General features: G+C 68.2%; 54 protein-coding genes and 2 tRNA genes (1 of these 56 running past the window's edge). 16 read left to right on the forward strand and 40 right to left on the reverse strand.

The window, feature by feature from the left end:
* Nucleotides 1-407: 407 nt before the first annotated feature.
* From ACWPOC_RS23530 to ACWPOC_RS23540, 3 genes are all read right to left on the reverse strand, one after another.
* A complete protein-coding gene (locus ACWPOC_RS23530) occupies nucleotides 408-605 on the reverse strand; it encodes a hypothetical protein (RefSeq protein WP_006552400.1) in 198 nt (65 codons plus the stop codon).
* Nucleotides 606-870: 265 nt separating this feature from the next.
* A tRNA-Thr gene (locus ACWPOC_RS23535) sits at nucleotides 871-946 on the reverse strand.
* A 62-nt stretch (nucleotides 947-1008) separates the two neighbouring features.
* Complete coding sequence (locus ACWPOC_RS23540) at nucleotides 1009-2196, reverse strand: DNA polymerase III subunit delta' (protein ID WP_120281236.1); 1188 nt, start codon at nucleotides 2194-2196, stop codon at nucleotides 1009-1011.
* A 91-nt stretch (nucleotides 2197-2287) separates the two neighbouring features.
* On the opposite strand from ACWPOC_RS23540, the gene ACWPOC_RS23545 reads away from it, so the two are divergent.
* Nucleotides 2288-2680: a VOC family protein gene (locus ACWPOC_RS23545; protein WP_120283901.1), complete on the forward strand. Its 393-nt coding sequence runs from the start codon at nucleotides 2288-2290 to the stop codon at nucleotides 2678-2680.
* Here the strand turns inward: ACWPOC_RS23545 and ACWPOC_RS23550 are convergent.
* From ACWPOC_RS23550 to ACWPOC_RS23565, 4 genes are all read right to left on the reverse strand, one after another.
* On the reverse strand, nucleotides 2617-3255 hold the full coding sequence (locus ACWPOC_RS23550; protein WP_455409410.1) for a helix-turn-helix domain-containing protein: 639 nt from the start codon (nucleotides 3253-3255) through the stop codon (nucleotides 2617-2619). The genes ACWPOC_RS23545 and ACWPOC_RS23550 overlap by 64 nt on opposite strands.
* Nucleotides 3256-3291: 36 nt before the next feature.
* The gene (gene topA / locus ACWPOC_RS23555) at nucleotides 3292-6258 is read right to left on the reverse strand and encodes a type I DNA topoisomerase (protein WP_455409411.1); all 2967 of its coding nucleotides are present in this window, start codon (nucleotides 6256-6258) and stop codon (nucleotides 3292-3294) included.
* A 93-nt stretch (nucleotides 6259-6351) separates the two neighbouring features.
* Entirely contained in the window at nucleotides 6352-6957 is a 606-nt protein-coding gene (locus tag ACWPOC_RS23560; protein ID WP_159416860.1) for a hypothetical protein, read from the reverse strand.
* 163 nt (nucleotides 6958-7120) lie between these two features.
* Nucleotides 7121-7324, reverse strand: coding sequence for a cold-shock protein (locus ACWPOC_RS23565; protein ID WP_003935252.1), 204 nt, complete (start codon nucleotides 7322-7324; stop codon nucleotides 7121-7123).
* A gap of 454 nt (nucleotides 7325-7778) precedes the next feature.
* On the opposite strand from ACWPOC_RS23565, the gene ACWPOC_RS23570 reads away from it, so the two are divergent.
* Nucleotides 7779-10127, forward strand: coding sequence for a DEAD/DEAH box helicase (locus tag ACWPOC_RS23570; protein WP_455409412.1), 2349 nt, complete (start codon nucleotides 7779-7781; stop codon nucleotides 10125-10127).
* A 7-nt stretch (nucleotides 10128-10134) separates the two neighbouring features.
* On the opposite strand, the gene ACWPOC_RS23575 is transcribed toward ACWPOC_RS23570, so the two are convergent.
* The 11 genes from ACWPOC_RS23575 to ssd all read right to left on the reverse strand — a co-directional run bounded on the left by ACWPOC_RS23575 (nucleotide 10135) and on the right by ssd (nucleotide 20481).
* Nucleotides 10135-11847, reverse strand: a complete 1713-nt coding sequence (locus tag ACWPOC_RS23575) for an ABC transporter ATP-binding protein (protein ID WP_455409413.1) — start codon at nucleotides 11845-11847, stop codon at nucleotides 10135-10137.
* Nucleotides 11848-11851: 4 nt separating this feature from the next.
* Complete coding sequence (locus tag ACWPOC_RS23580; protein WP_120281231.1) at nucleotides 11852-12799, reverse strand: ABC transporter permease; 948 nt, start codon at nucleotides 12797-12799, stop codon at nucleotides 11852-11854.
* Nucleotides 12799-13722: an ABC transporter permease gene (locus tag ACWPOC_RS23585; RefSeq protein ID WP_106200723.1), complete on the reverse strand. Its 924-nt coding sequence runs from the start codon at nucleotides 13720-13722 to the stop codon at nucleotides 12799-12801. Before ACWPOC_RS23585 ends, ACWPOC_RS23580 begins: the two co-directional genes overlap by 1 nt.
* An 84-nt stretch (nucleotides 13723-13806) precedes the next feature.
* Complete coding sequence (locus ACWPOC_RS23590; RefSeq protein ID WP_455409414.1) at nucleotides 13807-15420, reverse strand: peptide ABC transporter substrate-binding protein; 1614 nt, start codon at nucleotides 15418-15420, stop codon at nucleotides 13807-13809.
* Nucleotides 15421-15864: 444 nt separating this feature from the next.
* A complete protein-coding gene (locus ACWPOC_RS23595) occupies nucleotides 15865-16224 on the reverse strand; it encodes an Rv3654c family TadE-like protein (protein WP_159416862.1) in 360 nt (119 codons plus the stop codon).
* Complete coding sequence (locus ACWPOC_RS23600) at nucleotides 16221-16586, reverse strand: TadE family type IV pilus minor pilin (RefSeq protein WP_159416863.1); 366 nt, start codon at nucleotides 16584-16586, stop codon at nucleotides 16221-16223. The genes ACWPOC_RS23595 and ACWPOC_RS23600 overlap by 4 nt, the downstream gene beginning before the upstream one ends.
* Before the next feature lie 18 nt (nucleotides 16587-16604).
* The gene (locus tag ACWPOC_RS23605) at nucleotides 16605-16823 is read right to left on the reverse strand and encodes a DUF4244 domain-containing protein (protein WP_120281229.1); all 219 of its coding nucleotides are present in this window, start codon (nucleotides 16821-16823) and stop codon (nucleotides 16605-16607) included.
* Between the two features lie 46 nt (nucleotides 16824-16869).
* On the reverse strand, nucleotides 16870-17445 hold the full coding sequence (locus ACWPOC_RS23610; RefSeq protein WP_455409415.1) for a type II secretion system F family protein: 576 nt from the start codon (nucleotides 17443-17445) through the stop codon (nucleotides 16870-16872).
* Nucleotides 17442-18245, reverse strand: a complete 804-nt coding sequence (locus tag ACWPOC_RS23615) for a type II secretion system F family protein (protein ID WP_455409416.1) — start codon at nucleotides 18243-18245, stop codon at nucleotides 17442-17444. Before ACWPOC_RS23615 ends, ACWPOC_RS23610 begins: the two co-directional genes overlap by 4 nt.
* Complete coding sequence (locus tag ACWPOC_RS23620; protein ID WP_455409417.1) at nucleotides 18242-19414, reverse strand: TadA family conjugal transfer-associated ATPase; 1173 nt, start codon at nucleotides 19412-19414, stop codon at nucleotides 18242-18244. Before ACWPOC_RS23620 ends, ACWPOC_RS23615 begins: the two co-directional genes overlap by 4 nt.
* Nucleotides 19411-20481, reverse strand: a complete 1071-nt coding sequence (gene ssd, locus ACWPOC_RS23625; RefSeq protein WP_455409418.1) for a septum site-determining protein Ssd — start codon at nucleotides 20479-20481, stop codon at nucleotides 19411-19413. Before ssd ends, ACWPOC_RS23620 begins: the two co-directional genes overlap by 4 nt.
* A 344-nt stretch (nucleotides 20482-20825) precedes the next feature.
* Between ssd and ACWPOC_RS23630 the strand changes: the two genes are divergently transcribed.
* Nucleotides 20826-21680, forward strand: a complete 855-nt coding sequence (locus tag ACWPOC_RS23630) for an HAD family hydrolase (protein ID WP_455409419.1) — start codon at nucleotides 20826-20828, stop codon at nucleotides 21678-21680.
* Nucleotides 21681-22135: 455 nt separating this feature from the next.
* Here ACWPOC_RS23630 and ACWPOC_RS23635 read toward each other — a convergent pair whose 3' ends face one another.
* Complete coding sequence (locus ACWPOC_RS23635; RefSeq protein ID WP_026061360.1) at nucleotides 22136-22885, reverse strand: Fic family protein; 750 nt, start codon at nucleotides 22883-22885, stop codon at nucleotides 22136-22138.
* Nucleotides 22886-23083: 198 nt separating this feature from the next.
* Here ACWPOC_RS23635 and acs point away from each other — a divergent pair, with 198 nt between their 5' ends.
* Nucleotides 23084-25015, forward strand: coding sequence for an acetate--CoA ligase (gene acs, locus ACWPOC_RS23640; protein ID WP_120281224.1), 1932 nt, complete (start codon nucleotides 23084-23086; stop codon nucleotides 25013-25015).
* A gap of 63 nt (nucleotides 25016-25078) precedes the next feature.
* Here the strand turns inward: acs and ACWPOC_RS23645 are convergent, their stop codons facing one another.
* Nucleotides 25079-26449, reverse strand: a complete 1371-nt coding sequence (locus ACWPOC_RS23645; protein ID WP_225623700.1) for an MFS transporter — start codon at nucleotides 26447-26449, stop codon at nucleotides 25079-25081.
* A 200-nt stretch (nucleotides 26450-26649) separates the two neighbouring features.
* On the opposite strand from ACWPOC_RS23645, the gene nhaA reads away from it, so the two are divergent.
* Genes nhaA through ACWPOC_RS23660 form a run of 3 tightly spaced genes read left to right on the forward strand, consistent with a single transcriptional unit; the run spans nucleotide 26650 to nucleotide 29331 of the window.
* Nucleotides 26650-27864 (forward strand): Na+/H+ antiporter NhaA, encoded by a 1215-nt coding sequence (gene nhaA, locus ACWPOC_RS23650; RefSeq protein ID WP_120283891.1) that lies wholly within the window; start codon nucleotides 26650-26652, stop codon nucleotides 27862-27864.
* On the forward strand, nucleotides 27864-28379 hold the full coding sequence (locus ACWPOC_RS23655; RefSeq protein ID WP_016693234.1) for a phage holin family protein: 516 nt from the start codon (nucleotides 27864-27866) through the stop codon (nucleotides 28377-28379). The genes nhaA and ACWPOC_RS23655 overlap by 1 nt, the downstream gene beginning before the upstream one ends.
* Before the next feature lie 16 nt (nucleotides 28380-28395).
* Nucleotides 28396-29331 carry an alpha/beta fold hydrolase gene (locus ACWPOC_RS23660; protein WP_159416878.1) on the forward strand — a complete coding sequence of 312 codons (936 nt, stop codon included), beginning with the start codon at nucleotides 28396-28398 and terminating at the stop codon, nucleotides 29329-29331.
* Nucleotides 29332-29358: 27 nt separating this feature from the next.
* Here the strand turns inward: ACWPOC_RS23660 and ACWPOC_RS23665 are convergent, their stop codons facing one another.
* From ACWPOC_RS23665 to nth, 4 genes are read right to left on the reverse strand one after another with little or no spacing between them, the layout of a single operon-like run.
* Nucleotides 29359-30546 carry a MarP family serine protease gene (locus ACWPOC_RS23665; RefSeq protein ID WP_159416879.1) on the reverse strand — a complete coding sequence of 396 codons (1188 nt, stop codon included), beginning with the start codon at nucleotides 30544-30546 and terminating at the stop codon, nucleotides 29359-29361.
* Nucleotides 30543-31241: an NUDIX hydrolase gene (locus ACWPOC_RS23670; protein ID WP_455409420.1), complete on the reverse strand. Its 699-nt coding sequence runs from the start codon at nucleotides 31239-31241 to the stop codon at nucleotides 30543-30545. Before ACWPOC_RS23670 ends, ACWPOC_RS23665 begins: the two co-directional genes overlap by 4 nt.
* Complete coding sequence (locus ACWPOC_RS23675; protein ID WP_120281220.1) at nucleotides 31238-31909, reverse strand: TlpA disulfide reductase family protein; 672 nt, start codon at nucleotides 31907-31909, stop codon at nucleotides 31238-31240. The genes ACWPOC_RS23670 and ACWPOC_RS23675 overlap by 4 nt, the downstream gene beginning before the upstream one ends.
* 4 nt (nucleotides 31910-31913) lie before the next feature.
* Nucleotides 31914-32708: an endonuclease III gene (gene nth, locus ACWPOC_RS23680; RefSeq protein ID WP_120281219.1), complete on the reverse strand. Its 795-nt coding sequence runs from the start codon at nucleotides 32706-32708 to the stop codon at nucleotides 31914-31916.
* Between the two features lie 72 nt (nucleotides 32709-32780).
* On the opposite strand from nth, the gene ACWPOC_RS23685 reads away from it, so the two are divergent.
* On the forward strand, nucleotides 32781-33053 hold the full coding sequence (locus ACWPOC_RS23685; RefSeq protein WP_183070632.1) for a hypothetical protein: 273 nt from the start codon (nucleotides 32781-32783) through the stop codon (nucleotides 33051-33053).
* Nucleotides 33054-33244: 191 nt separating this feature from the next.
* Complete coding sequence (locus ACWPOC_RS23690) at nucleotides 33245-33919, forward strand: Crp/Fnr family transcriptional regulator (RefSeq protein WP_006552426.1); 675 nt, start codon at nucleotides 33245-33247, stop codon at nucleotides 33917-33919.
* An 82-nt stretch (nucleotides 33920-34001) separates the two neighbouring features.
* Here the strand turns inward: ACWPOC_RS23690 and ACWPOC_RS23695 are convergent, their stop codons facing one another.
* From ACWPOC_RS23695 to ACWPOC_RS23705, 3 genes are read right to left on the reverse strand one after another with little or no spacing between them, the layout of a single operon-like run.
* The gene (locus ACWPOC_RS23695) at nucleotides 34002-34790 is read right to left on the reverse strand and encodes an MBL fold metallo-hydrolase (protein ID WP_120281217.1); all 789 of its coding nucleotides are present in this window, start codon (nucleotides 34788-34790) and stop codon (nucleotides 34002-34004) included.
* Nucleotides 34791-34848: 58 nt separating this feature from the next.
* The gene (locus tag ACWPOC_RS23700; protein ID WP_159416880.1) at nucleotides 34849-35313 is read right to left on the reverse strand and encodes a RidA family protein; all 465 of its coding nucleotides are present in this window, start codon (nucleotides 35311-35313) and stop codon (nucleotides 34849-34851) included.
* 3 nt (nucleotides 35314-35316) lie between these two features.
* A complete protein-coding gene (locus ACWPOC_RS23705; RefSeq protein ID WP_006552429.1) occupies nucleotides 35317-35481 on the reverse strand; it encodes a DUF4177 domain-containing protein in 165 nt (54 codons plus the stop codon).
* A 50-nt stretch (nucleotides 35482-35531) separates the two neighbouring features.
* Between ACWPOC_RS23705 and ACWPOC_RS23710 the strand changes: the two genes are divergently transcribed.
* Both ACWPOC_RS23710 and ACWPOC_RS23715 read left to right on the forward strand, forming a co-directional pair.
* Nucleotides 35532-36548 carry an ArsA family ATPase gene (locus ACWPOC_RS23710; protein WP_372474249.1) on the forward strand — a complete coding sequence of 339 codons (1017 nt, stop codon included), beginning with the start codon at nucleotides 35532-35534 and terminating at the stop codon, nucleotides 36546-36548.
* Nucleotides 36545-37675 (forward strand): ArsA family ATPase, encoded by a 1131-nt coding sequence (locus ACWPOC_RS23715; protein WP_455409421.1) that lies wholly within the window; start codon nucleotides 36545-36547, stop codon nucleotides 37673-37675. Before ACWPOC_RS23710 ends, ACWPOC_RS23715 begins: the two co-directional genes overlap by 4 nt.
* A 47-nt stretch (nucleotides 37676-37722) precedes the next feature.
* Here ACWPOC_RS23715 and ACWPOC_RS23720 read toward each other — a convergent pair whose 3' ends face one another.
* On the reverse strand, nucleotides 37723-38046 hold the full coding sequence (locus ACWPOC_RS23720; RefSeq protein WP_006552432.1) for a WhiB family transcriptional regulator: 324 nt from the start codon (nucleotides 38044-38046) through the stop codon (nucleotides 37723-37725).
* A 293-nt stretch (nucleotides 38047-38339) separates the two neighbouring features.
* Here ACWPOC_RS23720 and ACWPOC_RS23725 point away from each other — a divergent pair, with 293 nt between their 5' ends.
* Complete coding sequence (locus tag ACWPOC_RS23725; RefSeq protein ID WP_120281215.1) at nucleotides 38340-40766, forward strand: penicillin-binding protein; 2427 nt, start codon at nucleotides 38340-38342, stop codon at nucleotides 40764-40766.
* Nucleotides 40767-40844: 78 nt separating this feature from the next.
* Here ACWPOC_RS23725 and ACWPOC_RS23730 read toward each other — a convergent pair whose 3' ends face one another.
* The gene (locus tag ACWPOC_RS23730; protein WP_120281214.1) at nucleotides 40845-41321 is read right to left on the reverse strand and encodes a GatB/YqeY domain-containing protein; all 477 of its coding nucleotides are present in this window, start codon (nucleotides 41319-41321) and stop codon (nucleotides 40845-40847) included.
* Between the two features lie 66 nt (nucleotides 41322-41387).
* Between ACWPOC_RS23730 and ACWPOC_RS23735 the strand changes: the two genes are divergently transcribed.
* The 4 genes from ACWPOC_RS23735 to ACWPOC_RS23750 all read left to right on the forward strand — a co-directional run bounded on the left by ACWPOC_RS23735 (nucleotide 41388) and on the right by ACWPOC_RS23750 (nucleotide 45619).
* On the forward strand, nucleotides 41388-42341 hold the full coding sequence (locus ACWPOC_RS23735) for a metallophosphoesterase (protein ID WP_120281213.1): 954 nt from the start codon (nucleotides 41388-41390) through the stop codon (nucleotides 42339-42341).
* Nucleotides 42342-42395: 54 nt separating this feature from the next.
* Nucleotides 42396-42469, forward strand: a tRNA-Pro gene (locus tag ACWPOC_RS23740).
* 474 nt (nucleotides 42470-42943) lie between these two features.
* Nucleotides 42944-43465: a YdcF family protein gene (locus tag ACWPOC_RS23745; protein ID WP_120281212.1), complete on the forward strand. Its 522-nt coding sequence runs from the start codon at nucleotides 42944-42946 to the stop codon at nucleotides 43463-43465.
* A gap of 135 nt (nucleotides 43466-43600) precedes the next feature.
* Nucleotides 43601-45619 (forward strand): TerD family protein, encoded by a 2019-nt coding sequence (locus ACWPOC_RS23750; RefSeq protein WP_455409422.1) that lies wholly within the window; start codon nucleotides 43601-43603, stop codon nucleotides 45617-45619.
* Nucleotides 45620-45637: 18 nt separating this feature from the next.
* Here the strand turns inward: ACWPOC_RS23750 and ACWPOC_RS23755 are convergent, their stop codons facing one another.
* From ACWPOC_RS23755 to ACWPOC_RS23805, 11 genes are all read right to left on the reverse strand, one after another.
* Complete coding sequence (locus tag ACWPOC_RS23755; protein WP_120281210.1) at nucleotides 45638-47386, reverse strand: cholesterol oxidase substrate-binding domain-containing protein; 1749 nt, start codon at nucleotides 47384-47386, stop codon at nucleotides 45638-45640.
* Nucleotides 47387-47462: 76 nt separating this feature from the next.
* A complete protein-coding gene (locus ACWPOC_RS23760; RefSeq protein ID WP_230792513.1) occupies nucleotides 47463-48296 on the reverse strand; it encodes a metal-dependent hydrolase in 834 nt (277 codons plus the stop codon).
* 331 nt (nucleotides 48297-48627) lie between these two features.
* The gene (locus ACWPOC_RS23765; RefSeq protein WP_455409423.1) at nucleotides 48628-50088 is read right to left on the reverse strand and encodes a catalase; all 1461 of its coding nucleotides are present in this window, start codon (nucleotides 50086-50088) and stop codon (nucleotides 48628-48630) included.
* Between the two features lie 94 nt (nucleotides 50089-50182).
* Nucleotides 50183-50617, reverse strand: a complete 435-nt coding sequence (locus ACWPOC_RS23770; RefSeq protein WP_024102806.1) for a Fur family transcriptional regulator — start codon at nucleotides 50615-50617, stop codon at nucleotides 50183-50185.
* A 59-nt stretch (nucleotides 50618-50676) separates the two neighbouring features.
* Nucleotides 50677-51309 (reverse strand): hypothetical protein, encoded by a 633-nt coding sequence (locus ACWPOC_RS23775; RefSeq protein WP_455409454.1) that lies wholly within the window; start codon nucleotides 51307-51309, stop codon nucleotides 50677-50679.
* On the reverse strand, nucleotides 51302-53014 hold the full coding sequence (locus ACWPOC_RS23780; protein ID WP_192378616.1) for an FAD-dependent oxidoreductase: 1713 nt from the start codon (nucleotides 53012-53014) through the stop codon (nucleotides 51302-51304). Before ACWPOC_RS23780 ends, ACWPOC_RS23775 begins: the two co-directional genes overlap by 8 nt.
* Entirely contained in the window at nucleotides 53011-54516 is a 1506-nt protein-coding gene (locus tag ACWPOC_RS23785; RefSeq protein WP_120281206.1) for a flavin-containing monooxygenase, read from the reverse strand. Before ACWPOC_RS23785 ends, ACWPOC_RS23780 begins: the two co-directional genes overlap by 4 nt.
* Complete coding sequence (locus tag ACWPOC_RS23790) at nucleotides 54513-55091, reverse strand: TetR/AcrR family transcriptional regulator (RefSeq protein ID WP_120281205.1); 579 nt, start codon at nucleotides 55089-55091, stop codon at nucleotides 54513-54515. Before ACWPOC_RS23790 ends, ACWPOC_RS23785 begins: the two co-directional genes overlap by 4 nt.
* Nucleotides 55092-55233: 142 nt before the next feature.
* Entirely contained in the window at nucleotides 55234-56295 is a 1062-nt protein-coding gene (locus ACWPOC_RS23795; protein ID WP_071936173.1) for an aspartate-semialdehyde dehydrogenase, read from the reverse strand.
* 2 nt (nucleotides 56296-56297) lie between these two features.
* Nucleotides 56298-57563: an aspartate kinase gene (locus tag ACWPOC_RS23800; RefSeq protein WP_120281204.1), complete on the reverse strand. Its 1266-nt coding sequence runs from the start codon at nucleotides 57561-57563 to the stop codon at nucleotides 56298-56300.
* Between the two features lie 78 nt (nucleotides 57564-57641).
* Nucleotides 57642-57671, reverse strand: the end of a protein-coding gene (locus ACWPOC_RS23805; protein WP_120281203.1) for a DUF4185 domain-containing protein. 1239 nt of this gene lie beyond the right edge of the window; only the last 30 of its 1269 coding nucleotides appear in the window; its start codon lies off the right edge, out of view; the stop codon is at nucleotides 57642-57644.

Genomic DNA, 57671 nt, shown 5'->3' on the forward strand with positions numbered 1-57671 from the left:
CACTGGACCACCGCAGACGGAAGAATGCGATGTCCAGCAACAACCACCGAACAAATTCGATGGTCGCACCAAATATTATTTGGCACTGACATTCATCGGCACACTGTTGAGTTCTCAAAGAACACGCACACACCATCGATCCCGAACCTTCCGGTTCGTTCACTCCGGGGTGACTGTTCATCCGAGGGCCTTCCGGCTCTCGGGCACGGCTCCAAACCTTACCAGAAGGTTTCGAACCAGTGAAATCTGCAGGCGCCTTCGTCCAACCTCGTTGTCCCGTTCCTCTCGGCCCGGGTCGGTGTCCGTGTCGCTCTGACCTGGAATAAGTTACGCGAACATCTCCGAGAACACCAAATCGCCAGTTCAGAGCGGGTTTATCGACTTACGGAGCGTCGTTGTGAGGGTGTTCAGGGGACCCAGTACTTCGCTGCGAGGTGCTGAACGATCGGATCGTCCTCGCCGGCCTGCTCCAGCATCGCGAGGTCGCTGCGGAGATCCATGAGGCGAGGGTCGTCCCCTTCCGCGTCGCCGATCGGCCGGCCCCCGTCCTCGGCGCGCTGCCGCAGGATCTTCTCCCGAACCCGGTCCTTCAACGACTCAGCCATGAGAGAAGCATGCTGCGCGGTGACCGGGTTGTCGAGGATTTCGCAGCCGTGTCCGAGACCGCTCTCGTGCGCGCCGATAGTCGCGGTCGCTTCGCGTCAACGGTCCTTGTCCCGGAAGACCCGGACGGCCATGGGCAGCACCACGGCAAGAGCGCCGATGATCAGGACCAAGGAGAACAGTTCCATCAACATGTCTCCATCATCCGTGCGAATCGCACAGCGCGCAGAAACGTCGAAGGCCCCTCACCGTGGTGAGGGGCCTTCGTGGAGCTGCCTGTCGGAATCGAACCGACGACCTTTTCATTACGAGTGAAATGCTCTACCGACTGAGCTAAGGCAGCGAGCCTTTCGGCGTCCGAAGTCTAGCGGACTACCCCCACCCCGACGCAAACCGGCACTTCGGCTACCGGAACGCCGAGCTCAACCGGGCTGCGAGCGCCGCGAGAGCGAAGCGGGGTTTGACGTTCTGGGCGAGCGCCTCCCGGCAGTCGAGGATGGCCTCGATGCACTCGAGCAGCGACTCCGGCCGGGTCCTCGACGCCAGGTCGGCCGCGCGATCCGACATGTCCGGATGGTTGAGCGTGACCCGCGACCCGAAGGCATGCACCAGTGCGTCCCGGTACAGGCCGGCGAGATCGATCAGGGCTCGGTCCATGATGTCGCGCTCGGTCCGCGTCTTCCGCGACTTCTGGGTGCGTTCGAGTTCCTTGAGGACCCCGGCCGAACCGCGAAGCGCACCCGCAGCTCCCTTGCCGGTACCGCCGGCACCGAGAGCGGTCCTCAGCTCCTCGGTCTCGCGCTCGTCGCGCTCCGCACTGATCTCCTTCGCCTCGGTCTCGGCGCTGCGGCCGAGGTCGTCGGCTGCGGAGTAGGTGGTGGCGGGGCGCAGGACCGCGCCGGCGACAGCGAGCGCACGTGCCCGGTTGTCGCGGGCGCCCTCGTCGATGGCCAGCCGTCGGGCCCGGCCGACGTGGCCGGCGCTGACGGATGCAGCCCACTGCGCCGTCTTCGGATCGATGTCGTCGGTGGCTTCGAGGACGCGCGCGATGGCGTCGGCGCTGGGGGTGACCAACCCGATGTGACGGCAGCGCGAGCGCAGCGTCACCGAGATGTCCTCGGGATCGACCGACGGCGCACACAGGAGGAAAACCGTTCGCTGCGGCGGTTCCTCGACCACCTTCAGCAGCGCGTTCGCGGCGCCTTCGGTGAGACGGTCGGCGTCCTCGATCACCACGACCTGCCATCGCCCCGTGCTGGGACGCCGCGACGCGACCTGCACGATGTCGCGCATCGACTTGACGCTGATCGTCAGTCCCTCGGGCACGACCCGCCGTACGTCGCCGTGGGTGCCGGCCATCGTGGTGGTGCAGGCGTGGCATCGCCCGCAGCCGGGAGTCTCCTCGTCGGTGCACTGCAGGGCGGCGGCGAAACACAGCGCCGCGACCGAGCGACCGGACCCGGGAGGACCTGTGAACAGCCACGAGTGCGTCATCGCCGACCCGGTGTCGCCCCGACGGGCAGCTACCGCGGCCGCGACGAGTTCGGTCTCGACATCGCGTTGACCGACGAGACGATCGAAGACCCCGGGCATGCGCTCAGCCTAACGACCGGGTCCGACGGGTCCGGATCACGTGTCCGAAACGTTCAAGACGGCCGCACGTCCACGGCCCTACCGTCGGACCATGACCATTCATTTCTCCGCAGTGGGGCTCGTCGTCGCCGATCTCGATCGCTCCTTCGCGTGCTATCGCGTGCTCGGCCTCGACCTGCCCACCGAAGCACCCGAGGTACCGCACTTCGAGGTCACTCTCCCCGGTGGTCTGCGCCTGATGTGGGACACCGTCGAATCCGTCCGCAGCTTCGATCCGGAGTTCGAGCCGTCGTCCGGAGGCGGGGCGGCGCTCGCCTTCGACTGTGGTTCCCCAGAGGCGGTCGACGAGACACTTGCAGCGTTGATCGAGGCGGGGTGCACGTCGACGAAGGCGCCCTGGGACGCATTCTGGGGACAGCGCTACGCGAGTGCGATCGATCCCGACGGCCACAGCGTCGACCTGTTCGCCGCGCTCCCGGGGTGACCCCGGGCCAGTTCACCGAGGGTGGCACCCGACAGGGCACGGACCTCCCGGGCCAGATGCGCCTGGTCGCTGTACCCGCAGTCGGCTGCGACACGGGCGAAGTCGTCGCCGGCCCGGGCACGCGCGACCGCCCGACGGAAGCGCAGCACCCGCGACAACATCTTCGGTCCGTATCCGTAGGCCCGGGCCGAGCGACGACGCAGGGTCCTGTCGCTCCAGCCGAGGGTCGCGGCGACTTCCGTGACGGCCGCACCGGCGGCCAGCGTCCGCGCGAGGTCGGCCATCGGATCGTGTTCGTCGAGCGGAACCCGTCGATCGGTCAGCTCGCTCGCGTCGACGCCGAAGAACCGCGCCCCCAGGCCGGGCTCGAACCGGACGGCCGTCAGCGGTCGGTCCGCCGCCAGATCGGAGAACTGGGACGTCGTGTCCGGGCCGGCGACGAGGAAGCCGTCGGCGTGCCGGATGAGGTCCATGCAGCCGTCCGGCAGCACATGGGTTCCGCCTACGCGGGCACCGGACGGCTCGGACCGCCACAGTGTGACGCCGCGGATCCCCGTCGGCAGTTCGCGGTACACACCGTGAGGCTATCCGCGTACCCCGACGGGGACCCGTCAGTCCGTCGTCTTCTTCGCGGCGGCCTTCTTCGTCGTCTTCTTCGCCGCCGTCTTCTTGGCGGTGGTCTTCTTGGCGGCAGTCTTCTTCGCCGCAGTCTTCTTCGCGGTCTTCTTGGCCGGACCGCGTGCCCGACGGTCGGCGAGCAGTTCGGATGCCCGCTCGTCGGTGATGGACTCGACCTCGTCGCCCTTGCGCAGGCTCGCGTTCGTCTCACCGTCGGTGACGTACGGACCGAACCGGCCGTCCTTGATCACCATCGGCTTGCCGCTGACCGGGTCGGTGCCCAGCTCGCGCAGCGGCGGCGTGGCGGCGGCCTGCCGGCCGCGGCGCTTCGGCTCCGCGTAGATCTTCAGCGCCTCCTCGAGGGTGACAGTGAAGATCTGCTCCTCGTTCGCGAGCGACCGCGAGTCGCTGCCCTTCTTCAGGTACGGACCGTAGCGGCCGTTCTGAGCGGTGATCTCGTCGCCGGACTCCGGATCGACACCCACCACGCGCGGCAGCGACAGCAGTTTCAGGGCGTCTTCCAGGGTGACCGTGGACAGGTCCATCGTCTTGAACAGCGAACCCGTGCGGGGCTTCGGGCCGGTCTTCTTCGCGGCCTTCTTCGCGGGAGCCTTCTTCGCTGCCTTCTTGGCGACGGCCTTCTTGGTGGCGGTCTTCGTGCCGCCCTCTCCCTCCGAGCCGAGTTCCTCGACGGGGATGGGCGTGACGTCCGGCTCCGGTTCGGGCTCGGGTTCGGGATCGGGGATCAACTCGGTCACGTAGGGACCGAAGCGACCCTCCCGCGCGACGATCTCGTAGCCGGTCGACGGATCGACACCGAGGACGCGTCCCTCCTGCGGCGTCGAGAAGAGCTTCTCGGCGTACTCGAGGGTGAGCTCGTCCGGCGGCAGGTCGTCAGGCAGGTTCGCCCGCTGCGAGGTCGGCTCGGCGTCGGGGTTGTCGGGGTCGGTGACCATCCGTTCGAGGTACGGACCGAAGCGACCCACACGCACGTGGATCTCACGACCCTCGGAGTCGTCGAACAGGCGGATGGAGTTGATCTCGCGGGCATCGATGTCCTCGAGGTTCTCCCCCACCAGCTTCTTCAGGCCACCCTTGCGCGCGACCGACTCCTCGTGACCGTCGTCGCTGCCGAAGTAGAACCGCGTCAGCCAGTCGGTGCGCTGCCGGTGACCGGAGGCGATCTCGTCGAGATCGTCCTCCATCCCGGCCGTGAAGTCGTAGTCGACGAGCTGGGCGAAGTGCGCTTCGAGCAGGCCGATGACGGCGAACGCCACCCACGACGGGACGAGCGCGCTGCCACGCTTGTAGACGTAGCCGCGGTCGAGGATGGTCTTGATGATCGACGCGTAGGTCGAGGGCCGGCCGATCCCGAGCTCTTCGAGCGTCTTGATCAGGCTCGCCTCGGTGTACCGGGCGGGCGGGTTGGTGGAGTGACCGTCCGGATCGAGCTTCGTCGCGGTGACCGACGCGCCCTCGGACAGGTTCGGCAGACGCGACTCCGCGTCGTCCGACTGACCACCGGCCTCCTCGTCGACACTCTCGACGTACGCCTTGAGGAAGCCCGGGAACGTGATGGTGCGGCCCGACGACGAGAAGGTGCACTCCTCGCCGCTGCCCGCGGTGCCGGTGATGCGCAGCGTCAGCGTCGTGCCCCGCGCGTCGGCCATCTGCGAGGCGACGGTGCGCTGCCAGATGAGCTCGTAGAGCTTGAACTCGTCGCCGTCGAGGCGCGCGTGCAGCTCGCCGGGGGTGGCGAAGACGTCGCCGGCGGGACGGATCGCCTCGTGTGCTTCCTGCGCGTTCTTGACCTTGCGGGTGTACTGGCGCGGCGTCGGATGGACGAACTCGGCACCGTACAGCTGGGTGGCCTGTGCGCGGGCCGCCGCGATCGCCGACTCGGACAGCGTCGTCGAGTCGGTACGCATGTAGGTGATGTAGCCGTTCTCGTACAGACGCTGCGCGGTGCGCATGGTGCGCTCGGACGAGAACCGCAGCTTGCGGCCCGCCTCCTGCTGCAGCGTCGACGTCATGAACGGCGCGTAGGGCTTGCGGGTGTACGGCTTGCTCTCGGCCGACGACACCGTCAGCGCGACACCGGCGAGTGCCTCCGCGAGGCGGCGTGCACGGTCCTCGTCGAGGACGACGACACCGTTCGACTTCAGGTTCCCGTCGGGCCCGAAGTCGCGACCCGAGGCGACACGGGAACCGTCGACGTTGACCAGGCGGGCACCGAACGAACGGGGGCTCGCATCGGCGCCGGCGTCCATCGTGGCCGCGATGTCCCAGTACTCGGCGGACTTGAACGCCATGCGCTCGCGTTCGCGCTGCACGATCACGCGGGTCGCCACCGACTGCACACGACCCGCCGACAGACGGGGCATGACCTTCTTCCACAGCACGGGGCTGACCTCGTAGCCGTACAGACGGTCGAGGATGCGGCGGGTCTCCTGCGCGTCGACCAGGTCGTTGTCGAGATCGCGGGTGTTCTCGGCGGCCGCGCGGATGGCGGGCTCGGTGATCTCGTGGAAGACCATGCGCCGGACCGGCACCTTGGGCTTGAGGGTCTCGAGCAGGTGCCAGGCGATGGCCTCGCCCTCACGGTCGGGGTCGGTGGCGAGGTAGAGCTCGTCGGCGTCCTTGAGCAGGCTCTTCAGCTCCGAGACCTTGGTCTTCTTGTCGGCGCTGACGACGTAGAGGGGTTCGAAGTCGTGATCGACGTCGACACCGAGGCGCGCCCACGACTCGCCCTTGTACTTGGCGGGGACGTCCGCGGCACCGCGCGGCAGGTCGCGGATGTGACCGACCGATGCCTCGACGACGTAGTCGCGACCGAGGTAGGGAGCGATCTTCCTCGCCTTGGTCGGGGACTCGACGATCACGAGCCGACGCGTGCCCGACGAACCGCCCGCAGTGCTCTTCTCCCGTGCTGCCACCGTGCCGCCCGCACCTTCCCTCATTGCCGACATGTCGTCTTGTTCGAAGACATGTATACCGACCCGTTCCCCAGACGCGGCCACACACAGGGTCGCACATCCTCGGGGAACGGCTCTTCACAAGTGATGATCACCCGGTTCCACGTGCGGCCAGATCCGTCGTGCCGCGTCGGCGTCCGGAGGTGCACCGATGTTCTCGACGAGCCTCGTCAGACGCCTCCGGCCGGAGATCCTCAACCCCGGCCCACCGGTGCCGTGCGTACCGATCAGGGTCGGTGCGATGCCGGCGCGCATGAGCGCCTGCGCCAGAACTGCATGGGTGTCGGGAGCCGTCGGATCCAGACCGAGAACATACTGTGCTCCCTCGACCTCCATGCGACCGGACGCGAGGAACCACGCCCGCTGGGCCCGCGAGGACGGAACCCAGCCGGTCGGGACCGTCTTGCCGTCGCTGCTGTTCCACTGGGTCGCGAGCGGGACGAGAGCCGAGTCGGTGGACGTGCTGACGGTGAACAGCTCACCGTCGACGGCGATGTCCGCCTCGACTCCCGTGTCGGTCACGAGCTGCACGATCGCACGGGCGCGCCATTCGGCGTCGACCTCCACGGTCAGCACTGCGCCGTCGTCGGTGAGACGCGCACGTCCGTGTGCCGCGAGCAGGCCGCTCAGGTCGGCCAGGGCCGGCGGCATCGTGTCGGCCCCGAAGAAGGACAGTTGACTCACGGGTCCTCCTCTCCCGGCTCCGTGAGCGCGACGAGGCGGCGAGGTTCCGCGACCGGTTCGCGCACACGTCCCGGAAAATGCATCGTCCCCCATCACCTGAGGCGACGGGGGACGATCGGGCGAGGTGGTTGACCTTGCCCGGTTGCTCGCTCGAGCGGGTGGATCAGAGTGCGCGCACGCCGGTGGCCTGCGGGCCCTTGGTGCCCTGACCGACCTCGAACTCGACTCGCTGGTTCTCCTCGAGGGTGCGGAAGCCGGAACCCTGGATCTCGGAGTAGTGAACGAACACGTCGGCGGAGCCGTCCTCAGGAGCGATGAAGCCGAAGCCCTTCTCCGCGTTGAACCACTTCACAGTGCCCTGTGCCATGCTTTTCCTTCTCTTTCTAACACCGGATTCGACGAACCGCCGGGTACGCGATCCGCCAGGTCCCGGTTCCGACCGCTGTACTTCTCGAGTCCCCCGTTGGAAGAGCTAAAGCACCGCGCTCGCAACCATCGATCCTGCGAGCGTGCACTTTTCCAAGTCTACGAACACAGAAGCTGCGACCGGGTGTCAGTCAACCACGTTCTGGGCACGCGCAACAGTAGGAATGGGCACAAACGTGCCAATTCCCTGATCTTGTTCATGTCTCGGTAGCATTACCCACGGGTAGCTGTTGCTCCCATGTTACGGGAAGCCACTGTGGCCCCACTCGTCCCGGACCCGGGTCTCCCGCATCCGACACAGCCTCCCCGTATCCGACACAGCCTCCCCGTATCCGACACACTCCTATCGACAGACGTTTCCGACAGACACCTCGTCCGACCCAGCGGAGTACTGCGTGACCGGCTCGCCCTTCCTCCACAGCGGCGACGCCACCGCCCCCACCTACGGTCGTGAGCTGCTCGACCGGCTGCTCGCCGGCACCCCGACGGGCGAGTCACCGCTGACCCACGTCGCAGAGATCCCGGCCCGACCCGCCCACCACAGCGACTGGCCGCAGTGGGCACACGAGGACGTCGTCCGGGCCTTCCGTGAACAGGGCGTCGAGCGTCCCTGGCACCACCAGGCGAGCGCCGCCGACATCGCGGCCGGCGGGGAGAACGTGGTGGTGTCCACCGGCACCGCGTCGGGCAAGTCGGTCGCCTACCAGCTGCCCGTCCTGAGCGCGCTCGCCGACGACCCGCAGGCCACCGCCCTGTACCTGTCGCCCACCAAGGCCCTCGGCGCGGACCAGCTGCGCGCGGTCACCGAACTGACCTCCGACATCGACGCCCTGTCGACCGTGTGCGCGTGCGCCTACGACGGCGACACCTCCACCGAGATCCGGCAGTGGACGCGCCGGCACTCGCGCTGGATCTTCACCAATCCCGACATGCTGCACCTGTCGCTGTTGCCCGCCCACGCACGATGGGCCCGGCTGTGGCGACGCCTGCGGTACGTCGTCGTCGACGAATGCCACTCCTATCGGGGTGTGTTCGGCTCGCACGTCGCACTGATCCTGCGTCGGCTCCGGCGCGTCGCCCGCCGGTACGGCGCCGATCCCGTCTTCGTCCTCGCCTCCGCGACGACCGCGGAACCGGGGGTGGCGGCGTCCCGGCTCATCGGAGCACCCTGCCGCGAGGTCACCGAGGACGGTTCGCCGCACGGACCCCGCACCGTCGCGATGTGGGAGCCGCCCCTGCTGCGCGAACTCACGGGCGAACACGGCGCTCCGGTGCGGCGGGCCGCCGGGACCGAGGCCGCGCGTCTTCTCGCCGACCTCGTCGTCGAAGGTGCCCGCACCCTGGCGTTCGTCCGGTCGCGTCACGGCGCCGAGCTCACGGCCATGGGTGCACGCCGGCTTCTCGCCGAGGCGGCACCGGATCTCGTCGACCGGGTGGCGGCCTACCGCGCGGGCTACCTCGCCGAGGATCGGCGCGATCTCGAGGCCGCTCTCTCCGACGGCCGTCTGCTCGGCGTCGCCAGCACCAACGCCCTCGAACTCGGAGTGGACATCGCCGGTCTGGACGCGGTGATCGTCGCCGGATTCCCGGGCACGGTCGCGTCCTTCCGGCAGCAGGGCGGTCGCGCCGGCCGCCGCGGGCAGGGTTCGCTCGTCGTGCTGGTCGCGCGGGACGATCCGCTCGACACCTATCTCGTGCACCATCCGCAGGCACTGCTCGACCGGCCGGTCGAGGCGACGGTCACCGATCCGAACAATCCGTACGTGCTCGGACCCCAACTCCTCTGCGCTGCATCGGAACTGCCGCTCAACGATGCCGACGTCGAGGAGTTCGGCGCGCTCGACGTCCTCACGGACCTCGCGGAGCAGGGACTGATCCGGCGCCGCCCGCACGGCTGGTTCGTCACGCCGGGAACGCAACCGCACGGCGATGTCGAGATCCGCGGCGGGATCGGCCACCAGGTTTCGATCGTCGAGGGCGACACCGGTCGCATGTTCGGCACCGTCGATGCCGCCCGCGCCCCCGCGACCGTTCACCCCGGAGCGGTGCACCTGCACCAGGGCGAAACCTTCGTCGTCGACGAGTTGTATCTCGACGACGGCATCGCCCTCGTGCACGCCGAGGACCCGGAATGGTCGACGAGCGCACGCGAGATCACCGACATCTGCTGCATCTCCGTCGACGAATACCGCGAGTTCGGGCCCGTCACGGTCGCGTCCGTGGGGGTCGAGGTGACGCATCGCGTGGTCGGCTATCTGCGCCGCCTGCCGTCCGGGGAGGTGCTCGACCAGATCCCCCTCGACATGCCGGAGCACACGCTCGACACCCGCGCGGTGATGTACACGATCGACCCCGACCTGCTCGACCGGATCGGGGTGACCCCCGATCGCGTACCCGGCGCACTCCACGCCGCCGAGCATGCCGCGATCGGTCTGCTCCCCCTGCTCGCGACGTGCGATCGCGGCGACATCGGCGGTGTCTCCACCGACCTGCACCCCGACACCGGGCTGCCCACCGTCTTCGTCTACGACGGACAGCCCGGCGGTGCCGGATTCGCCGAACGCGGATACCACCGGATCACCAAATGGCTCACCGCGACCCGCGATGCGGTCGCGGCGTGCGAGTGCGCCGCCGGATGCCCGTCGTGCGTGTACTCCCCCAAGTGCGGGAACGGCAACGATCCTCTCGACAAGGCCGGCGCGGTCGCCGTCCTCGATGCCGTCCTCGCTGCGATCGGGGGGTGACGCCGGTTCAGGCCACCGGCGCGCCTCCGGCCTCGGCGCGTTCGGCGGCCAGCAGCGCGGCACGCGCCTCGCGGCGGCGCGCCTGCTCGGCCGGATCCGGGACGGGAACGGCCGCCAGCAGTCGCTTGGTGTACGGATCCGACGGCGAACGCAGGATGCGATCGGTCCGGTCGAACTCGACGAGTCTGCCGGCGCGCATCACGGCGATGCGACGGGCGAGCACCTCGACGACGGCCAGGTCGTGGCTGATGAACAGGCACGCGAAGCCGTACTCACGCTGCAGTTCCCGGAACAGCTCGAGCACCTTGGCCTGCACCGACACGTCGAGCGCAGAGGTGGGTTCGTCCGCGATCAGCAGTGTCGGTTCGAGCGCGAGGGCCCGGGCGATGCCCACCCGCTGACGCTGTCCGCCGGAAAGTTGGTGCGGATAGCGGTTGCGCATGTCGCGGGGCAGATGGACCTGATCGAGAAGTTCTTCGACCTTCTTGTCCCGCTGCGTGCGGTCCATCTCGGTGTGCAGCAGCATCGGCTCGGCGATGGACTGCCCGATCGGCCACCGCGGATTGAGCGACGAACCCGGATCCTGGAAGACGATGCCGATCTTGCGGCGCACAGGACGCAGGTCGCGCGCCGACATCTTCGTGATGTCCACACCGCCGACGGACAACGACCCCGAGTGCAACCCGACCAGACCGACCGCGGCCTTGCCGATGGTCGACTTACCCGAGCCCGATTCGCCGACGAGCCCGACGACCTCACCCGGTTCGATGTCGAGACTCACCCCGTCCACGGCGCGGAAGCCGCTGTTGCGTCGGGCACCGGGGTACTCGATCACCGCGTCGACGAACCGGAGCGCGTACTGCACGTCCGGTGTGTCGTCGGCACCCACCTCACCGGCGCGCGAGCCGAGGTGGGGCACCGAGGCGAGCAGTTCGCGGGTGTAGGCGTGCTCCGGCGTGCCGAAGATCCGATCCGACGTCCCCTGCTCGACGATCGCACCGTCGCGCATGACGATGATGCGGTCGGCCATGTCGGCGACGACACCCATGTCGTGCGTGATGAGCACGATCGCCGCGTCCACCCGCTCGCGCAGGTCGCGCATGAGCTGCAGGATCTCCGCCTGCACCGTCACGTCGAGAGCGGTGGTGGGTTCGTCGGCGATGAGCACCGACGGTTCGGATGCCAGGGCCTGCGCGATCATCGCGCGCTGACGCTGACCGCCGGAGAGCTGGTGCGGGTAGTAGCCGACGCGCTTCTCGGGTTCGGGCATGTCGACGAGACGCAGCAGCTCGACCACGCGCTCCTTCGCCTCGGCCTTCGTCACGTCGGCGTGCGCGCGGATGGCCTCGGTGATCTGCCACCCGATCGTGTAGACGGGATTGAGAGCCGTCATCGGCTCCTGGAAGATCACGGCGATATCCTTGCCGCGCACCGAGTTCAGCTCGCGTTCCGCCAGACCGACGAGCTCGCGCCCACCGAGGGTGATGCTGCCGTCGACCCGGCTGTTGTCAGCGAGCAGACCCGGTACCGCCATGGCGGTCGTCGACTTGCCCGAACCGGATTCGCCGACGATCGCCACGATCTCTCCGCGCGCCACCTCGAACGAGACGTCGTGCACGGCGGTCCGCCAGGTCCGGTCCACCTCGAAGTCGATGGTCAGACCGGAGACCTCCAGGATCGGGGCGCCGGGGGTGGTCTTCTCGCGCGTATCGAGACTCATTGCGTCAGCTCCGTTTCGGGTCGAGCGCATCGCGCAGCGCATCACCCATGAGAATGAAGGCCAGCACCGTGACCGACAGGAATCCTGCCGGGAACAGCACCAGATGCGGCGAGGTGGAGAGGTAGCTCTGGCCCAGGTTGATCTGCAGGCCCCAGGACATGGCCGGCATCTGCAGGCCGATACCGAGATACGACAGCGCAGCCTCGGCCGCGATGAACGTACCGACGGCGACGGTGGCGTACACCAGCACCGGGGTCAGGGCGTTCGGCAGGATGTGCCGGACGAGGATGCGGAAGGTCGACGCACCGAGCACCTGCGCCGCCTGGACGTATTCACTGCCCTTGACCGCGATGACCGACGACCGCACCAGGCGCATCGCGGTCATCCAGCCGAAGGCGATCAGCGCCATCGCGACCGTCAGGGCCGTCCTCTCACTGGTCACGGTCAGCAGCACGAGCGCACCGAGCAGGAGCGGGATGCCGAAGAAGACATCGGTGAACCGTGCCAGCACGCTGTCGAGGATTCCTCCGAAATATCCCGCGAGCGAACCGATCAGGACACCGATGACCAGCACACCGATGACGGCCAGCAGACCGATGGACAGCGACACGCGGGCGCCGTAGACGACGTTGGCGTAGTAGTCGCAACCCTGCAGGTCCGTTCCGAACCAGTGCTCCGCGCTGGGCGGGAGACGGGTGTCCGACAGGTCGCAGGCCCGCGGATCGATCCCGCGAGCGAACACCTGCGGCACCACCGCCATCGCGACGAGAACGATGGTGATGACGGCTCCGAACCAGAAGAACGCGCTGCGGCGCAGCTTCTTCCACGCGTTGCCCCACAGGCTCGCCTGGCCGACGAGCTCGACGGCCTCACCGGTCACGACATTTCCCGGCTCGCCTTCCTGCACGGCGTGCTGGCGGGCGGCCTCGGCGTTATTGGAATCCATCACCACTACTCGTATCTGATCCGTGGGTCGAGGAAGGCGTACAGCACGTCCACGACGAGATTGAAGAAGATGTAGAAGAAGACCATCAGCGTGACGATGCCGACGACCACTGCACCTTCCTGGTTCTGCACAGCGTCGAAGATGGCGCGGCCGAGCCCGGGAATGTTGAACACGGACTCGGTGATGATCGCGCCGCCGAGCAACGCGCCGATGTCGGCACCGATGAACGTCACGACCGGGATGAGGCTGTTGCGCAAGGCATGCCGGGTCACGATGCGGCTGTATCCGACGCCCTTGGAGCGGGCGGTGCGGATGTAATCGGCCGCCATCGACTCCGAGACCGCAGTGCGCGTCAGTCGTGCCACGTAGGCCATCGACAGGGATGCGAGCACCAGGCCGGGCAACAGGTAGCTGTACCAGCCGTCGTTGATACCGGCGATCGGGAACAGACCCAGCTTGTATCCCAGGACGTACTGCGAGACGAAGCCGAGGACGAACACCGGGATGGAGACGAGCAGCGTCGACGAGACGAGCACGAGGTTGTCGAAGAAGGAATTGCGGCGCAGCGCTGCGAGCACACCGGCCGTGACGCCGATGAGGATCTCGAAGACCACGGCCACCGCGGTCAGCTGGATGGTGACCGGCAAGCGCTGCGAGATGGTGTCCAGCACCGGCCTACCGGAGAAGTCGGATCCGAAGTCGCCCTGGAACAGTCCACCGACGTACTTGATGTACTGGACGAAGAACGGATCGTCGAGGTTGTACTGGGCGCGGAGCTGCGCCACGACCGCGGGAGCGAGCGGGCGATCGCCCGCCAGCGCGCGAATGGGATCGCCCGGAAGGGCGTAGACCATCGCGAAGATGAGGAACGAGGCGCCGATCAGGACCGGAACGGTCAACAGCACTCGGCGCGTGATGAAGCGACCCACTGGGTTCTCCTATACGGAACAGAACGTCCTACGCGGGTGGTGGGGGGGTCCCTTGTTGGTGGGGACCCCCCCACCACTCGTCACTCAGCCGACCGTGACCTCTTCGGTCACGATGTCACCGAACGCGTCGATCTTCACGTTGTCGACCCGGTCGCTCGTCACGGCCTGGTTCAGTCCGTAGAAGAGCGGCGTGGCGGGCAGGTCGCGGAACAGGATGTCCTCGGCGCGCTGGTATTCCACCGTGGCCTCGTCGAGGGTGTCGGCGTTGTTACCGGCCGACAGGGCCCCGTCGAACTCGGGGTTGCTGTAGAAGGTCATGTTCGACCCGGCCGGCGGCATCGCGGCCGTGCTGTAGACGGGAGCCAGGAAGTTGTACAGCGACGGGTAGTCCATGATCCAGCCCATCCGGAACGGACCGGTCATGCCCTTGTCGTCCTGCAGCGGCAGGTACTGCGCGAACTGCAGGTCGCCGCGAAGCACGTACTCGACACCGAGGTTGCTGCGGAACTGGTTGCCGATCGCGGTCATCCACTGGTCGTGCCCGGCTCCGGCGTTGAACCACAGATCGACCGGCCGGCTGCGATCGAAGCCGGCCTCGTCGAGCAGCTTGTTGGCCTGCTCGACGTTCAGCTCGCACTTGGCGCCGCAGGCGTCCTCGCGGTAGCCCTCGACGACGGGCGACCCGAAGGAGGCCGCCGGCGTGCGGGTGTCGGTGAAGATGGCCGTGGTGATGGCCTGACGATCGATCGCCATCGAGAATGCTTCGCGGACACGCGGGTCGGCGAAACGCTCGTCGTAGGTCGGGAACGAGAGCGCGGTGATGTCGGGGCGGGCGCGCTCGACGTAGCGATCACCGAACTGGTCGCGGGCGGTGGCCCAGGCGTCCGGCGGCAGGTCCAGCAGCACGTCGAGGCCGCCGGCCTGGACGTCGGTGTAGGCGGTGGTCAGTTCGGTGTAGACCTTGAACTGCACGCCCTCGGCCTGCGCCGGGTTGTCGCCGGCGTACTCCTCGTACTTGGTCACGGTGAAACCCTGACCGTCGACGAAGTCCTCGTCTGCCTTGAACGGGCCGTTGCCGATCGGACGGCGACCGAACGCCTCGGGGTCGTCGAAGAACACCTCGGGCAGAGGGTAGAACGCGGTGTACCCGAGGGTGACCGGGAAGATCGCGAACGGTTCCTTCAGCTCGACGGAGATCGTCGTGTCGTTCACGGCCTCGAGGCCCGACATGGTGGTCGCGGCGGGCTCGGCACCGTCGGCGGCCTGCAGCTCGTCGTATCCCTTGACGTTCTCGAAGAAGTACGAGGCGCCGTACGCGTTGGTGCTCAGAGCGGTGTAGTTCCACGCGTCGACATACGACTTCGCGGTGACGGGAGTTCCGTCGTGGAACGTCCAGCCCTCGTTCAGTTCGATGGTCCAGGTCATCTGGTCCTCGGACTCGACCGATTTCGCGACGCCGGTGTACTCCACGTCGCTGGTCTCGTCGTTGTAGCGCACCAACGGCGTGAACAGTGACTTGAGGACCTGATTGCCCTCGCTCTCGGTGGTGTTGCCCGGAACCAGCGGGTTCTCGGGCTGCATGATGTGCAGGCTGTAGACGCCCTCGGCACCGGAAGCGCTGCCGCCCCCACATGCCGCGAGCAGGCCGGCAGCCACGAAGCCTGCCGACACGGCCGCGATTACGCGCTTGACCCTCAAGATCGATCCTCCCTCAATTCCCGCGGGACGGGGTCGCCGTCCGCGCAGGCCGCGATGGTCCGCGGTGTCGGTGTGGGCCACAGTGCGAACGATGTGCAGCCCGGAATGCCGGGGGACTCTGGACACACTTCGAGAGTCCGTCACGCGGCGTCCCCCGATCGGGGGACCGGAAAAGAACGAACGAAATACCTTCGTAATCAGACAGGAACACACGTCGCCTGCCGGATACGTCGATGCGAAAGGGTTCCGACCACGGAACCGACCCTCATCCCCGCACTACATCCGCTCCCGCACCCCTTACCGCTGCCCGACCGGGAACCGGAATTGCTTCGTCCACCACCACTGTGTCCACAATCGTCTATGACGACCGTCACACATAATAAGCACAGGTAAGCAATGAGCGCGAATCCGCTGGATACGGCCGCGAGCGACCCGCCGACGGCCTCATCGGGCAGGACCGGCTCGCGCGACGGCCGTCGCCTCCTTCCCGTCGAAGAGGGCCGACACCGCAGCGGTGACCTCGACGAGCGCATCCCACTCGTGGATCTCGCAGCGCCGCAATCGCACTCGCATCCGTGTGGTGATCACCTCGCTCGCCTCGCAGGCCTCCACGACCCCGCGGTCCAGTGCCGAGGCGACCGCCACCGCCGCCAGGTCGGCCGCCGCCTGCGCACGATGACGTGCGACGACGACCGACCCGACGTGCAGCAACGTGGCCGTGATCGCGATGAGGCCGGCCATCACGGCGCAGCCGATCACACTCGCGCTCCCGTCGTCGCCGAGGAGGGAGGGGCCCGACCTCATCGCGTTCCTTCCGGCTCGCGCACCGCCACCGCCTCGGCCGTGAGGGTCAGCAACGGGAGCAGCGGACTCTCCGCGGTCACGACCGCCACGATCAGATCTCCCTCCTCGCGTACCGCCACGCGTGCGTCCGGAGGCGCGACTCGCATGGCCACCTCGATCGCCCTCGCCTGGTCTCCCCGCGCAGCGAGGCGGGCGGCTTCGCGGGCGGCGTCATGGCACCGCACCTGGTACGCGATGCCCAGCACCGCACCGAGGCACAGTACGAGCACCGTGACCAGGCTCGCGACGGCGAGAGCCGCTTCGACGGTGACCCCGCCTTCGTCCTCACGAACGAAGGCACGTAACCAGCGTCGTCCGAGCATCTTTCGCATGCTTCGGTGTCACACCGCCGTGTTCAGGGCACGCTCGACGATGCCCGTCAGCGCGGACACGATCGAATCACCGGTCACCACGGTGTACAGCACCGCCCCGAAAGCCGCCGCCGCAATGGTCCCGATCGCATATTCCGCCGTCGACATGCCGTCGTCCTGCACGACGAGCCCGCCAAGACGACCACGCAGGCCACGTGCGAGCCCTGCGTCCGGTGTTCGTTTCCCCATCTTCCGTCCCTCCCATCCGTGCGGCGCGGACCGTCCGCGCCGACGTTCACATCAGCCCCGCACCCAGGACGTCCCGCGCCAGGCCGACGACGACCGGCACGATGCCCAGGCACACGAAAGCAGGCAGAAAACACAGACCGAGCGGCCCGCTCACGAGCACTCCGGCCCGATCGATCTCGGCAGCCACCCGGTCCTCCGTCTCGGCGCGATGCCGGACCGCGAGTTCGGCGACGATGTCCGACAGGGGCGCACCGGATTTCGCGGATCGTCGTGCCGCGCGGGCGAAATCGTCCAGCACGTCGACCGCTCCCGAACCTCCCCACGCATCGGCCGGATCGGCTCCGAGCGCCAATCGGTCGGCACCTCTCCGCAACGCCGCCGCGAGGTCGGGTGGAGCAGACTCCGCGACGACCCGCGCCGCAGAACCGGCGGGCATCCCCGCGCGCAGGCACGCCGCGAAGAGATCGAAGGCGGCGGGAAGCGCGTGCGGGTCGGTCTCGGGTGTAGTTGTATCCGACTGATCGGCAAGGGTTCTCGTGGAGAACAAGCGGGTGGTTCCACGAGGTGTCGGCGCGACGACGAGCGAGGCCGCTCCCAGCAACACCGCCCACGTCGCGCTCATGCCCCCACCCGTGCCGCGATCCGATCCGTCCACAACAGACCCGCACAGACCAGCGCAGTGCCCACCACGAGCATGACGCCGCCGAGCCCACCGGTGAGAAGGATGCCGAGCGGAGCGGCGCCCATGAGTTGCCCGAGACCCACCCCGAGCACCGGCAGTCCCGCCAGGACCGTCGCCGTGGCCCGCGCGCCGGCGAGACCTGCCTCCGTACGGGCACGGATCCGCATACGCGCGGCCAGATCGACGCGCGCGGCCCCGAGCAGTTCGGCGAGAGCGAGACCGTGACGGTCGGAGACCGCCCACGCGTCGGCAACACGGTCCAGACTGTCGGCGACGCCATCGCCGTCCGACGATGCTGCAGCAGATCGTAATCCGTGTGCCGCCGACCCGCCGAGTCGCGCCCGGGCCGCAGCGACCCGGAAGGCACCGGCGACGGACCCGGCCGTCTCCCGAGCCGCCGTCTCGCACGCGTCGGCGGGATGCGTCCCCACCCGCAGATCCGCGATCACGGTGTCGAGTCCCGACAGCAACATCCGCCGTTGCCGATCGAGCTCCGCAGCGCGACGACGCGATCGACGACGCCCCACCACGGTCGCCGCGACGGTCGCGCCGGCCACGGCCGGCGTGATCCCCGCCCACACCACAACCGTCGTGAGCACGACGACCACCACCCCTGCGACGAGGGCGCGCGGTATCGGGCGCGGCGCCGCGTCGGGCACCCCGCGTCGCAGTCGACGGCGGGCCGAGGACGACGGCAGGACGAACAGCGCCGCCGCGAGGCACAGGAGCGTCGCGTTCACGGCGCGTCCCGTCGACGCAGGATCCGCTCGAGGGTGTCCATGCCGTGCTCGTCGCCCCTGTCGTGGGTCCACGCGGGTGTGACGATCACGCCCGCGACGGGGTCCCGCTCGACCACGCCGATCCCCACGAGACGTCGCACTCCGTCGCTGCCCCGGTGAACGTGCAGAATCACCTGCACCGCTGCGACGAGCTGGCTGTGCAGCGCCGCCCGGTCGAGACCGCCGAGCGCGGCAAGGGCCTCGAGCCGCGCGGGCACTTCGTCGGGCGAATTGGCGTGCACGGTCCCGGCACCACCGTCGTGACCCGTGTTCAGCGCGGTGAGAAGATCGACGACCTCGGCGCCCCTCACCTCACCGATGACGATGCGGTCCGGTCGCATCCGCAGCGCCTGCCGCACGAGATCGCGGACGGTGACCTCACCGACGCCCTCCACATTGGGTGCCCGTGCCACGAGGCGCACCACGTGCGGGTGGGCCGGGACCAGTTCGGCGGCGTCCTCGACGCAGACGATGCGTTCGGTCGGGTCCACCGCGCCGAGCAGCGCCGCGAGCATCGTCGTCTTCCCCGCACCCGTACCGCCGACGACGAGGAAGGCCAGACGCGCGCGAACGATGCGCAGCAGCAACCGGTAGGCGGCCCCGGAGACCGCACCGCGATCCCGCAGTGCTTCGAGTCCCTGGGTCGCGGGTCGCAGGACCCGCAGCGACAGGCACGTCCCGGCCTGCGCGACCGGAGAGAGGACCGCGTGCAGTCGGACACCGAACTCACCGTGCCCGGGCAACCTGCCGTCGACCCACATCTGGGCGTCGTCGAGTCGACGCCCGGCGAACAGTGCCAGTCGCTGAGCGAGTCGTCGGACCGCGGCCTCGTCGGGGAAGGTGACCTCGGTCAGGTGCAGCCCGTTGCCGCGATCCACCCAGACCCGGTCGGGTGCGGTGACGAGCACGTCGGTCACCGCCGGGTCTGCCAGCAGAGCCTCGAGCGGGCCCGCTCCGGTCAGTTCGGTCTGCAGATGCCGCAGTGCCGCAAGCAGATCGGAGTCTCCGAGCACTCCCCCGGATTCAGCGCGCAGGGCCGCGGCGACGCGGGCCGGAGTGAGCTCCCCCGTCTCGTCGGCCAGACGGTCGCGGACCCGCGAGAGGAGATCGTCCCCGAGGATCCCGGTCATGCCGCACGTCCCGGGCCGGCGCGGTCGGCCTCCACGGCCGCCAGCACGTCGTGCGCCGCACCGAGCAACGGCGAGCGTGGCCGCAGCCGCAAGCCACCGCGTTCGAGCATCTCGCTCAGGCCCGGCTCGGGACGCATCGAGGTGAGCACGTCCAGGCCCACCGCGTCCGCCACGTCGACGGCTCGCAGGCCCCCGGGTGCAGGTCCGCGGACGACGACTCCGGCGGGCTCACCCCGCGCCGCGAGCGTGCGGGCGACCCGGGCAGCGGAGAGCACCGCACCGATCCGGGCCGGCACGACGACCACGGTGAGGTCGGCCAGTGCGATCACCGCGTCGGCGACCGGGTCGAAGCTGCGCCCCACATCGCAGACGACGGTTGCTCCCGCTCCGCGTACCCCGTCGACGACCGACTCTGCGGCGACGGCGGTGAGCCGATCGGTGTTCTCGCGGTCGGTCGACAGGACGCCCACCCCGGATGCCCATACGGGCACGGCGTCGCGCAGGGCACGCGCGGAGATTCGTCCGCCGTCGACGGTGAGACCGGACCACCGCACTCCCGGACGCTCCTCGAGACCGGTCAGGACGTCGAGTCCCGCGCCGAACGGATCGGCGTCGACGAGCAGGGTGTCGCGTCGTTCGTCATTCCCCGCGGCCCAGGCCAGTGCGGCGGCGAAGGACGACGCGCCCGCTCCCCCGCATCCTCCGACGACCGCGAGGACAGTACCGGCACCGGTCGAGGGCTCGTCGGCGGCTGCGACGATCGAGAGCAGTTCCACCTCCTCGGACGGGAGGGCGAGGACGTGTTCGGCGCCGACGGTCGCGGCGGCCTGCCAGTCCGCCAGGCCGGCCGTCCCGCTGCACACGAGGATCACGCCGGGGCGGCGGGGATATCCGGCCGCGCATGCCGCTGCTGCGGACGCGTCGAGGACGACGATCGCCGCGTCGGTCCACGCCCTGCGGGGCACCGGCACGGACATCTCGTGCAGCGTGCGATCGGCCGCCGCGACCACGCGACGGAGGTCGGCGACCAGCGCAGGATCGTCGACCAGTCCGAGGATGTCGTTCATGCCCGACAGGCTGCCCCGCTGCGGGGTCGTGAGCGCCGGGGGAACGGCCTCGGAAGCCCCGCCTGTGGATGAATCGGGGGCCTGTGGACAACCCGGCCGTGCGCACCCTCGTCGCACCTGTGCGCAGGTCGGCGGGTGTAGAAGACAGTACGAAGACGTATGGGAAAGGCCCTCACACAAAGCGACAGCCCTCGCCAGGGGGGAGGAGGCGAGGGCCGTCTGCGTTCAGCCCCGGGGGGTCGGGCTGAACACAACCCGAGTATCGACCCGGGCATTCGCGATAGTACACCGTTAGGCGTGACTACTTGCAACTTCAAACACCGGCGCGGCGCGCCCCTATTGTGGTGATCGTGACCGACACGTCCGTGAATCCGTCCCGACCGGCCCCGTCGACGGGGGGCTCACCGGATTCGGCTCGCATCGCAGCGTTCTTCGATCTCGACAAGACCGTCATCGCCAAGTCCAGCGTGCTGGCGTTCACCCGGCCGTTCTTCGAGGAGGGTCTCCTCAGCCGTCGGGCCGTGCTGCAGAGCACCTACGCCCAGCTCCTCTACCTGTTGTCGGCGGCCGATCAGGCCCGGGTGGACCGGATGCGCGAACACATCGCGCACATGTGCAAGGGATGGGATGTCGAGCAGGTCGGATCGATCGTCGAGAAGACCCTGCAGGACGTCGTGACGCCGCTCGTCTACGCGGAGGCGAAGGACCTGATCGCCGATCATCGGGCCCGCGGTCACGACGTGATCATCGTGTCCGCGTCCGGCCAGGAGGTGGTGACTCCGATCGCCCGGACACTCGGTGCCTCCCACAGCACGGGGAGCCGGATGCGGATCGTCGACGGCCGGTACGCCGGCGAGCTCGAGTTCTACTGCTTCGGGGAGGCGAAGGCGGTCGCGATCCGCGAGCTCGCCGAGCAGTACGGCTACGACCTCTCCCGCAGCTACGCGTACTCCGATTCGGCCACCGACCTGCCGATGTTGCTCGAGGTCGGCAATCCGCGCGCGGTCAACCCCGACCGCCCGCTGCGCCGGGCGGCAACCGAAAATGGTTGGCCCGTTCTCACTTTCGTTCGGCCCGTACCACTCGGACGTCGTGCCCGTCCGTCGCCGCGCGCCCTGGCGACGCTCGCCGCGACCCTCGGAGCGACCGCACTGATACTGGGTGCCACCCGCCGACTGGCCAAGCGCCGGATGCGTTGACACTCAGGGCCGCTCACCGCGAAATCGAAAACGAAGCATTGCCGTCGGGGGCTTGCCGACATCTCGCGGACGGGGTAGAAAGGAGTTACGGAAGGACGGAAGGCCAAGACCGAATCGGAAGAGAAGATTCGATCTCCCGACTGTTCTTCCCAGCACGGACACCGAGTACCCACGCGAAGCCGATGCCACTATAAGGGCACGAGTGTTGTGGGCCTGCGAGTTCCGGATTTTCGAAGACGAGTTCCCCGCACCCGTTGCGAGGACGAATCGACGATACCCGGATCATCGCCGAGGCCGTTGAATCACAACCCATTTCAGCACGCATGGTAACTCGGACCGTCCGTGCTAGCGGGTGGCGGAATCGATCTCGATCGATATGCCACCCGCTTTCGCGTGCAGGGGGTTTCGCGCGCAGAGGTTTGGTGGGGAGGCCCGGCCGGCGAAGCCTCCGGCACTCAGCCGGCGAACGCCTCGGCGATCGAGCCGGCCTCACGAGCCCCGGCCTCGAGCGACCCGCAGCAGAAGAGCACCCAGCCGCCGACGCCCTCCACGGTTCCCGCCCCGAATCCGGCGACCCCGTCGCGGTAGGCCTGCAGTCGGCGCATCCAGTGAACCTCGGGTACGCCCAGATTGCGCGTGTCGAGTCCGGACGCAACGCACACGAGCCGGGACGCGGCCCGCGCGACGATGCCGTCGGCGACACCGAACGGCTTCAGAACGGACAGTTCACCGTGCACGACCGCAGCGAGAACCGGCGCCGGCGCGTTCGTCCCGCCCGTGACGAGTTGCGCGAGCCCGTCGAGACGCTCGGCGACCCCCGGTTCCGTCCGCGGACGACCCAGTTCCTCGGCGTCCTCCACCAGATCCGCGGCAGCGAGCAGGTGCAGGCGGGCGAGCGCCTGCAGCGGGGCACGTCGCCACGTCGCGACCATGTTGCCGAGCGCATCACCGTCGAGCGACTGCGCGACCCGCAGTGCTCCGGCCAGGATCGGGTCGCCGCTCTCCCCCGGCTGCGGAAGTTCCATCGATCCGCCGTCGATCGACGCCGAGGCGCGGGCGGCCCGCACCGATGCCTCCGCGGCGGTGTTCGCCCAGCCACGCCGATTGGTTCGGTGGCGATGCACCTCTGCGAGCGCGTCGCGGGCACGGTCGGCGGCGTCGCGTACGCCCGGAAGGTCGACGAGAGGCTGAAGAGGGTCGGTCACGCCGACGACGGTACCGGCGCGCATGCGGTGGACGGACGAGAGGTTCACCGGTCGTGTCCGAATGCCGTTCGTCGCGCGAATTCGACCGATGAGCGAAAGTGACGGGGTTGCATATCGATGCAACGGTGCGGCGCCGGTCACAGATGATTACGCTCACAAGAGCCCGAATGGAACCATCCCGGAAAGAGGCCCCGCATCATGACGAGCGCAGCCCAGGAGCACGAATCGAAGGCGTACCCGCCGAGCCCGGAGTTCACCGCCACGGCCAACGCCGGTCCGGAACTGCAGGCCGCGGCCGACGCCGATCGGCTCGGATTCTGGGACGAGCAGGCGAAACGACTCGACTGGGCAGAGCCCTGGACGGAAGTGCTCGACTGGTCGAACGCTCCGTTCGCGAAGTGGTTCGTCGGCGGCAAGCTCAACGTCGCCTACAACTGCGTCGACCGGCACGTCGAGGCCGGTAACGGCGATCGGGTCGCCATCCACTTCGAGGGCGAGCCCGGCGACAGCCGGTCGCTGACCTACAACGACCTGCTCGCCGAGGTCTGTCGCGCCGCGAACACCTTCACCGAGCTCGGCCTGGTCGCCGGCGATCGCGTCGCGATCTACATGCCGATGATCCCCGAGGCCATCGTCACCATGCTCGCGTGTGCGCGCCTCGGCCTGACCCATTCGGTGGTGTTCGGCGGCTTCTCGTCGTCGGCGCTGCGCTCGCGCATCGACGATGCGCAGGCCAAGCTGCTCGTCACGGTCGACGGCCAGTGGCGTCGTGGCCAGGCCGCGCCGCTCAAGAACGCTGCCGACGAGGCCGTCGCCGACGCGAAGTCGATCGAGCACGTGCTGGTCGTCGCGCGCACCGGTATCGACGTCGAGTGGACCGAGGGCCGAGACCTGTGGTGGCACGAGACCGTCGAGAAGGCGTCGCCGGAGCACGAGGCGCAGCCGTTCGACTCCGAGCACCCGCTGTTCATCCTGTACACCTCGGGCACCACGGGTAAGCCCAAGGGCATCATCCACACCTCGGGTGGCTATCTGACGCAGGCGTCGTACACGCACCACTACGTCTTCGACCACAAGCCGGGCAAGGACGTCTACTGGTGCACCGCCGACATCGGCTGGGTCACCGGCCACAGCTACATCGTCTACGGACCGCTGAGCAACGGCGTCACCCAGGTCGTCTACGAGGGCACCCCCAATTCGCCGAACGAGCACCGGCACTTCGAGATCATCGAGAAGTACGGGGTGTCGATCTACTACACCGCCCCGACGCTGATCCGCACGTTCATGAAGTGGGGTCGTGAGATCCCCGACGCCCACGATCTGTCGTCGATCCGTCTGCTCGGCAGCGTCGGCGAGCCGATCAACCCGGAGGCGTGGCGGTGGTACCGCGAGGTCATCGGCGCGGATTCGGCACCGATCGTCGACACCTGGTGGCAGACCGAGACCGGCGCGATCATGATCTCGCCGCTGCCCGGCATCACGGCCACCAAGCCCGGCTCCGCGATGGCGCCGCTGCCCGGCATCTCGGCGAAGATCGTCGACGACGAGGCCAAGCCGCTCGGCGCGGGCGGTAACGGCTATCTGGTGCTCGACCAGCCGTGGCCGGCGATGCTGCGCGGCATCTGGGGCGACGAGCAGCGTTACCGCGAGACCTACTGGTCGCGTTACGAGGACCAGGGTTGGTACTTCGCCGGCGACGGTGCGCGTTACGACGACGACGGAGCGCTGTGGGTGCTCGGCCGCGTCGACGACGTCATGAACGTCTCCGGTCACCGCATCTCCACCTCGGAGGTCGAGTCGGCGCTCGTGTCGCACCCGTCCATCGCCGAGGCCGCGGTCGTCGGCGCGGCGGACGAGACCACCGGTCAGGGCATCGTCGCGTTCGTGATCCTGCGCGAGCATGTCGAGAACACCGGCGACACGCTCATCAAGGAACTGCGCGATCACGTCGCGGTGGAGATCTCCCCGATCGCCAAGCCCCGCCAGATCACCGTGGTGCCGGAACTGCCGAAGACCCGGTCGGGCAAGATCATGCGCCGCCTGCTGCGCGACGTCGCCGAGGGTCGCGAGCTCGGCGACACCTCGACCCTGGTCGATCCGGCCGTCTTCGACGCGATCCGCGGCAAGTAGTTCCGCACGAGGAAAGGCCCCTTCCGGATCGGATCCGGAAGGGGCCTTTCGCTGTCGGTACGACTACACCTCGTCGAGCGACCGGTCGCGCGTCTCCTTGACGATGAGCAGCGCGACGAAGGTCGTCGCCGCGGCGATGAGCAGGTAGATGCCCACCCAGCCGACGCCGTAGCTCGTGGCGAGCCAGGTCGCGATGAACGGGGCGACGGCGGCACCGAGGATGCTCGAGACGTTGTAGGAGATCCCGGAGCCGGTGTAGCGGACGTTCGTCGGGAACAGCTCGGGCAGGATCGCGCTCTGCGGCCCGAAGGTCAGACCCATGAGCAGCATGCCGACGATGAGGAAGAACAGCATGCGGCCGGAGCTCATGCCGTCGCTCGACAGCAGGAACTGGAAGCACAGGCCGAACACCATGATCGCGCCCGTGACGACGAGCAGGGTCGAGCGGCGGCCGTAGCGGTCGGCGAGCCATCCGGCGAGGGGCACGGCCGCGGCGAAGAACAGCACCGCGACCAGCTGCAGCACGAGGAAGTCCGCGTACTGGAATCCGGCACCGTGGCCGCCTTCGGCGGGGGTCTTGCCCGTTCCGAAGCTCAGGACCCAGGTGGTCATGATGTAGAAGAGCGTGTACGTCGCGAGCATGACGAAGGTGCCGATGATCAGCTGACGCCAGCTGGTCTTGAACACCTCGGCGAGAGGCGTCTTGACCTTCTTGCCCTCGGCGACGGCCTTGGCGAAGACCGGCGTCTCCTCGAGCTTGAGCCGCACGTACAGGCCGATGATCACCATGATGGCGCTGAGCAGGAACGGGATGCGCCAGCCCCATTCGAGGAAGGCACTCGACAGGTCGGGATCACCGTTGTCGTGGCCGAGCGCCAGCGTGATGATCAGGAACAGACCGTTGGCTCCGATGAAGCCGATGGGCGCGCCGAGCTGCGGCCACATCGCCGCCCAGGCGCGCTTGCCGGGTTCGGCCGTCTCGGTGGCGAGCAGCGCCGCCCCCGACCATTCCCCACCGAGACCCAGACCCTGGCAGAAACGCATGAGCGCCAGCAACGCCGGTGCGATGAGCCCGGCCTGGTGGTAGGTCGGCAGCAGGCCGATGAGGAAGGTCGCGATGCCCATCGTCAGGAGCGAGCCGACGAGAGTGACCTTGCGGCCGATGCGGTCGCCGAAGTGTCCGAAGACCACGGATCCGACCGGACGGGCGACGAAGGCGATGCCGAAGGTCGCGAGGGAGGCGAGCAGCGCGGTCGTGCTGTTGCCCTGCGGGAAGAACAGGTGCGGGAAGACCGAGACGGCGGCTGTCGCATAGATGTAGAAGTCGTAGAACTCGATGGACGTGCCGACCATGCTGGCGACGACGATGCGCCGGCGAGGAACGCCTGCGACGAGCGAGGAGCCGCCGTCCTCCACTCCGACCGATGTGCTCACTGAACCATCCCCACTACTCCACTCACATTCTGAGACAAGATCCCACTTACTAGGAAAAGTGAACACCCGAGTTTCCGCCCACCGCAAATCGGACACTCCTACGGACGCCCCCGTCCGGCGTTAGACTCTTCCCCGGTGTGCCGGGAAGTCTGGTCGGCGACGGTTCGCCCGTGCCCGTATCCGCCCAGCGAAAGACGCCCGTGTCCGACACCTCCTCCGTTACCTGGACCAGTTCCCTGAACCGCTATCTCCGCGCCGAGACCGTCGGCGGTTCACTGCTGCTCGTCGCCGCCGCGATCGCGCTGATCTGGATCAACTCCCCCTTCGGCGACTCCTACACCGCGCTGCGCGACTTCGAGATCGGACCGGAGTTCCTCCACCTGCACCTGTCGCTCGGGACGTGGGCGAAGGACGGACTGCTCGCGGTCTTCTTCTTCGTCGCCGGCCTCGAACTCAAGCGCGAACTGGTCATCGGCGAACTCGCCGACCGCAGGAAGGCGATCCTGCCGGTCATCGCGGCCTGCGGCGGTGTGCTGCTGCCGGCCCTCATCGCGGCCGCCGTGGGCTGGGGAACCCCCGGCATGGACCGGGGCTGGGCGATCCCGGTCGCGACCGACATCGCCTTCGCTCTCGGCGTGCTCGCACTCACCGGTTCGCGCATCCCCACCAGCGCCCGGGTCTTCCTGCTGAGCCTGGCAGTCGTCGACGACCTCATCGGCATCGCACTCATCGCGATCCTGTTCACCTCCGGTCTCGCGCTCGGCTGGATGCTCGCGACGGTGGCCGCGGCAGCGGCGTACTGGTTCGCGCAGAAGAAGCGCATCACCACCCCGTGGCTGTACGTGCCGCTCGCATTGTTCACCTGGTACGCGATGCACAGCGCCGGTATCCACGCGACCGTCGCCGGGGTCCTCCTCGGCCTCCTCACCCGCGTCCGCACCGATCCCGGAGAGGACTACGGGCCCGCCGAGCGGCTCGCCCACCGCCTCCAGCCGTGGTCGGCGGGTCTGTGCGTCCCGATCTTCGCGTTGTTCGCCTCGGGTGTTCCCATCGGCGCCGAGATGCTCGGCAACGTCTTCACCGACCCCGTCGGCCTCGCCATCGTCCTCGGTCTGCTCGTCGGCAAGACCGTCGGCATCTTCGGCAGCACGTGGGTGGCCATCCGTTTCCGGGTGGCGACGAAACCGACCGGGCTGCAGTGGGGCGACGTCCTCGCCCTTGCCGTGCTCGGCGCGATCGGGTTCACCGTGAGTCTGCTGATCACCGAGTTGTCGCTGACCGGAGAGGCCGCCGAGATCGCCAAGGCCGCCGTGCTGGTGACGTCATTGATCGCCTCTCTCCTCGGGTCGGCGCTACTGTTACGGCGTGGGCGCGCCCACCGCCAACGGAACGAACCAACCGAAGGGGTCGAGTAGTGAGCGTGACGAACGCGAATCGTCCGGAGAACGGAGTCCCGTCGAGCATCTCGGGGATCCCGTTGACGAAGGTGGACGCTCCGACACCCCGCGACGCCAGTGTGGGCGAACTGGTGCGCGACGCCGCGACGCAGCTGTCCACACTGTTCCGCGCCGAAGTCCAGCTCGCCAAGGCAGAGGTGACCGGTGAGGTCAAGAAGGGCGTGCAGGGCAGCCTGTTCTTCATCCTCGCGCTCGCCGTGCTGACCTTCAGTTCGTTCTTCTTCTTCTTCTTTCTCGCCGAACTCCTCGACGTCTGGGTGGCGCGCTGGCTCGCCTTCCTCATCGTCTTCCTGATCATGCTGGTGGTGACGGGCCTGCTGGCCCTGATCGGCTACATGCGGGTCCGCAAGTTGCGCGCGCCCAACAAGACCATCGACTCGCTCAAGCAGACCGCGTCGATCCTCCCGAGCAGCCAGGACGGACACGACGCGGACGGCCCGCGCCACGCCGCGCCGCGTCACGCCACCCGCTGACGAACCGGAACCGTCAGTGCCCGTCCCCGACCCGTCCACGGTCCGGTATCCCGGACCGTGGACGCATCGAGACATCCACGCCAACGGCATCCGTTTCCATGCCGTCGAAGCCGGCCCGCACGACCCGGACACACCGCTCGTGGTGTTCGTGCACGGCTTCGCCGACCTGTGGTGGTCGTGGCGTCACCAGCTCACCGCCTTCGCCGATCTCGGTTACCGGGCGGTCGCGGTGGACCTGCGCGGTTACGGCGACACGGACAAGCCGCCGCGCGGATACGACGGCTGGACGCTCTCGAACGACATCGCGGGACTGATCCGTGCGCTCGGGCACACCGAGGCGATCCTCGTGGGCCACGCCGACGGCGGCCTCGTGTGCTGGGCGACCGCGGTGCTCCATCCCCATGTCGTGCGGGCGATCGCGGTCGTCGACTCCCCGCACCCCATCTCGCTGCGCGACGCGACCCTGCGCGACCGTGCGCAACGCAACGCTCTGCTGCCGACCTTCCTCGCCTACCAGCTGCCGTGGCGTCCCGAACGGAAACTGGTCCGCGACAACGGCCTGGAGATCGAACGACTGCTGCGCGTGCGGTGCGGCCCGGACTGGCGTCGCACCGACGAGTTCGCCGACGTCGTCGACCGGTTGCGCACCGCGATCCGCATCCCGGGCACGGCGCACCTGACCCTCGAATACCAACGCTGGGCGTTCCGCAGCCAGTGGCGTCCCGACGGTCGCCGTTTCATGAAGGCCATGGACGTCGAGCTCACCCTGCCGATCCTGCAACTGCACGGCGCGCTGGATCCCTACGTGCTCGCCGCGACCCTGCGGCGCTGCGTGCGCCACGCCCCCGGACGGATCCTGAAATTCGTCGACGGGGCCGGCCACTACGCCCACCAGGAGAAACCCGAAGCGGTGACGGGACTGCTCGCCGACTTCGTCCGTGGACTCGACTGACCTGCCCGTCCGCCGGACGGGCAGGCGTCAGACGATGCAGGCGCCGGTCGCGACCGGCTGATTCACTCCGGCCATCTCCAGTTGCCGGCTCACCTCCGCGCCGGTGAGAACGAAACCGGTGTCGGTGTCGTCGACCGCCGCGCCGAAGACCATCCCGAGGACGCTGCCGGACGGATCGACCAGCGGACCACCCGAGTTGCCCTGCCGGATCGTGCCGCGCACCGTGTACACCTCGCGTTCGACGGTTCCTCCGCGGTAGATGTCCGGGCCCTGCAGGTCGAGCGTCTCGCGGATCCGCGCCGCGCTCGCCGTGTACGGGCCACCGCCCGGGTAGCCGAGCACGATCGCGTCGTCACCCGACTCCGCCGGCTCCGGGGCGAACCCCAGCGGCTGCGCGGTCAGTCCCGGCACCGCGAGGATCGCGACGTCCACCTCCGGATCGAAGAGCACGACGGTCGCATCGAGCGGGCCGCTCTCCGTATCGACGGTCACCGCCGCGGTTCCGGCCACGACGTGCGCGTTCGTCATCACCCGTTCGGGGGCCACGACGAAACCGGATCCTTCGAGCGCCTTCTGGCAGCTGGGTGCGACGCCGTTGATGCGCAGCACGCTCGTCTGCAGCCGGGCCGGGACCGATCCTTCGAGGAGACCACCGTCGGGTGCCTCCACCTCGGCGATCGGGGTGCGCCCGAACGGCCCGATCACCTCGGGCAGACCCGAGGTGTCGAGCAGCGCCGAGAACTCGTTGGGGATCGCGCGCATCCAGTCGGGGGCGACATCGTCGACGGTCCCGAGCACCTGGGAGCCTCGCACGGCCGCGGAGACGGCGGGCTGGGTCGTGGCGGTCAGCGGGATGGCGAGCAGCCACGCGGCGACGAGCACCGCGACCGACTGCAGACCGGCGCCGACGACGCTGTCCACCGCCCGCGCACCCGGACTGTGGATGCCGCTGCGCGCGGCACGTCCGAGCACCATGCCGGCCACCTCGCCGATCACCACCAGCACCACGATCAGAGCGATCCCGGCGAGGATGCGCATGCGCGCGTCGTCGATGTGCACGAGCACGTGCGGGGCGATGAGGATGCCCGCGACCGCACCGAGCAGCACGCCCAGGAAGGCCAGCGCCGAGGCGACGGCTCCCTGCCGGAGTCCGGAGGACGCGGCGATCAGGACGATCACCACGATGATCAGATCGATCCAGCCCGATCCGGTCATGATTCGACCACCCCCGTCTCCAGTTCGGCGAGTACGACGTCGAGGTCACGGACATCGTGGTGATCCCACTCGATCTCCCACCCCGACACCGCGAACAGACCCGCGAGCACACCCGCGGTGAAACCCCAGACCAGCATCCCGTCCACCTGGAATGCCGGGCCCTGATAGCCCAGCCGGTGCCGGACCTGGAAACGGTTGTCGGGGTCGAGCAACTCGTGCAGCGACACCCGGACCACGCGGATCGCCTCCTGCGGGTCGACCACGCCGACGGGGCTCGGGGTCTCCCAGTAGGCGACCACGGGGGTCACGTCGAAGCCGGAAGGCGGGATGAACAGTTCGGGGAGCACAGCGAGCGGCCGGATTCCGGACGGATCCAGGCCGGTCTCCTCCTCCGCTTCGCGCAGGGCGGTGTGGATGGCGCCGTAGTCCTCGGGATCGGCAGCGCCTCCGGGAAAGGCCACCTGTCCGCTGTGCTGCCGCAGCGTCGCGGCGCGCTGGGTGAGCAGGACGTCGGCGTCGGCGGGAAGTCCGCCGCGGGCGATCGGATCGGCCTCCGGCGACCCGCCGAACAGCACCAGCACCGAGGCCTGCCGCACCCGCGCGTCGCGCGGCGCGCGGCGGTTCAGGATCGGGTTGAGACCGTGCGGGTCGGTCGGCGACACCGAGGCGACACGCCGGAGCCATTCGGGGATCACGCGGCCACCCCCAGATGCTCCTCGACGACCGAAGCGACCTCGTCGGCCGACCGGAACGGGATCGGGAGCACCGCGGCGACCGATCCGTCCGCGCGGAGCAGCACCGTCACGGGAAGGACGGCGGGCGCACCGACCGCGGCCTGCACGCGACCCGAGCCGTCCTGCACACCCGGCAGATGCACGCCGTAATCGGCGAGCCTGCCGAGGGCGTTCGACTCGTTCGGGTCGGTGTGGACGGTGACGACGGTGACCTCCTCGCCCACCCGGGCGGCGTAATCCTGGAGAACCGGCAGTTCCTCGGCGCAGGGAGCGCACCACCACGCCCACAGGTTCACCACGGCGGGCTTTCCGGCGAGTGCGGTCGCGAGGTCGACGGAGGATCCGTCGCCCACGCACTCGAAGACCAGCCCGGCGAGCGGACCGGCAGGAGCGGGCGAGGACACGCCCGGCTGCGGACACGGATCCAGCGCGGCGGTCTCGCGCAGCGGGGCGAGGGACTGCGCGTCGTCCTGGGGTCGGCGATCCACGGGTGCGGCCGACGGGGTGGCCGGTCCCGAACCGGTGGCCGGCGGAGGGTCGCTGCGGTCGCGCGGCCAGATGGCGACGATCAACGCGATGACGACGACGAGTGCTGCCAGGCTCCAGCGGCCTGCTGTGGAAGGACGCACTCCGTCACCGCCCGGCCAGCTCGAGCAGGTGCTCGGTCTCCGGTCCCTTCACCAGCGCGGCCGCGGTCTGCGGATCGGTGGGCCCGGTCCCGTAGGAGGGGCAGTCCTTCGCGAGGACACACACCCCGCATGCCGGCTTGCGTGCGTGGCACACGCGCCGACCGTGGAAGATCACGCGATGGGACAGCAGCGTCCACTCCTTGCGCTCGATGAGCGCACCCACCGCGTGCTCGATCTTGACCGGATCGGTCTCGTCGGTCCATTCCCAGCGACGCACGAGCCGCTGGAAGTGGGTGTCGACCGTGATACCCGGCACATCGAAGGCGTTGCCGAGGATGACGTTGGCGGTCTTGCGGCCGATGCCGGGCAGTGCGACGAGCTCCTTCAGGCGGGCCGGCACCTCGCCGTCGTGCCGCTCGAGCAGAGCCTGGCCGAGACCGATGAGCGAGTTGGCCTTGTTGCGGTAGAAGCCGGTCGAGCGGATGTACTCCTCGAGCTCGGCGCGGTCGGCCTCCGCGTACGCGCGGGCGTCGGGATACCGGGCGAACAGAGCGGGAGTCACCTGGTTGACCCGCACATCCGTGCACTGTGCCGACAGGATCGTGGCGACGGCGAGCTCGAGCGGGTTCGTGAAGTCCAGCTCGCAGTAGACGTGCGGGAACGCCTCGGCGAGGCGACGGTTCATCCGTCGTGCGCGACGGACGAGGGCCAGTCGCGACTCCGGTCCGCGAGCCTTTCCGTTCACTCGGCGCGGGGCCGTCTCGGGGCTCTCGGACTGGGTGGCATGCACCTGATCCACTCTACGTAAACACTCTCCCCAGGATCCGGCCCCGTGTCTCTTCCGAGATCTTTCCGGTGTTTACTTCCGGGTATGCAAGCTCTTGCTGTCGTCCTCTTCCCGGTGCTGCTCATGTTGTTCGCACTGTCCATGGAACGTGTCGAAGCGCGCTTGAGTCGGTTGTCCGTCCGTGAGCAGGAAGTGGAGGAGTTCCTCGACAAGGCGGACCAGGCCGATGTCGCGGCCCTCGCTCGGGAAGGTTTCCCCGGGGCCCTGGCCCGCTTCCAGCGTCGCCGGCGCCGCGGACCGAGCGCCGACGGAGCGGATGATTCGGACGACCATCTCCGCGCGCGCCGCGCCAGCTGAACGACTACCTGCCGGTAGCCTCGAAGTGCCGATGATCGGTTTCGTCGACCGCTTCCGTGGTATCGGTCACTCACTCGTGCAGCGCGCACGATAGACTGGGCGCTCGTACGCCTGACAGGTGACCTGCCCGGGAAGTCCGTCGACGTGCAGACCCGGCAGTAGATGACGAATCATTCCCAAAAGGAGCGCACGTGGACGAGGTCCTGGCCAGAGCAGGCATCTTCCAAGGAGTCGAGCCCTCGGCGGTTGCGGCGCTGATCAAAGAGCTTCAGCCTGTAGATTTCCCGCGCGGCCATGTCATCTTCAACGAGGGTGAACCCGGCGACCGGCTGTACATCATCGTCTCCGGCAAGGTGAAGCTCGGGCGTCGTTCGCCCGACGGCCGCGAGAACCTCCTGACGATCATGGGCCCGTCCGACATGTTCGGCGAGCTGTCGATCTTCGACCCGGGTCCGCGCACCTCCACCGCCACCACCGTCACCGAGGTGCGCGCCGTGAGCATGGACCGCGACGCGCTCAAGGCGTGGATCGACCAGCGCCCCGAGATCGCCGAGCAGCTCCTCCGCGTGCTGGCCCGTCGTCTGCGTCGCACCAACAACAGCCTCGCCGACCTGATCTTCACCGACGTCCCCGGTCGTGTCGCCAAGGCGCTGCTGCAGCTCGCTCAGCGTTTCGGCACCCAGGAGGCCGGCGCCCTGCGTGTCACGCACGACCTGACTCAGGAAGAGATCGCGCAGCTCGTCGGCGCGTCCCGCGAGACCGTGAACAAGGCCCTGGCCGACTTCGCGCACCGCGGCTGGCTGCGTCTCGAGGGCAAGAGCGTGCTGATCTCCGACTCGGAGCGTCTGGCGCGTCGCGCTCGCTGACCCACGGATCGCCGAAAGGCCGGGACGCTCTGCGTCCCGGCCTTTCGTGTGTCTCACCTCAGCCGGCCGTGGTTGCTCCGGTTCAGCTGTGGCTGCGCAGGTACTCCAGCTGCACGTTGACCGACTTCTCCGCCGCACCCCACAGCGAGGGGTCGACGTCGGCGTAGACGTGCTCGACGACCTGCCGCGCGGAGGCATCGGTGCCGAGGGTTCGCAGTGCACCGCGCACCTGCTCGAGCCGGCCTTCCCGGTGTGCGAGGTACTCCCGCGCGATCGTCTCGAGGTCGGGCAGCTCGGGGCCGTGCCCGGGCAGCACCGTGTAGCCGCCGCCGAGTCCGATGAGCGACCTCAGCGACCGCAGGTAGTCGCCGAGGTCGCCGTCGGAGTCGTCGAGCACGGTCGTACCGCGGCCGAGGATGGTGTCGGCAGTGAGCACACTGCGGTCCTGTTCGATCACGAACGACAGCGAGTCGGCGGTGTGCCCCGGGGTCGCGACGACCCGGATGCGCAGACCCGCCGCCTCGACGACGTCGCCGTCGGACAGTTGCTGCCCACCGCCGTGGCGGTGTTCCGGCAGCACCGCGTGCACCGGGCATTCCGCGAGCTGCGAGAAACGCTCGGCACCCTCGGTGTGGTCGAAGTGGCGGTGACTGATGAGGGTCGCCGCCACCGGCACCTGCGCGATCCGCTCAAGATGCCCTTCGTCGAGGGGACCCGGATCGACCACGACGCACTCGTCGCTGCCGGGCGCCCGGAGGATCCAGGTGTTCGTTCCCTCGAGGGACATGATCGAGGGGTTCTCGGCCAGGATCACCGCGGCGTTCTCGGTGACCTGCCGCAACTGCGCGTAGGCGGGGTGGACCAGCGCCATCACTTGTGCCTCTCGTGTCGGGTCCGTCGGGAGCCGCCCTCGGTCGGGGAGGGTGGCGTCAGCGTACTTCCACCATCAGCTCGACCTCGACGGGAGCGCCGAGGGGCAGTTCGGCGACGCCGACGGCCGAGCGGGCATGCGCACCGACCTCACCGAAGATCTCCCCGAGCAGTTCCGACGCGCCGTTGATGACGCCGGGCTGACCGGTGAAGCCCTCGGCGGACGCCACGAAGCCGACGACCTTCACGACGCTCGCGATGTTGTCGAGTCCGACGAGAGCATCAACGGCGGCGAGCGCGTTGAGCGCGGCGGTGCGGGCCGCGGTCTTCGCCTCCTCCGCCGACACTTCGGCACCCACCTTGCCGGTGTGCGTCAGCTTCCCGTCGACCAGCGGCAGCTGACCGGAGGTGTAGACGACGTCGCCGTTGCGGACGGCGGGCACGTAGGCCGCCACCGGGGCGGCGACCGGCGGCAGGGTGATGCCGAGTTCGGTCAGGCGTGCGCTCCAGGTGTTGTGCGACACGGGTCAGCCCTTCGGACGCTTGAGGTAGGCGACGTGCTGCTCACCGGTGGGGCCGGGCAGGACGGTGACGAGCTCCCAGCCGTCGGCACCCCACTGGTCGAGGATCTGCTTGGTCGCGTGCGTGAGCAGCGGCACGGTTGCGTATTCCCATGTGGTGGTTTCACTCATGTCCTGACCCTATCCGGCACCGTTCACCGTCCACGACTTATAGGCTCGTGATCGTGGCATCTCCGACATCACATTCCGGCGAATGGCCGGCAGGCGCCGCCCAGGCGCGACTGCACTTCGTGTCCGGCAAGGGTGGCACCGGGAAGTCCACCGTGGCCGCTGCGCTCGCGCTGGCGCTCGCCGCCGGAGGTCGCAAGGTCCTGCTCGTCGAGACCGAGGGACGTCAGGGCATCGCGCAGCTGTTCGACGTCCCGCCGCTCCCGCCGGTCGAGACGAAGATCGCGACCGCGCCGGGTGGCGGGGAGGTGTCGGCTCTCGCGATCGACATCGAGGCGGCCTTCCTCGAATACCTCGACATGTTCTACAACCTCGGATTCGCAGGTCGCGCGATGCGACGGATGGGGGCGATCGAGTTCGTGACCACGCTCGCGCCGGGTCTGCGCGACGTGATCCTCACCGGCAAGATCAAGGAGACGGTGGTGCGGACCGACGCGTCGGGTACCCCCGTCTACGACGCGGTCGTCGTCGATTCCCCGCCTACCGGCCGCATCGGCAGCTTCCTCGACGTCACCAAGGCCATGGCCGATCTCGCGAAGTCCGGTCCGATCCGGTCGCAGAGCGAGGGCGTGGTCCGGCTGCTGCACTCCGACCAGACCGTGGTCCACCTGGTGACCCTGCTCGAGGCTCTGCCGGTGCAGGAGACGGCCGACGCGGTGGACGAACTCGAGGCCGCCGATCTCCGGATGGGCACGGTGATCGTCAACCGCACCGCCCCCGAACACCTGCCCGAGGAACTCGTCGACGACGTCGCCGCCGGCCGCATCGCGGGGCCCGCGGTCCGGACGACCCTGGAGAAGGTGTCCATCAAGCTGTCCGACGACGATTTCGCCGGCCTGCTGACCGAGACCATCGAGCACGCCGCGGTACTCCAGGCGCAACAGGTGAGCGCCGCTCAACTCGACGAAGTGAAGGTGGCACGCATGTCCCTACCGGCCCTGGCCGACGGTGTCGATCTCGGTGGCCTCTACGAACTCGCCGACGCCCTCGCCGAGCAGGGTGTCCGATGAGCGCACCGATCCGGAAGGCCCTCGACGTCGGCAGCATCCTGGACGACCGCTCGTCCCGGGTGATCGTGTGCTGCGGATCGGGAGGTGTCGGCAAGACGACCACCGCCGCGGCGCTCGCGTTGCGCGCGGCCGAGCGGGGCCGCAGCGTCGTGGTGCTCACGATCGACCCGGCGCGGCGACTGGCGCAGGCCCTCGGGGTCGCCTCGCTCGACAACTCCCCGCAGAAGGTGGAGCTCGGGCCGGAGGCGAAGGGCGAGCTGCACGCGATGATGCTCAACATGCGTCGCACCTTCGACGACATGGTGCTCGAGCACTCGACGCCGGAGAAGGCGCAGCAGATCCTCGACAACCCCTTCTATCAGACCGTGGCGTCGTCCTTCTCCGGCACGCAGGAGTACATGGCGATGGAGAAGCTCGGTCAGCTCGCGCAGAGCGACGAGTGGGATCTCATCATCGTCGACACCCCGCCGTCCCGGAACGCGCTCGACTTCCTCGACGCTCCCCAGCGGCTCGGAGCCTTCCTCGACGGCCGGATGATCCGGATCTTCACTGCACCCGGGCGTGGCTTCGGCCGCCTGGTGACCGGCGCGATGGGGCTCGCGCTCAAGGCGGTCTCGACGATCGTCGGGAGCCAGATGCTGTCGGACGCGTCGGCCTTCGTGCAGTCGCTGGACTCGATGTTCGGGGGCTTCCGCGAGCGCGCCAACCGCACCTACCGGTTGCTGCAGCAGCCGGGAACCCACTTCATGGTGGTCGCGGCACCCGAACCCGATGCGCTGCGCGAGGCGTCGTTCTTCGTCGAGCGACTCTCGGGCGATCGCATGCCGCTGTCGGGCCTGGTGCTCAACCGCACCCATCCGACACTGTCGGCGCTGCCGTCCGATCACGCCCTCGCCGCAGCGGACCAGCTCGCCGAGGAGGAGGGCGTGGACGCGAAGGCCGCGGAGGCCGTTCTCCGCATCCACGCGCACCGGGCCGTGATCGCCAAGCGGGAGCTGCGGTTGCTACGCAACTTCACCGCGGCGAATCCCGCCGTCCCCGTGGTCGGGGTGCCCTCGCTGCCCTTCGAGGTCTCGGATCTCGAGGCGCTGCGGGCGGTGGGTGAGCAATTGACCCGCGAGGCGTGATGTCTCGCGGGTCATGATCTCGGCGGTTCGTACCGGTGAGGTGGTGACTAGACCGCGCTCTGGTGCTGTCGCTGCGCCTGGAAGAAATCGGCCCAGGACTCGACCTCGGGATGCTGCTTGAGGAGAGCACGACGCTGCCGCTCCGTCATGCCTCCCCACACGCCGAACTCGACACGGTTGTCGAGGGCGTCCGCCCCGCACTCGAGCATCACCGGGCAGTGCCGGCAGATCACCGCAGCCTTGCGCTGTGCTGCGCCACGCACGAACAGTTCATCGGGATCGACTTCGCGGCAGCGAGCCTTGGAGACCCAAGCGATGCGCGCTTCGGCCTGATCGACGTCGAGTCGGGTCGTCGGGGTGGTCATGTGCATTCAGTTGCCCCTTTACTTTCCGAACGCCGGTTCGCGGTGTTCGAGGTCTGCGCCGCCCGTGTGCCGCGACGGCGCGAAACCTGCCCGTCAAGGTGTTATCTGCGTCACACTGATGTCTCAATCTAGGTAAACTGATGCCCACGCGCAAGGCGAACGAAACCTTTTCTGGTACGTACGTACAAAGTTGCACGTCGGAGACGTTTTCACAGCGCCCGTCGTGCCACGCCCGCTCCCTGGAAACGGCCGGCCGGTCCCCCGCCACGTAGTGTGTAGGCGTGTCGATCCGAAGAACGGTGGCGAAGCTCGCTGGTTGCACGGCCCTCGGCGGCGTTCTCGTAGCAGGGATGCTCTTCCCCGCAGCGGGTGGATTCGGGTACGTCTCGAACCGCGCCGCGGACACCGTCGACAACAGTTCCGCAGAGCTCGTCGAAGGTGTCGTCCCAGCCGTGACGACCATGGTCGACAAGGCGGGCGAGCCGATCGCGTGGCTCTACGACCAGCGTCGCTTCGAGGTGCCCAGCGACCAGATCTCCAACGAGATGAAGCTGGCGATCGTCTCGATCGAGGACAAGCGGTTCCCCGAGCACCAGGGCGTCGACTGGCAGGGCACGATCCGCGCGTTCCTCACCAACACCACGAGCGGTCAGGTCGAGCAGGGCGCCTCCACGATCGACCAGCAGTACGTCAAGAACTACCTGCTGCACGTGATCGCGAAGACCGACGCCGAACGCCGCGCGGCGATCGAGACGACGCCGGCCCGCAAGATCCGTGAGATCCGCATGGCGCTGACCCTCGACGATCAGCTCACCAAGGACGAGATCCTCACCCGCTATCTGAACCTCGTCCCCTTCGGCAACGGGTCGTTCGGCATCCAGGACGCCGCCCAGACCTACTTCGGCATCGACGCGAAGGACCTGAACATCCCGCAAGCCGCGATGCTCGCGGGCATGGTGCAGTCCAGCTCGGCGCTGAACCCGTACACCAATCCCGACGGTGTGCTCGCCCGTCGCAACATCGTGCTCGACACGATGATCGACAACATCCCGGAGCGCGCCGACGAGATCCGCGCTGCGAAGGAACTGCCACTCGGCGTGCTGCCCGAGCCCAACACGCTCCCCCGCGGCTGCATCGCCGCCGACGACCGCGGCTACTTCTGCGAGTACGCGCTGCAGTACCTCGAGAACTCCGGCCTGTCGCGCGAGCAGATCGACCGGGGCGGATATCTCATCCGCACGACCCTCGACCCCGAGGTCCAGAACTCCGTCAAGGAGTCGCTCGACCGGTTCACCAGCCCCACCGTCGACGACGTGGCCTCGGTGATGAACGTGATCGAGCCGGGCCAGGATTCGCACAAGGTCCTCGCCATGGGGTCGAGCCGCAAGTTCGGTCTCGACGCCGAGGCCAAGGAGACGGTCCAGCCGCAGCCCTACTCGCTGGCCGGTCACGGCGCCGGGTCGATCTTCAAGATCTTCACCGTCGCCGCCGCCATGGAACAGGGTCTCGGCACCTCTGCCGTGCTCGACGTCCCGTCCCGCTACAACGCCCGCGGTCTGGGCGACGGCGGTGCCCGCGGCTGCCCGGCCAACTACTACTGCGTCGAGAACGCCGCGCCCTATCCGTCGCGACTGTCGGTGACCGACGCGCTGGCACAGTCGCCGAACACGGCGTTCGTCAAGCTCATCGAGGCCACCGGCGTCGACGCGGTTGTCGACATGTCGGTGCGCCTGGGCCTGCGGTCGTACCTGCAGCCCCGCACCTCCGGCTTCGGCGACCAGTCGATGGCCGAGATGCAGAAGGACCAGCACCTCGGCTCGTACACGCTCGGGCCGACGTGGATCAACGCGCTGGAGCTGTCGAACGTCGCGGCGACACTCGCCTCGCACGGCAAGTGGTGCCCGCCCAGCCCGATCGAGGAAGTGTTCGACCGCGAGGGCAAGCCCGTGCCGATCACGCAGCAGGCGTGTGAGCAGGTGGTCGAGCCCGGCCTCGCCGACACCCTCGCGACGGCGATGAGCAAGGACACCTCCGCCGGCGGTACCGCTTCGGGTGCCGCGGGGTCGGTGGGCTGGAACCTGCCGGTCGCGGCGAAGACCGGTACGACGGAGTCGCACATGTCGTCGGCCTTCCTCGGCTTCACCAACCGGTTCGCCGGTGTGGTCTACACCTACGGCGACTCCCCCACCCCCGGCCAGATCTGCTCGGGTCCGGTCCGCCCCTGCTACGACGGCAACCTCTTCGGCGGTACCGAACCGGCGCGGACGTGGTTCTCGGCGATGCTGCCGGTGGCGAACAAGTTCGGTTCCATCGAGCTGCCCGCCCCCGATCCCCGGTACGTCCGCGGCGCGGGCAACGCCCAGGTTCCGGACGTGACGGGCCTGTCGAAGGACCGCGCTGTGCAGCGACTGCAGGACGCCGGATTCTCGGTCTCGGAGGCCACGATCGCCGGTGAGGAACGCGCCGGAACGGTGACGGGTACGTCCCCGAGCGGCTCGGCCGTCCCGGGATCGACGGTCACGCTGTTCATCAGCGACGGATCGGTCCGCGTGGCTCCCACCACGAGCGCCACCCCGGCCCGCCCGCGCGACCGCGAGGTGCCCGACACGACCCGCCGGTCGACGCCCGCGCCCATCCCGGGACGTGAGCTCGAGCAGAGCGAGTCGAGTCCGCCGGCGGAGGAGGAGTCCACTCCCACGACGACACCGAGCCGCCCCGACAACTGAGCCGCAGGGCTTCCACGGCCGTGCAGTTCTCGTCGCCTCGTCCTCGTGACGGTCGACGAGAACTGCACGGCCGTTCGGTTACAGGCGTGAACGCACGGCTGCGGACAGGCGCTTGCCGTCGGCCTTGCCTGCCGCGATCTCGGTAGCGGCCTTCATCACCTGGCCCATGTTCTTCGGGCCCGGCCGCGCGCCGAGTTCCTCCGCGACGCGCGCGAGGGCGGTGTCGACGACATCGACGAGCTCGGCATCGGTCAGCGGGGTGGGCAGGTACTCGTCGATGATCCGCGCCTCGGCGTGCTCCTTGGCCGCGAGCTCGCCGCGTCCGTTCTCGGTGTAGATCTCGGCGGCCTCGCCGCGCTTCTTCGACTCCTTCGCGAGGACCTCGAGCACCTCGTCGTCGGACAGCTCACGCGCCTCCTTGCCGGACACCGCCTTGTTCCGGATCGCCGCGAGCAGCATCCGGAGCGTCTCGGTCCGCAGCTTGTCCTTGTCCTTCATCGCTGCGGTCAGGTCCGTCCGCAGCCTGGATTCGAGGGAGGATGTGGTGTCGCTCATGCCGGAAACGCTACGCGGGGCAGGCGAACCACGTGCGAGGTCCACGCACGGCGGTACGCTGGAGAAGTGCCTGACCTGTCTGCAATTCGCCGCGTAACCCTCGGTGCTGCCGGCGCCGCCGCTCTCGGCCTCGGTTACGCCACGCTGATCGAACGGAACGCGTTCACTCTTCGCGAGGTCACGGTGCCGGTGCTCGCGCCCGGCGCGTCGACACTGCGGGTCCTGCACATCAGCGACCTGCACATGACTCCCAACCAGAAGCTGAAACAGAACTGGTTGCGCGAGCTCGACGGCCTCGAGCCCGACCTCGTCGTGAACACGGGCGACAACCTGTCGCATCCGAAGGCCGTTCCGGCCGTCGTCCAGGCGCTCGGCGGACTCCTCGCCCGCCCGGGCCTGTTCGTCTTCGGGAGCAACGACTACTTCGCTCCCGTGCTGAAGAACCCGCTCGCCTACTTCGACAAGGAGCACGACCGCGTCTACGGTCCTCCGCTCCCGTGGGGCGACCTGCGTGCGGCGTTCACCGAGCGTGGCTGGCAGGACATGACGCACGTGCGCCGCGACATCGAGGTCGGCGGCGTGCGCATCGCCGTCGGTGGTGTCGACGACCCGCATCTCGACCGCGACCGGTACGAGACGATCGCCGGCGCGGCCGATCCCTCGGCCGATCTGCGGCTGGGCATGACGCACTCCCCCGAGCCGCGAGTGCTCGATCGCTTCGCCGAGGACGGCTACGACCTCGTCCTCGCGGGCCACACCCACGGCGGTCAGCTGTGCCTGCCGTTCTACGGCGCGCTGGTGACCAACTGCGGGATCGACCGGTCGCGGGTGAAGGGCGCGTCGCGCTGGGGTGCCCGCATGCGACTGCACGTCTCCGCGGGCATCGGCACCTCGCCGTTCGCTCCTGCCCGGTTCTTCTGCCGTCCGGAGGCCACACTGCTCACCCTCGTTCCGGCCTCGCGCGACACCGCGCAGCAGGCCAGCGGCGACGCGGCAGAGCGCGCCGGGTTACGTCGCTGACCAGCCGATTTAATCTTCTGCGGCCTCGTGTTGTAAGCTGACCGAGGTTCAATACGGGGTGTGGCGCAGCTTGGTAGCGCGCTTCGTTCGGGACGAAGAGGTCGTGGGTTCGAATCCCGCCACCCCGACTCGTGGAAGAACTCGTCAGGGCACTTTCTCCTCACGGAGAAGGTGCCCTGACTGCATTCTCGGTCCCGACGTGACTTCCGATGAATCCGAGTGACAAGAGCGGTCTCGACCGATGGGCGACGAATGGCGGATCGTTCACGAACATCAATCCGTCCCGTTCCTCTTGGACGGTTCGTTCTTCGCCGCCATCGCCTCACGGAGTAGCCCTCTCGATCTGCGCCCGCGAGGAAAGCGAGCACCGTTCATCAGCAAAAGATTCTTCAAGTTTGTTTTGAGCCTGAAAAACAGACTTATATGCCCTAAACTGAAACGCGGCACCGCACTCGCGAGACGCTCCGGCTCCGGTCGGGGGGAACGGAAATCAGCGGATGACGCGACGACACAGGGCCTCCCAGCAGGACGCGCCGGAGAACTCCGGAGGTTCCACACTCACCAGACCACGACCACGGCGACGACGGTGGCTCGCCGTCCTCATGCTCGTCGCGTGCGCGTTCATCGCCGCGGGAGTGCCCGTCTACGTGGCCCCGCAGATCGAGATCGAGAACCTCAGCCCGTATCGCCGGGCCGATGCGATCTTCGTCCTCGGCGGTGCGATCTACGAGCGCTATCCCTACGCGCTCGAACTCGCACTCGAAGGCTTCGCACCCGAGGTCGTGGTGTCGAATCCCAACGGCACGAAGGACGTCTGGTTGACGGACCTGTGCGACCACCCGCGTTACGAATTCCCCGTCACGTGCTTCGAGCCGGATCCGCCGACCACTCGCGGTGAAGCGATGGAACTGCGTCGCCTCGCGGAACAACGCGGCTGGGAGAGCGTCATCGTCGTGACGTTCGTGCCGCACGTCTCCCGCGCGCGCTTCATCCTCGACCGATGCTTCGATGGCGAACTCATCATGGCCGCCAGCCCTGCCGACATCGCCCTGTCGTACTGGGCGTGGGCGTACGCCTACCAGACCGCCGGCTACATGCGGGCCTTCTCGCACACGGGGTGCTGAGCGAGCCTGCTGTGGCGCATCCGGGTCCTGACGAGCTACTCACGTGCACCGTGAAACATCGGAGCCGTTCCCTTCGATGTGTCCGTAGCGCTCGATATCGCGCGCACGACCGACACTGGAACGAAGGTGCCCCCGATGGATTTCCCGGTTCTCGTCAAGGGGCAGAACATGCCGCTTCCGACAGACGTCTCGCAAGTCGACATCGTCCTGGGCTGGACGGAAGCGGACACCGAGGTCGACGCCTCGGCGCTGCTCCTCGCCGATTCGGGCAAGGTGAGGTCCGACGCGGATTTCGTCTTCTACAACCAGCCGGAATCGGCCGACGGTTCCGTCCGGTTCCTGGGGAACGGAGCGACGGAGGAAGGCGCGCAGGCACGCATCAGCATCGATCTCGCGACGGTGCCCGACGATGTACACACGATCGCCTTGGCAGGCAGCCTCTACGACGGCACCTTCGGCGACCTCGGGAAGCTGACCCTGCGGGTCGTGGATCCGACAGGTCGCCCCGTGGCCGAGTACATCACTGCGGACGCGAACACCGAATCCGCATTCGTGTTCGGCGAGGTCTACCGCCGGGACGGCGCCTGGAAGGTCCGTGCGATCGGACAGGGATGGGCCTCCGGTCTGGCCGGACTGGCACAGGACTACGGCGTGGAGGTGGACGACGCCGCCGAGGACGACGATCGGACGCCTCTCTCGACGACTTCGGTCTCCGCAGACGAGGAAATCACCGTTCCTCCGCAGACTCCCGAGCCCGCTCCTGCCGCGACGACCGCCACTCCCGCACGAAAGCAGTCCGGCGTACGTACGACCAAACGAACCGCCCGGAAGCCGAAGCCGATCACCTTCTCCCAAGCCGAGCAGGAGAGCTGGCAACCCGCGCGCCTCTTCTCCGTAGCCGGAATCGGTGCGGGTGACGAACAAGAACGTCGAGCGACTTCCGCGCTCGTCGCGACCATGCAGGCAGTGCCCCCGTTCGCTCGTGCCGTGTGCCTTCGTCTCGGCGCTCCCGCCGGCGCTTTCGAGGGTTACCTGGAGGTGCCGTACGAGCGAGGTGAATCGCGGGTGGTACCCGATGCGGTACTCAAGGTCGCGCGAGGAAGCCGACGGTGGACGGCCTTGGTCGAGGTGAAGACGGGCAACGGCAAACTCAAGCGTGAACAGCTCGAGAACTACCTCGATGTCGCACGTCGCAAGAAGTACGACGTCGTCGTCAGCATCTCCAACGACATTCCCGCGTCTGCGGGGGAACTGCCCGTCGCAGTGGACCGGCGCAAGCTCGCCAAGGTCTCGCTTCGGCACCTCGCATGGGCGGAGATCGCTCACGAAGCACGCATGGTGCTGTCCCACGGCGAACTGGAAAGCGATCTCCAGGACTGGATCCTGCGTGAGTTCCTGCGCTATATCGATCACCCTCGCAGCGGGGTCTCGGAATTCGTCGATATGGGACGTCACTGGGTCGCTGTTCGCGACGCCGTCACCGCGGGCACACTCCGGGCCGGTGACTCCAAGGCGCTCGCCGTTGCGAGCACCTGGGTCGCGTTGGCTCGCCACCTGGCGCTCCGGTTCACCGCAGAACTCGGGGTCCCGGTGACACATGTGCTGCCGCGCCGCTTCGCGACCGATCCGGACGCACGGAACGCCCACGTCGCCGACCGCCTCGCGACCGACGGAGTCTTCGAAGCCGTGCTGCGAATTCCGGATACCGCAGGTGATCTCGTGGTCTCGGCGGACCTGCGTACCAACAAGGTCCGCTGTCGCACGACCGTCGATGCACCTGACGAAGGGACATCGCGCAAGCGGGTGTCGTGGCTGGTCAAGCAGTTGAAGACCGCACCCGGAAACGTGCAGCTCGAAGCGGTGTTCTCCGAGCGTGGCAACGAAGCGTGCGAACATCTCGACACCGTGCGTACCGACCCTCGAGTCCTCACCGAGGGCCGCGCCGGCGACATCGTGTCCTTCACTCTCGAGCAGACGTTCCCGCTGGGCAGCCGACGCTCGTCCGGTACCGCGACCGGCTTCATCACGAGCGTGACGTCGTCGGCCGACGCCTTCTACGGCGAGGTGGTGCAGCCGCTACGGGTATGGGTTCCCGCCGCTCCCCAGCAGACGGAGCAGCCGGGACCGTTACCGATGGACTCCGACGAGGACTGATTCATCGTTCGTCGACGATCAGGGCAGCAACCGGTCGAGGAACCGGTTGCTGAACACCCGATGGGGGTCGTACTGCTCGAAGGCCGCGAGCGCGGCGTCCCAACCCTGCCCGGACGGCAGACCGGTGCGGTACATGGCCGGCACCGTCTCCCCGAGGAAACCGGGGTCGCGGTAGCCGCCCTGATCGTCGAACGCCCAGCCCTTCGACCACTCGGATCGGAAGGTCGCGTAGTCGCCCGAGTAGTGGGCGGCCATCCACTGCTCCATCTCGCGGAAGAAGGACGGCATCCCGGCCGTTCCGGGGATCGAGACCACGTTCATCCAGATCGCGGTGTCCCAGTCGGGCCGGTCGGGGCGGGGACGCACCGGCGACAGGTCGGGCACACCGGCGGCGTCGACGAGCACCTCGTCGGCGTCGTCGACCTTGCACAGGCGTACCTCGAACGGCATGTTCACGGGGTACTGGCCGAGCGAGGCGTAATGCGTCATCCGCTCGTGCAGCCACGTCGTGAACTCGTTGATGACGCGGGCGATGTTGTCGCGTCTCGTCACGACGACACCGCCACCGGCGACCACGCGCAGGGTCGCGGCGCGCAGGTAGAACAGCAGGTCCTTGGACCAGCCCCACAGATCGTTCGTGCCGGTCGCTGCGAGTCCCGCGGCCACCGCACCGAACTGCGACGCACCGAAGGCCGGTGTGACGCCCTGGGCGCCGCGCACGACCTGCCCCAGCAGGTCGGTGAGTTCCTCGGGCAGGCTGTCCGAGAAGTAGTAGTTGTAGGGGCCCTGCACCTCACGGGAGGCGGCGGGCTTCTCCGGGGAGACCGACCAGATCTTGAGCCAGGGCGTCTCGGTGAAGGGGAACCAGATCGCCTCGACCCGCCCGTGCTCCTCGACGTAACGCTCGAAGGTGCGTCCCGGCGAGCCGGGCGGTGCGAACAGTTCGCGCCACGGGATGTCGGTGAAGCTCTGGCAGCGCACCCGGTAGTTCGCTCCGGCCTGCAGCGTCACGGAGGTGACGAAGGTGCGTCCGAGGTGGGCGAGCAGGGGTCCGATCTCCGGGTCGGCGCGGCGGAACTCGCGGAGTTCGTAGGCACCGGCCGACGGGTTCCACACCACGGCGGTCAGGGCCAGGACGAGATTGGACAGGGAGCCGAACGACTGGCCGGGGATCACCGTCTCCCCCGCTGCCGGATAGGTGGCGCCGTGGGCACCGATCGACAGTGCCCCTGCGATGGAGATGTCGCCGATGGCGGGCGAGTTGGCCCAGCCGAGTCCGTTGGCTTCGAGCGCGGTGAGGATCGCTTCGATGCTCGCGCCACCGCCGGCCGTCACGCGCGGAGGTGCGGCGCCCGCGTCGACGACGACCTGGTTCAGCTGCGACATGGTGTCGACCAGCACGACGTTCTCGATGTCCTGCCCGGCCTCGAGGGTGAGCGGACTCCAGCTGTGCATCGATCCTCGGGGACGGATCCGGAAGCCGTGGGCGTGTGCCCAGTTCGCGAGGCGGACGACGTCGTCGGCGGTGCGCGCGGTCGCGGTCCACACCGCGTCGAACCGGATGGTCTTCGCCCAGTTGACGAACTGTTGCTGCGAGAGCGGGATGTCGGCCGGGAAGTCCGGCGGCGCGGGGATCGTCGCGGCCGGGTCGCCGAGCGGTACCGCACCCGCGAGCGTCCATCCCGTGCCTGCAAGGACGGCCGCTCCCGCGGCTGCTCCGAGAAGACCGCGACGACTGACGGTGGGACCAGAGGCTCGAGCGCTCACGAGGGCGGGTTCCGTTCTGTTCTGCGGGCACGGACTCCGCAAAAATAGAACAAGTTCCCTCTATTCTCCAGCACCGCTACCGGTGTGCGGCACCTTCGCTCCAGAACGACAGGCCCGACGCCTCCAACGTGCCGAGGATGTGTTCGGGCGCGCCGTCGACCGACCAGACCGCCATCGCGACCGCCGCCACGGTGAGGGCCGGACCGAGAATGCCGAGTTCGAACGGGCCACCCGCACGGATGGACAACGCCGACGGCAGCTTGATCTCCCACCAGCGCGACCCGCGCCAGGGCACGAACGGCGCGAGGAAGGGGATGCCTTCTTTGGTGATGGCGTCGCCGAGACAGTGCGTCGCGCATCCGAGGGCCACCGCGACCCCCAGGCCAGTGGACGCGACCTCCTGCGGGAACCACGTCCACGACAGGATCGACAGTGCCGCCGCGCTCAGGGTGACGACCACCCATCCGCGCTTCTTCGCCCACGACCCGAACAGCCCGCGCAGCGCGAGACCGAGAGTGACGAACAGGACCCCGATGATCGCTTCCCTGCCGAAGCTCGCGACGAGCGCCGAGACTCCGGCGCCGAGCAACGCCGCGAACAGCGCGGTGTGCGTCATGGTGCGGTGCCCGCCGCGCCGCTTCCGGTCGCGGCTGCCCTTGGTGAGCGAGTAGTAGCCGAGCGAGACCGCGTCGATGCCCTTGGCGAAGGTCTGGCTCACGGGTCCGAACGACCTCGCGACCGTCGACTGCGCCGTGTCGAGATCCGGAAGCAGGGCCGCCCCCGAACACACTGCCGCGAAGGCGAAGGTCTCCGCGGTGGATGCGGGTGCACCCCAGTCGGGAGGAAGCAGATCGGCGACGACGAGCCCCACCAGCGCCCCGGATACTGCATGGGTAGGACCCATCACCATGTCGGACAACACCTTTCGACGAACAAGCGCGAACACGGCCCCGCGTGACGACGCCGGCCCGGATCTCCAACCTAACAACCACAGCCGACACAGCTGTCACACGCGTGTTCGAACAGCCGATATGTTCGGCAGACGCCGGCAGGGCCGCCCACCGTAAGAGGTGGACGGCCCTGCCGTCTGTGCCGAATTCCTCGTTTGCGAGGAAGATGGAGTTGTTGCCGTCGGATGGAGGGAGAGCGACATGGACACCACGCTGATCGTGCTGGCGCTGGCAGCCCTGATCTACTGGTGGGGACTGCTCTGATCCCGCCGGATCTCCCCCGGTGACGGGTCAGGCTCCGGCGCGCACGCCCGCCTCGACCCGCTTGCCGAGCTCCTCGTCGACGTTGCGCCAGTACTCGAAGATCCGCTCGTAGAGCGCCTCCGAGGTACCGCCGAGGACGTGTCCGACGATGTTGTTCACGAGGCGTTCGCGCTCCGCGTCGTCCATCACCTCGCGGACGAGGGTGCCCGCCTGACCGAAGTCGTCGTCCTCGGGGTGCTGCACGTATCCCGCACGCACGGCCTCGGTTCCGAAGTTCCACAGACCTTCGTCACCGGCCCGCTCGGGATCGGCGTGCGGACCGCCGAAGCTGTTCGGTGCGTAGACCGGGGTCTGCGGATCGTTGAAGGTGTAGGCCATGTTGCCCTCCTTGCTGTAGGAGTCGACACGGGCGGCCTTCGCGGAGTTCACCGGCAGCTGTGCGTGGTTGACGCCGATGCGGTAGCGATGGGCGTCGGCGTAGGAGAACACGCGGCCGAGCAGCATCTTGTCGGGAGAGAAACCGATGCCCGGCACGACGTTCGACGGGGCGAACGCGGCCTGCTCGATCTCCGCGAAGAAGTTGCGCGGGTTGCGGTTCAGGGTCATCGTGCCGACCTTGATCAGCGGGTAGTCCTTCTGCGACCACACCTTGGTCAGGTCGAACGGGTTGAACCGGTAGTTCTCCGCCTCCGCGACCGGCATGATCTGCACGTGGAGCGTCCAGCTCGGGAACTCGCCGCGCTCGATCGACTTGTAGAGGTCGGCGCGGTGGTAGTCGGGATCCGAGCCGGCGAGGCGGTCGGCCTCGTCCTGGGTGAGGAACTCGATGCCCTGGTCGGTCTTGAAGTGGTACTTCACCCAGAAGCGCTCACCGTCGGCGTTGATCCACTGGTAGGTATGCGAACCGAAGCCGTCCATGTGGCGCCACGTGCGCGGCAGGCCACGGTCGCCCATCAGCCAGGTGACCTGGTGTGCCGTCTCGGGACGCAGGGTCCAGAAGTCCCACTGCATCGTGTGGTCGCGCAGGCCGGAGCCGGGCAGACGCTTCTGCGAGTGGATGAAGTCGGGGAACTTGATCGGGTCCTTGATGAAGAAGATCGGCGTGTTGTTGCCGACGAGGTCGTAGTTCCCGTCCTCGGTGTAGAACTTCAGGGCGAAACCGCGCGGGTCGCGCCAGGTGTCGGGGCTACCCTGCTCACCGGCGACCGTCGAGAAGCGTGCCAGCATCTCGGTTTTCGCGCCCGGCTGGAACAGCTTTGCCTTCGTGTAGGCGGAGACGTCCTCGGTGACGACGAGCTCACCGAACGCGCCGGCGCCCTTGGCGTGCACGACACGCTCGGGCACCCGCTCGCGGTTGAAGTGTGCGAGCTTCTCGACCAGGTAGTGGTCGTGGAGCAGGATCGGTCCCTGGGCACCCGCGGTCAGCGACTCGTTGTCGCTGGCGACGGGGATACCGACATTGTTCGTGGTGTAACGGGCATTCGTCATGATGACCTCCGAATACGTGTGTTCCGGGTCTCGGGACACGAAGCCGGTGGTTCGGCCCGCGGAGGGACCGGACCACCGGTGAAGCGAGTGGGCGCTAGTCGGCGCGACAGTCGGGGCACAGGCCCCAGAAGGTGACCTCTGCTTCGTCGATGACGAAGCCGTGGTCGTCGGACGGCGTCAGGCAGGGTGCGGCCCCGACGACGCAGTCGATGTCGACGACCGTGCCGCAGGCGCGGCACACGAGGTGGTGGTGGTTGTCGCCGATGCGGGTTTCGTACCGCGCGGGTGATCCGGCCGGTTCGATCCGGCGGAGCAACCCGTTCCCCACGCATGCCTTGAGTACGTCGTACACGGCCTGCGTCGACACCGAGCCGAGTTCGTCGCGCACGTGGGCGGCGATTCCATCCGCATCGGAATGCGGATGCTCGGCAACGGTTCTCAGTACGGCAACGCGGGGAGCGGTCACCCGCAGACCCACGGAGCGCAGTTGCTCCTTGGGGTCGAAGTGATGCTCGTGTCCTTGTTGCATGACACCAAGTATGCCCCTTTTCTGGAATAAGTCAAGAAAAGGATCGGTGCGGCGCTGACCTACATGCGCGACACGACTCGCGACGCGCCCGTGGACATCCGCCCGGAGGTGATGACGATGCCGTGGTGGGTGCCCGGGCGCAGCCAGTGGCTCAGCGTCGGTCCCTCCGCCGCGACGGTCACCCGCGCGTAGCGGAACTTCCCCCGCAACCGGGCGGTGGCACGTTCGACGGCGCCACCGGGGATCGGCTGGGCGAAGGTCAGCCCACCCGCGATCGGCAGTTCCGGACCCTTCGGCGCGGCCGAGGTGGCCACGCTCCATCGGGCGCCGGTCGCGGAGAAGTCGCCGAGGACGTCGCCGTCGAACTTCGCGAGCACCTTCGGCAGCTTCCAGTGCTCGCGACCACCGTGCACCGACGGCTCGGAGTCGACGGCGATGAACGGCACCGCCATCGCCGGGATCAGGCCACGACGCAGCACCGGGCTGGCCAGCACCTCGCGGTACGGCCCGACCGGCGAGTCGAGATAGTCGACCATCATCGCGAGCGTGATGGGCAGGATCGCGCCGGTCGGCCCGTACTGGGCGGCATCCGGGGTGCTGCGATGCCACCACAGGGTGGCCCGCACGGCGGCCGGCCAGGGTGGTGGCGGCGAGACCGGATAGTCGGTGCGTTCGTCCTCGCTCTCAGGCACTGTCCAGAGCACGGGCGCTCTCCTTCCGAACGGGGGTGATGGGCAGTCGCAGCGCCGCCGGAGCCTCGACGGGCACGGCCGGTCGCACGGGCGGCACGGGCTGCACGGGTTCGTAGGCCGACCCCAGCGGGGGGCGGTTGTCCTTCTCCCCCTTGTTCGGCCACAGCGCCAGCGCACGTTCGGCCTGCGCGGTGATCGTGAGGGACGGGTTCACGCCGAGGTTGGCGCTCACCGCGGAGCCGTCGACGACGTGCAGACCCTCGTGTCCGTAGACCCGCAGGTACGGGTCGACGGTGCCGGTACGCGGCGAATCGCCGATCGCGCATCCGCCGAGGAAGTGCGCGGTCATCGGGATGTTGAACAGATCGGCGATCGAACCGCCGGCGTCACCGTCGATCTTGTCGGCGACGCGGCGAACCGCCTCGTGGCCCACCGGGATCCACTCGGGCGGCGGGGTGCCCGGTCCCTGCTTGCTGGTCAGGCCGCGGCCGATCGGCGTGCGCCGGGTCGCGAGCTCGAGCGAATTGTCGTCGGTCTGCATCACGAGAGCGATGACCGTGCGCTCCGACCAGTTCCGCACCGACAGGGAGCGGAGGAAGGCAGCGGGATTCTTCGCGGCGACACCGAAGAACTTCAGCAGTCGCGGCATCCGCGTGCCACCGTCGACGAGCAGCGCCTGCAGCAGGCCGATCAGGTTGCTGCCCTTGCCGTACCGCACCGGTTCGATGTGGGTGTGGTCGTCGGGGTGGAAGGACGACGTGATGGCCACACCCTGCGTGTAGTCGACGACGCGGTCCTGCGCGGTCGCGGCGAGCACCGCCTCGGAGTTGGTGCGCACCACGGTGCCGAGAGCCGGCGACAGGTTCGGCAGGTCGCCGGTTTCGCGGCTCGCGAGCAGCAGGCGCGCCGTGCCGTAGGTACCGGCCGCGATCACCACCTGGTCGGCCGTGAAGATCTTGCGGCGCTTCCTGATGCCGTCGGTGCTGCGGGTGTGGACCTCGTACCCGCCGCCGGCACGGGGCACCACACGGGTCACCGTCGTGAGGGCGTGGATGTGCGCGCCGGCCTTCTCCGCGAGGTAGAGGTAGTTCTTGACGAGCGTGTTCTTCGCTCCCACACGGCAACCCGTCATGCAGCTGCCGCACTCGGTGCAGCCGGTGCGGTCGGGGCCGGCTCCGCCGAAGAACGGGTCGGGCACCGTCTTACCGGGTTCGTCGAAGAACACACCGACCGGGGTGGTCGTGTAGGTGTGGCCGACACCCATCTCGTCGGCGACCTGACGCATCACCTCGTCCGCGGGCGTGGTGCTGGGATTGGGACGGACGCCGAGCATCCGTGCCGCCTGGTCGTAGTACGGGGTCAGTTCCGCTTCCCAGTCGGTGATGTGACCCCACTGCGGGTCGCGGAAGAAGGGCGTCGGCGGCTTGTACAGGGTGTTGGCGTAGTTCAGCGACCCGCCACCCACACCCGCTCCGGCCATGACGAGCACGTTGGGCAGCAGGTGCATGCGCTGCACCCCGTAGCACCCCAGCTGCGGAGCCCACAGGTACTTGCGCAGCCGCCAGCTCGTCTCGGGCAGCTCGTCGTCCTCGAAGCGCCGCCCGGCCTCGAGAACTCCTACCTTGTATCCCTTCTCCGTGGCGCGCAGTGCTGCCACGCTGCCGCCGAATCCGGATCCGATGACGAGGACGTCGTAATGGGTCATGCGCTCGCTCCTGCCGTCGCGCGGTACTCGGTGTAGCTCTCCGGGTCGAACTGCTTGGTCCTCGCCCGGTACTGCCACGTGAAGGTCGGCCACATCACGGAGTTGCGGCCCTTCTCGTCGATGTACCAGCTGCTGCAACCACCCTGGTTCCAGACCGTGTTGTTCAACGCCGGGTCGAGATCGGCGGTGTAGCGGCGCACCGCGTCGTCGCGCACCTCCACGGCCGAGATTCCGCGACGCTCCATCGTGCGCAGCGCGTCGGAGATGTAGTTGGCCTGGGATTCGAGCATGTACACGATCGAGCTGTGGCCGAGATTGGTGTTGGGGCCGTACATGAGGAACAGGTTGGGGAAGCCGGGCACGGTGATACCGAGATAGGCCGAGGGGCTGCCGTCCCACGTCTCGGCGAGGGTGCTGCCGTCGCCACCGCGGATATGATGCGCGACCGGCGGTTCCGTCGGCGTGAAACCGGTACCGAAGATGATGGTGTCGACCGGATACTCGGTGCCCTTGTCGTCGACGACACCGTTCTCGGTGACCGCCGCCAGACCGGAGGACACCACGTCCACCTTCGGGCGGGTGATGGCCGGGAACCAGTCGTTGGACAACAGGATCCGCTTGCAGGTGATCGCGAAATCGGGGGTCAGGCGCTTGCGCAGTTCGGGATCGCGCACGCTCTTGCGCAGCACCCGGCGAGCCCGGACCTCGAACAGCGGCAAGAAGTACTTGCGGGCGAAGGACTTCGTCATGCCGACGACGTAGATCTCCTTCTGTCCGTACACGAATCCGCGCATGAGCTTCTGGGCCACGGGGAAGCGCCGGTAGAGCGTGCGGACCGACCGCGCGATGACGTGGTCGTGCTTGGGCATCACCCAGGAGGCGGTGCGCTGGAACAGCGTGAGATGTTCGACGCGGTCGACGATCGCCGGCACGAACTGGATGGCAGACGCTCCGGTACCGATGACGGCGACACGCTCACCCGTGAGGTCATGGTCGTGATCCCACTCGGCCGAGTGGAACTTCTTGCCGCGGAACAACTCCAGGCCGGGAACCTTCGGGTATGTGGGTGTGGAGAGGGCGCCGGTCGCGGCGACGAGCACGTCGGCGGTCAGGTCGCCGCGGGAGGTGGAGATCCGCCACACGGCACGCTCGGCGTCCCACTGGGCCTCGCGCAGTTCGCATCCGAACATCGTCCGGTCGGTCACGCCCTGCTCACGTGCAACACGGCGAAGGTACGCGTAGATCTCTTCCTGGGTGCCGTGCGCTCGCGACCAATCGGGTTCGGGCGCGAAGGAGAACGAGTACAGCGCGCTCGGAACATCGCATGCGGCACCGGGATAGGTGTTCACGCGCCAGGTTCCGCCGACGTCGTCACCGCGCTCGAGGACGAGGACGTCGGCGTCGGGGTTCTCGTGCAACAGTGTTGCAGTCATACCGATGCCGCCGAAGCCCGCGCCGACGACGAGCGTGTGCACGTGATCGGGAAGCAGTGCGAGACTCATTTCATCACCAGCGCCTTCCAGACCGGGAGCAGGCGCTCCCGGAATTCTCGATCGGATTCGGGGGTACGCATCAGGGCCGAGACGGCGAAGCCCCGGGCGATTTCGATGCTGAGGTCGATGTGCTCGGGCGAGACCCTGTCGCCCATGATCTCCAGGCAACCCGTGCGGAGCGCGTCCGACACCTTGCGTTCGAGCGGGATCATCGCCTCGTGCAGGGACGAATCGGTCCGCGCCGCGACCCACAGTTCGAGCGCTGCGGCGAAGAGCGGGCCGGAGAAGGCGTCCATGAGCGCTTCGAAGCCGTGCTCCGGGTCGGGTCGTGTCTCGAGGATCTCCTGCAGCCGCTTGTCGACGAGGTGCTCGACCGCCGCGACGACGAGGCTCTCCTTCGTCGGGAAGTGGTGGAGTTGGGCGCCTCGCGAGACTCCGGCACGTTTGGCGATGCCCTGCGTGCTGGTTCCCGAATAGCCGTGCTCGACGAGCGAGTCGACCGCGGCGTCGAGCAGCCTGGCTCGCGTCGCGGCTGTGCGTTGCGCCTGGGTGCGACCACCGTTCGGCGCAGTGTCCTGGATCACGCTTCGCAGCGTAACGGGAAAACAACAAACAGTCCAGACTGCTTGTAAATATTTCTCGGGCCTACAGGATCAGGCCCGAAACGCGACGGAGCGGGTGGACCCGAAGAGGTCCACCCGCTCCGTCGAGCAGGTCCGAAGAGCCTTAGACGAGCAGCTCCGCGATCTGGATGGTGTTGAGAGCAGCGCCCTTGCGCAGGTTGTCGCCCGAGACGAAGAGCGCGAGACCGCGGCCCTCCGGAGCACCCGGATCCTGGCGGATGCGGCCCACGAGCGAGACGTCGTCGCCTGCTGCGGCGAGCGGGGTCGGCACGTCGACGAGGCGGACGCCCGGAGCGTTCGCGAGCAGCTCCTGCGCACGCTCGACCGACAGCGGCCGCTCGAACTCGGCGTTGATCGACAGCGAGTGGCCGGTCACGACGGGAACGCGCACGCACGTGCCCGACACGAGCAGGTCCGGCAGGCCGAGGATCTTGCGCGACTCGTTGCGCAGCTTCTGGTCCTCGTCGGTCTCACCCGTTCCGTCGTCGACGATCGAGCCGGCGAGCGGCACGACGTTGAACGCGATGGGCGCGACGTACTTGTTCGGGGCCGGGAAGTCGACGGCGTCGCCCGCGTGGACGAGCTTGTCGGCCTCGTCGGCGACGGCACGCACCTGGCCGACGAGTTCCTCGACGCCCGCCAGGCCGCTACCGGAGACCGCCTGGTAGCTCGACACGATCAGGCGCTGGAGCCCTGCCTCGTCGTGCAGCGCCTTGAGCACCGGCATCGCGGCCATCGTGGTGCAGTTCGGGTTGGCGATGATGCCCTTCGGCGGGTTCTTCACCTGCTCCGGATTGACCTCGCTCACGACGAGCGGGACCTCGGGATCCTTGCGCCACGCCGACGAGTTGTCGACGACGATCGCCCCGGCGGCCGCGAAGCGCGGAGCCTGCTCCTTGGAGAGAGTGCCACCGGCCGAGAACAGCGCGATGTCGATGCCCTTCAGATCCTCGTCGGAGGTCGCCGCGACGTCCTCGACCACGATCTCCTCACCGCGGAACGGCAGCTTCTTACCGGCCGAGCGGGCCGACGCGAAGAACCGAACCGTGTCGGCCGGGAAGTTGCGCTCCTCGAGGAGGGTGCGCATGACGATACCGACCTGCCCCGTGGCGCCTACGACTGCAATGGTCTTGCCCGTCGCTTCGCTCGCCTGATTGGTGGTCACGATTACCGCCCCGTTCCTGCGTGCACGACGGCCTCTTCGTCGCCGCCGAGCTCGAATGCCGCGTGCAGAGCGCGCACGGCGTCGTCGAGTTCGTTGTCATCCACGAGCACGGAGATGCGGATCTCCGACGTCGAGATCAGGTCGATGTTGATGCCGGCGTCGGCGAGGGCCTCGCAGAACTTGGCCGTGACGCCGGGGTGGCTCTTCATGCCGGCACCGACGAGGGAGACCTTGCCGATGTGGTCGTCGAAGAGGACCTGGGTGAAGCCGATGTCGCCCTGCTGCTTGGTGAGGAGTTCGACCGCGCGCGGGCCGTCGCTCTTCGGGCAGGTGAAGGTGATGTCGGTCTTGCCGGTCTCGACCTTCGAGATGTTCTGCAGCACCATGTCGATGTTGATCTCGGCGTCGGCGACGGCGCGGAACACCTTGGCGGCGTAACCGGGGGTGTCGGGGATACCGACGACGGTGATCTTCGCTTCGCTGCGATCGTGCGCAACGCCGGTGATCAGGGCCTCTTCCACAGGGATGTCCTCCATCGATCCGGACACGATGGTGCCGGGCTTGGTGGTGTACGACGAACGAACGTGCACGGGCACGTTGTAGCGGCGGGCGTACTCCACGCACCGCAGCATGAGAACCTTCGCGCCGCACGCGGCGAGCTCGAGCATCTCCTCGAAGGAGACCTTCTCGAGGCGCTGCGCGTCCTTGACGATGCGCGGGTCCGCGGAGAACACGCCGTCGACGTCGGTGTAGATCTCGCAGACGTCCGCGTTCAGCGCGGCGGCGAGTGCGACGGCGGTCGTGTCCGAACCGCCACGACCGAGAGTCGTGATGTCCTTGCTGTCCTGGCTCACACCCTGGAAGCCGGCGACCAGCACGATGCTGCCCTCGTCGAGGGCGGTGCGCACGCGGCCGGGGGTGACGTCGATGATCTTCGCCTTGCCGTGGCTGCCCGTGGTGATCACGCCGGCCTGGGAACCGGTGAACGACCGGGCCTCGGCGCCGAGCGAGTGGATCGCCATCGCGACGAGGGAGTTGGAGATGCGCTCACCGGAGGTGAGGAGCATGTCCATCTCGCGGGCCGGCGGGGCCGGGCACACCTGCTGTGCGAGATCGAGGAGTTCGTCGGTCGTGTCTCCCATGGCCGAGACGACGACCACGACGTCGTTGCCCGCCTTCTTGGTCTCGACGATCCTTTCAGCGACGCGCCGGATCCGCTCGGCCGTCGAGACCGAGGATCCTCCGTACTTCTGGACGACGAGTGCCACGCTGGCCAACCTCCGGGTTTCGGGAACAAGTCCAGTGGCCCAGCTTACCGACCGCGGCTTCCATCGACCCGGGGCGTCTCAGGAAAGTGTCGTGCGCAACAGCATGAC

It is taken from the genome of Rhodococcus sp. 5G237 (genome assembly GCF_053764735.1).

Bases quoted from the DNA above. Each gene is read 5' to 3' on its own strand.
- ACWPOC_RS23530 (WP_006552400.1), bottom strand. From the start codon at position 605: ATGGCTGAGTCGTTGAAGGACCGGGTTCGGGAGAAGATCCTGCGGCAG.
- ACWPOC_RS23540 (WP_120281236.1), bottom strand. From the start codon at position 2,196: ATGCCCGGGGTCTTCGATCGTCTCGTCGGTCAACGCGATGTCGAGACC.
- ACWPOC_RS23545 (WP_120283901.1), top strand. From the start codon at position 2,288: ATGACCATTCATTTCTCCGCAGTGGGGCTCGTCGTCGCCGATCTCGAT.
- topA (WP_455409411.1), bottom strand. From the start codon at position 6,258: ATGAGGGAAGGTGCGGGCGGCACGGTGGCAGCACGGGAGAAGAGCACT.
- ACWPOC_RS23565 (WP_003935252.1), bottom strand. From the start codon at position 7,324: ATGGCACAGGGCACTGTGAAGTGGTTCAACGCGGAGAAGGGCTTCGGC.
- ACWPOC_RS23575 (WP_455409413.1), bottom strand. From the start codon at position 11,847: ATGAGTCTCGATACGCGCGAGAAGACCACCCCCGGCGCCCCGATCCTG.
- ACWPOC_RS23595 (WP_159416862.1), bottom strand. From the start codon at position 16,224: ATGAGGTCGGGCCCCTCCCTCCTCGGCGACGACGGGAGCGCGAGTGTG.
- ACWPOC_RS23600 (WP_159416863.1), bottom strand. From the start codon at position 16,586: ATGCTCGGACGACGCTGGTTACGTGCCTTCGTTCGTGAGGACGAAGGC.
- ACWPOC_RS23605 (WP_120281229.1), bottom strand. From the start codon at position 16,823: ATGGGGAAACGAACACCGGACGCAGGGCTCGCACGTGGCCTGCGTGGT.
- ACWPOC_RS23610 (WP_455409415.1), bottom strand. From the start codon at position 17,445: ATGAGCGCGACGTGGGCGGTGTTGCTGGGAGCGGCCTCGCTCGTCGTC.
- ACWPOC_RS23620 (WP_455409417.1), bottom strand. From the start codon at position 19,414: ATGACCGGGATCCTCGGGGACGATCTCCTCTCGCGGGTCCGCGACCGT.
- ssd (WP_455409418.1), bottom strand. From the start codon at position 20,481: ATGAACGACATCCTCGGACTGGTCGACGATCCTGCGCTGGTCGCCGAC.
- acs (WP_120281224.1), top strand. From the start codon at position 23,084: ATGACGAGCGCAGCCCAGGAGCACGAATCGAAGGCGTACCCGCCGAGC.
- ACWPOC_RS23665 (WP_159416879.1), bottom strand. From the start codon at position 30,546: ATGACCGGATCGGGCTGGATCGATCTGATCATCGTGGTGATCGTCCTG.
- ACWPOC_RS23685 (WP_183070632.1), top strand. From the start codon at position 32,781: ATGCAAGCTCTTGCTGTCGTCCTCTTCCCGGTGCTGCTCATGTTGTTC.
- ACWPOC_RS23695 (WP_120281217.1), bottom strand. From the start codon at position 34,790: ATGGCGCTGGTCCACCCCGCCTACGCGCAGTTGCGGCAGGTCACCGAG.
- ACWPOC_RS23705 (WP_006552429.1), bottom strand. From the start codon at position 35,481: ATGAGTGAAACCACCACATGGGAATACGCAACCGTGCCGCTGCTCACG.
- ACWPOC_RS23715 (WP_455409421.1), top strand. From the start codon at position 36,545: ATGAGCGCACCGATCCGGAAGGCCCTCGACGTCGGCAGCATCCTGGAC.
- ACWPOC_RS23720 (WP_006552432.1), bottom strand. From the start codon at position 38,046: ATGCACATGACCACCCCGACGACCCGACTCGACGTCGATCAGGCCGAA.
- ACWPOC_RS23730 (WP_120281214.1), bottom strand. From the start codon at position 41,321: ATGAGCGACACCACATCCTCCCTCGAATCCAGGCTGCGGACGGACCTG.
- ACWPOC_RS23745 (WP_120281212.1), top strand. From the start codon at position 42,944: ATGCTCGTCGCGTGCGCGTTCATCGCCGCGGGAGTGCCCGTCTACGTG.
- ACWPOC_RS23750 (WP_455409422.1), top strand. From the start codon at position 43,601: ATGGATTTCCCGGTTCTCGTCAAGGGGCAGAACATGCCGCTTCCGACA.
- ACWPOC_RS23760 (WP_230792513.1), bottom strand. From the start codon at position 48,296: ATGGTGATGGGTCCTACCCATGCAGTATCCGGGGCGCTGGTGGGGCTC.
- ACWPOC_RS23765 (WP_455409423.1), bottom strand. From the start codon at position 50,088: ATGACGAATGCCCGTTACACCACGAACAATGTCGGTATCCCCGTCGCC.
- ACWPOC_RS23770 (WP_024102806.1), bottom strand. From the start codon at position 50,617: ATGCAACAAGGACACGAGCATCACTTCGACCCCAAGGAGCAACTGCGC.
- ACWPOC_RS23780 (WP_192378616.1), bottom strand. From the start codon at position 53,014: ATGACCCATTACGACGTCCTCGTCATCGGATCCGGATTCGGCGGCAGC.
- ACWPOC_RS23785 (WP_120281206.1), bottom strand. From the start codon at position 54,516: ATGAGTCTCGCACTGCTTCCCGATCACGTGCACACGCTCGTCGTCGGC.